The organism is uncultured Fibrella sp. (assembly GCF_964250085.1).
Classification (GTDB): domain Bacteria; phylum Bacteroidota; class Bacteroidia; order Cytophagales; family Spirosomataceae; genus Fibrella.
Map to the genome: position 1 here is coordinate 1 of NZ_CAXUEC010000010.1, position 57,671 is coordinate 57,671.

Genomic DNA, 57,671 nt, shown 5'->3' on the forward strand with positions numbered 1-57,671 from the left:
TGGGCGACTATGTCTTTGAAGACAAGAATGCCAACGGCATCCAGGATGCGGGCGATGTGCCGATCCAAGGGGTGTTAGTGACCTTGTACTCAAACGGGTCCGTCGTCAACACGACCATTACGGATGCCAACGGTTTATATGGATTCACGGGCTTGACGCCAAATATGCCGTATGTAGTGGGCTTCGGTCAACCATCTGGGTACGTACCCACGGCGGCTAACGCAGGTCTGAACGATATGATCGATTCGGATGCAGGCGTGGGTGGTCTGACGGGAGTGTATAGCCTGACAGCCAACGAGTTCAACCCAACGGTGGACGCTGGTTTCTTCCGGCCTGCTTCCCTGGGTGACTACGTCTTCGAAGACGTTAACCAGGATGGCATCCAGAATACGGGCGACACGCCGATTCCAGGAGTGATCGTGACGCTCTACCAGAACGGTAGTGCCGTGGCCACGACGACCACCAATGGGTCAGGTCTGTACTCGTTCACGGGTCTGACGCCAGGTTCGAGCAACAGCTATAGTGTTGGCTTCACGGCTCCGGCTGGCTACGCACCAACAACGCCTCTGGCTGGAACCAGCACAGCGAATGATAGTGACATCAACCCACTTACGGGCCGTAGCCAGAGCATTACGCTGGCTAGCGGTGAAAGTAACCCAACGGTTGATGGTGGCTTCGTCCGCGGTCTGGGCGCCATCGGTGATTACGTGTGGTTCGATTACAACAGCGACGGTCAGCAAGGATCGACTGTTTTGGAACCTGGTGTAGCGGGTGTCACAGTACAGCTCTTCGCTGCCTCGAACACGACAGTGCCACTGGCTACGACCATAACGGATAGCATGGGTAAATACCTGTTCGACAAGCTGCCTTCGGGTCAATACATCGTGAAGTTTACGGCGCCGAATGGCAGTGTATTCACGACGAAGAACAAAACAGGTGTTAGCACTGACCTTGATAGTAATCCGGGTGTAGTTGACGGGCTGACGGATGTCATCACCATCGACGTAACCCAGCCGCTATCGAGCACGGCCCGTGTGAACCTGACCATTGATGCCGGTATTGTTCCATACGGCTCGATTGGTAATTACGTGTGGCGCGACACAAATAACGATGGTATCCAGAATGACGGACCTACAGGCCTGGCTGGTATCACGGTTGAACTGTATGGCGCTAATAACCTGACTACTCCGCTAGCCGAAACGCTGACAGATGGTACTGGTTACTACCTGTTCGATAACCTAATTGCTGGTAGCTATAAAGTGAAATTCACCCTCCCAACGGGCGAAATCTTCACCCTAACCGAAGCAGGTACTGATCGGACAGTAGACAGCAATCCAGGCCCTGATGGTTTCAGCAAGTTGATCGTGATCAACACGGCCCTACCACTGGGAGACGTTGGTCGGAATAACATGACGATCGACGCGGGTGTAGCTGGCAAGTGTGCTACTCAACTGGTACTGGTTGCCGGAACAACCAACATGAGCCTTTGCGTGGGCGGTTCTACTTCGGTAAGTGCCATTGCAACAGGAGCATCGAGAGTGAACTGGTACCTCGACGCCACGGCGCAGGTGCTGGCCTTCACAACAGTAAGTGGCCAATCAATGGAAGTAGCACCGACGACTAACCTGACCTACTACGTACAGGCAGAAACGGCCGACGGTTGCAAGAGCGAGATCAAGCCGGTTGTCATCATCGTCAACGCCCGTCCGAACACGCCATCGTGTCTGAAGGAAGTGACGGTCTGCAAAGACAAACTGTTTGACCTCACAACGGTGAAACTGAACAATGTGCCACTGCCTGGCAGCACGCTGGAATGGCATACGGGAATCAGTGAAACAAGTCCGCTGGTGACCAACCTGTCGGCTGTCGGTGCGGGTGAATACTACCTGTTCGAACGGTCACGGTACGGTTGCTACAGCTACCCTGCTGTGTTGACGGTCAACGCGATCGATTGTAGCTGCCAGAGTGTAGCGATGGTATCGACCAGCCTCACATCAGGCTCAGTTTGCGAAGGTGACCGGATTACGCTGGTAGCAACGATCAGCGGATCGGCAACGGGTGTAACCTGGATGGCCTCGAACACGGCAACCGCTGGTACGCTAACAGGTGCTAACAGCCTCACGGCCATGTACCTGCCTTCGGCGGCTGATATCGCGGCTGGTCAGGTTGCCTTTACGGTAACGACCAACGATCCAGATGGCAACGGTGTTTGTATGCCTGCTCGCAGCACGGTGCTGGTAGCAATCGGCAAGCGGCCAGATGCGCCACTTGGTGTAGCCTGCGATGATGAGATCCTCTGCCGCGGCACGAGCACGAAGCTGTTCGGGTTCACGACTGGTGCCAAGATCAACTGGTATGCCAACGGCACCCTGATTGGATCAACGGCTAGTGGTAAAGCGCTGGTGGTAACGCCAATGCAGTCAACTACCTACACGGCCATTGCAGAAAGCGCAGCCGGTTGTGTCAGCGTTCCGTCAAGTGAGGTGATCGTAACGGTAAAAGCTACCTGTCTGGCCGACCTTGCGGTTGTGAAGACAGTAATGACGGCTGGTCCGTACAAAGTGGGTGATGTGATCTCATACGGAATCACGGTTACCAACAACGGTCCGATCAACGCCACAGCGGTGTCGGTGTCTGAAATGCTGCCTGCTTCACTTGAATACGTCAGTGCCACACCGGCCGGCGAATACAACGCGGCAACGGGTATATGGACAATCGGTAGCCTGCTGAACGGCTCGAACCGCAGCCTGATCGTTCAGGTGAAAGTGAAAGCGACTGGTTCAATTACGAACCGGGTTGTAGTAACAGGTGGTAATGATGATCCGAGCTTGCCGGGTAACAACACAGCGACAGTGGGTATCACGGTTGATGATTGTAACACACCGGCTCCAACGATTGCCTGCGCCGTTACAGCACTTTGCGGCCATACGCCGACCGAGTCGACGATCTTGACAGCCCGCGATTGCCAGGGAACCATCAGATGGTCGAATGGCATGACGGGTAACCGGATCGAAGTGTTCCCAACGATGACGACCACCTACACTGCCAGTTGCGTAGTAGGTACGTGTGCCAGCCCATCATCGAACCCGATTACGGTAACAGTGACGGATGTGAAAGCACCAACGATCCTGGCTAGTGCCGATAAGGTATGCGCCGGTGGTGTGGTTAGCCTCACCGCTGTTGGCTGCGAGAATGGTCAGGTGTTCTGGTCAGATAACATGACTGGTGCGGTTGTATCGTTGACCGTGAACGTTGAGACGACGATTACGGCTCAGTGCCGCCTCAATAACTGCTACAGCACGTCGACTGCCAAGGTGATTAAGGTGGGTAACGACCTGCCGAAACCAACTGTAGTCTGCAGCACAACGGATGTGTGTCCAGGCGAAACGGTTACACTGACTGCCCAGAACTGCGTAGGGACGCCAATATGGAGCACCGGCGAAAAAACCGCCAGCATCATAGTGGCACCAACGCAGGGTAACAATAGCTACTCGGTACAATGCATGGATGGTGCCTGCCTGAGCCCACGCTCAAACGACTACACCATCAAGGTGACACCGGCGGCTGTGCCAACGGTGGCTGCATCTGCAACGTCGGTATGCGCCGGAACGGTTGTTAGCCTCACGGCTACTGGCTGCCAGGGCAATGTGACCTGGAGCAACAATATGACAGGTAGCGTGATCTCGGTCACGGTAACGTCAACGGAAAGCTTCTACGCCTACTGTAAGGTGCGCGATTGTGTAAGCAATCCGTCTCAATCGGTAACGATTCAGGTAGGCAAGCCATCGGCACCAACGATCCGGGCTATTCCGAACACGGCCATCTGCTCTGGTGAGTCGGTAACGCTGACAGTAGCTGAAGGCTGTGCCAACGGAACTGTTAAATGGATGCCGGGTAACCTGACTGGCAGCTCGATTGTTGTAGTACCGACGATCAACACAGATTACACCGCTACCTGTTTGACCAGCACTTGCGAAAGCGCACCGTCGAACGTAGTAAGGGTAATTGTGAAAACGGCTGGTACAGCGCCAACGGTTACGGCTTCGGCTGCAACGGTTTGCAACGGTGGCAGTGTCACGCTGACTGCCGGTAACTGCACCAACGGAGTGGTTAACTGGTCGAACGGTATGACAGGTACGTCGATCGTCGTGATACCAACGGCTGATGCCAACACCTACTCGGCTACCTGTAAACAGGCTGCCAATTGTGGAAGCCCACAGTCGCGGGTGATTACGATCAATGTCAGCACGCCACCAGCACCAACAGTGGTTTGCAGCACATCGGTGATCTGCCCAGGCGAATCGGTTGATCTAACGATTCAGAACTGTTCAGGTACCGCGATGTGGAGTACAGGGGCGGCTGATAATGGGAAGACAATGATTACTGTGTCGCCAACCAAAACGACCAGCTATTCGGTCAAATGCGCGGATGGCGTCTGCATGAGTGCATCTTCACCACTGTATACGATTACAGTAGTACCGGTGCCTGAACCAGACGTGACGGCCAGCAGCACGCTGATCAGTGAAGGGGAAAGCGTAACACTGTCGGTGACCAACTGCCCGGGCACAGTAACGTGGAATACCAACCAGACGGGCAACTCGATTGTGGTAACGCCATCGGCTGCTGTCAGCTACTACACGGCTGTCTGCCGCTTCCGTAGCTGTGTCACAGACCCATCGATTACGATCACTATTCGTAAGAAAGGGCCTGAGAATTGCACGGCAAAGGCAGGTACACTGGTGCCCGTTATAAGCGAAGTGTGTGCGTCGACAATGACGATGGTGACACTCGCCGCAACCGACAACGGTGGTCGCGTGGTACCAACTGGTTTCTCAGTTCGTTACGTACTGACAAAAGGAACTGGTCTGGTGATCCAGCAGACAAGTGCTACGCCATCATTCACGGTGGCTGCTGCTGACGCCGGTATCTACACCATTCATACCCTGGTCTACAATCCGGCTACCCTCGATCTGTCGATGGTTGTTCCGGGAACGACGACGGCTGCGGATGTGCTGAACCGGATTCAGGCGAACCAGATCTGCGCTGACCTGGATGTAACAGGTGCCCGTACGAAAGTGAAGTACGTACCTGCACCGGTGATCCTGGGTATTGGAAATATCTACCGCTGCTATGGTGAGGTTGTCTCTCTGACTGCAACCGGCTGTGAGAACGGCAAGGTTACATGGGGAGGTGGTGCTGAAGGGAACGTCTTTACCTTCACAGTACTACACGACAACTGGTTCAGTGCTATCTGCACAGTGGATGGTTGCAGCAGTGCACCGTCGCAGATGGTCGACCACTACCTGGTTCTGCTGAAAGTACCAACGATCGGTTGCGACAAGCCAACGGTATGTGCGGGTGATCCGGCCACACTGACGGCTCAGGGCTGCGAGAACGCTGGTTATCTATGGAGCACCGGCGAAACAACGTCGAGCATCGTGGTAACCCCGGGTGAAAGCACAACCTACGCCGTGAAGTGTACGCTGAACGGTTGCCAGAGCGACTGGTCGCCAGCCTGCAAACTGACAGTTGGTCAGCCAGGTACGCCAGTTGTGAAGGTGAACGGTTCGACCAACAACGTAACGACCTGCTTCGGCTCGCCTGTTACGCTGACGGCCAGCGGTTGCCCAGCGGGTGCCTTTGCTATCTGGAGTAACAACCAGGTAGGTAGCAGCATCACCGTGAACCCAGCCATAACGGCTACTTACACGGCCCAGTGCTGTACCTCGAACAACTGTAAGAGCAAGGTGTCGAACGCCATCGTGATCAATGTGCTGAGCAAAGTGCCACAGCCAGCAACGACGGATCTGACCAATACCTGCCCAATCCTGGCCGTGAATCTGGCCAGCGCAGTAGGTCCTGTTCAAACAACCGGCGGAACGCTCGAGTACTACTCAAGCAGCACGCTTGAGCCAGCTACTAAGCTGACCAACACCAACGTGACGGTATCAGGTACGTACTACGTGGTTGAGAAAACGACTGGCGGTTGCTACAGCCTGCCTGCTCCGATCCAGGTGAACATCACAACCTGTGGTGATATCATCCCATGCGGCGACAACCCGGTGACGGCCGACGCAGGTCTGGATGCAGCCGTATGCGCAGCGAAGACGTATAAATTAAACGGTAAGGCAACCGGAAAGAACCTGACTACTCAATGGGCAACCAGCGGTACAGGTACGTTCGACAATGCCTTTAGCGGTCAGGCTCTGTACACTCCGTCGGCGACGGATGTGCAGGCCGGCCAGGTTACACTGACATTCTCAGTGAAAACCAACAATACGGCCTGCGGCACGAAGAGCGACGCACTGGTACTAACTCTCAATGGTCCGAAAGAGCAGCCGACAGTAGCGGTGATCGGAGCCACCCAGCTTTGCTACGGTGACTCAGTGAAGCTTCAGGCACCAGCCGGGTTTACGTACCTGTGGTCGAATAAAGCCACGTCGCAGAGTATTACGGTGAAACAGGGCGGTGCCTACAGCGTTCAGGTCTTCGATCAGAACGGATGTAGCTCAGTTCCTTCGGCAAGCGTAGCCATCAGCGTTGCTGCTCCAGTAGCAGCTCCGCTGGTAGCTAACCTGCGCAACGCCTGCCCAGCTACTACAGTAAGCCTGAGCACAGCCCTTGGCGGTCTGACTACGGCTGGTAGCACCTACGAATACCGTATGGGTGAGTCGACATCGTCGGCACTGGTGATGAACCCGGCTGCGGCTGGCGAAGGCACCTACTACATCTTCGAGCGTACGGCCAGCCAGTGTGTGAGCCTGCCAGCCAAGGTGAGTGTGAAGGTGATCGACTGCCTGCAGGATAACGGTAAGTCGGCCGACGTATCTATTGCCAAACTGGTAAGCAACCCAACGGCGAAAGTGGGTGAAGCTATCACCTATACGTTGAAGGTGACGAACAACGGTCCGAATAAGGCATACAATGTAGACATCCGCGATGTACTGCCAGTAGGCTTGAACCTGGTCGTTGCCAACTCACCGGTATCGTACACGGTAGGAAATGGTGCCATTACGAAGCGGTTCGACAGCCTGGCTGTCGGTGCCACCGACTCGATCGTCTTCATGGCCCGTCTGACGAAGAAAGGAAACGTGGTGAACACCGCCAGTATCACCTACAGCGATGTAGTTGATCCATCGGCGAGCAATAACACGTCGAGCGTAACGGTTAGCGATAACTCACCATTCAAAGCGGGCCTGATTGGCCTGGCCAAAGCGGTGATTGGTACGCCAACCTTTACCAACGATAGCACACTGGCCGTCGCCTACCAGTTTACCGTGACTAACTTCGGCGACGAAGATCTGAGCACCGTAGGCGTGACGGACGACCTGGATGCTGTGTTTGGTGCTGGCCACGTACTGAGTACTCAACTGGCCTCAACAGATGGTAGCAGCAAACTGGTGCTGAACCCGGCTTATACCGGATCAGGTGCTACTACGCAGCTACTTGCCGCCAGCAGTACACTGGTTGCCGGTCAGACGTCGACATTTATGCTGTCTGCAACGGTTCGTGTGAACAAAGCAGACACAGTTGATCGGACATACGCTAACCTGGCGATGGCTACAGCTATGAATTCGACGTCGCAGGTGAGTGACGCATCCGTTGATGGAAATGACGCCGACCCGGATAAGGACGGTAACCCAACCAACAACACCGGTGCTGCACTGATCACGATTCCGGCCACGGCGAAAGCACAAGCCAAACAAATCGGCGTAGCCATGGCGGTTGCATCGGTGGTGAAACAGGCTGACGATAGTTACAACGTGACCTACAAGGTGTATGTGAAGAACTACAGCAACGTTGCGCTGACAAACGTGAGTCTGCTCGACACCATCGCCAATGCGTTTAAGAGCCCGGCATCGTACTCAATCGTGAGTGGCCTGGTTGTCAATGCAGGTAGTGAATTGGTGATTAGCGGAGATTTCAACGGAAACGATGCGCCATATTACTTCAATAGCTCACAAAGCCGTCTGGCTGCTGGTAAGGCCGATACCCTGAGTTACACGGTGAACGTGAAACCCAACGGTGCCATCGGACCATTCTACAGCCAGGTCTATGCCTCCGCTAAGCCAGAAGCGACTACGCTGACGGTGACCGACAAGTCGAACGCCGGGTCAACCATCATCCCGAATGATGATACCAAAACAGGTGTTCGGTTCGATCTGCCATCGGCGCTTCTTGGGGTAGCCAAGGCCGTGGGTACGCCGGTACGGATTGCCGACAATGTCTGGAATGTACCCTACACAATCAAGGTATGTAACCTGGGCACAACGGATCTGAAGAAGGTGCAGGTGATCGACGATCTGTCGAAAACGTTCGGTAGCGGTGCGCAGGTGACCAGTGTAACGGTAACGGCCGATGCAGGCCTGAAAGTGAACGCCGGTTACACGGGTGTTGGGTTGCTGACCAGCATGCTCGATACCACGGCCAGCTCACTGCCTGCCAAAGCGATTCGTTACATTCAACTGATGGCGCGTGTCGATGTGTCGAAAGCCACATCGCTGAGCTTCACCAACATTGCCCTTGGTTCGGCAATGAGTGGCTCAGTAGCTATAGCTGATACGTCGAATACCGGCTCGAATGTGGACCCTGATAACGATCTCGATCCGCGCAACAACAATGATGGAACACGGGTTGTGCTGAACAGCCTGCCCGGTGCACCACACATTGGAGTTGCCATGATGGTTCGTGACACGGCCCGCCAGGCAAACGGTAGCTACAACATCACGTACCGCGTGGTTGTGAAAAACTACGGTACGGTTGCTCTGAACAATGTGTCTTTGTCTGATAGCCTCTCGAACGTGTTTAATCAGCAGGTAGGCGCAGGCTTTAGTGTACTTGGCACACCAATTGCATCAGCAGGTAGTAAGCTGAAGGTGAATCCGGGCTTTAACGGAAGCACCGACCCCGCTCTGGTGATGGGTGATTCAACGAGTCGCCTGGCAGTAGGAGCCACGGATACGCTGCTTGTACGGATTAACGTCCTGAGCAACGGGCAAACAGGTACGTTCTTCAACACGGTTTATGCCGTAGCGAAGGCGGGTCTGGAAACAGTTCGCGACGTGTCGACCAACGGCATGAACCCGGATCTGAACGGAAACAACAACCCGACCGATCTGAACGAAAGCGAAGCCACCCCGTTGAACCTGCCGCTGAACCTGCAAACGGTGTTTATTCCTGAAGGCTTCTCGCCCAACGGAGACGGTATCAACGATACCTTCGTGATCACCGGAACGCAGGGTACAACAGTTAGTCTTGAAATCTTCAACCGTTGGGGACACCGCGTCTACTACAGCGAAGACTACAAGAACGACTGGGACGGCAAGCCAAACACAGGCGCACAAGTGGGTAACACCAGCAATGGCCTGCCCGACGGTACGTACTTCTATGTCGTGAAACTGAGCGATGGCCGTGAGTTCGTACGGTACATGACGATTAACCGGTAGTAAGTAAGTTCGATGCGGTTGGCCACGGCCAACCGCATCGAACTGAAAAAATGCCAAAGCAGCCTATCTGATATGTGTAACAAACACGCTTTTAAACTTTGGGCAGCCGTGCTGCTGCTAACCCTCGGGGTTGGAAGCAGCCGGGTGCAGGCGCAGCAGGACAAGATGTTCTCGCAGTACATGTTCAACATGATGGCGCTTAACCCGGCCTATGCCGGTAGCCGCGATGTGCTGAGCATGACGGCCCTTTACCGGGCGCAGTGGATTGGCCTGGAGGGTGCCCCGCAAACGGCAACCTTCACCGCCGATATGCCGCTCAACCGCGAACGGATCGGCGTAGGCCTTCAGCTCTACAATGACCGCATTGGCAAGCAGACCGAAACGGGAGCCTATGCATCCTACGCGTTCCGCTTCCGGGTGGGGCAACGGTCAACGCTGTCTCTGGGGTTAACCGGTGGTGTGTCGGCCTACAGCAATCGCCTGACCGAAGTAGTGACCTCCCCCGGCCAGTTAGGTCCGAATGACCCGGCTTTTGCAACGGACATCAACAAGATGCTGCCCAACTTCGGTACCGGCGTGTATGTCAGCAACGACCGGTCGTATATCGGCTTGTCGGTGCCCCGTTTGTTGCGGAATAACCTGAGCGATTTCAACGCGCCGGGCCTCCGGTCGCGGCAGGCTCGTCAGGCATACGCAATGGCTGGGTTCGTTATTGGCCTGAGCCCGGCGCTGAAATTGAAACCGTCGATGCTGGTGAAATACTCGGAAGATGCGCCACTGGGTTTCGACGGTAACGTAAACTTGTGGATCAATGATCGGGTGGCTATTGGTACATCGTATCGCCGCAACCAGTTCTACACATTTACCAACCAGACCAACGATGCCATAGTGGGTCTGCTGGAACTTCAGCTTAGCGACCAGTTCCGGTTAGGCTATTCATATGACCGCACATTGAACAGTTTAGGGAAGTTTTCGCCTAATTCCCACGAGATCATGATTCGCTACGAACTAGGGTTTAATCGGAACAAAATCCTGACACCGCGTTATTTCTAAGAATTCGGCAAAGTATTTGCTATCCAGAGGGTATATTCTCAATTTAGAGGATATACCCTTTCTTAGTTCTAACCCATTCTCATACAGCTTCACGTATGACCTCTCGTTTATCTCTCGCCATCTGTTGGCTGCTGTTCCTGCTTGGCTATAGCGCTCAGGCTCAGAACGCCGCCAAACGGGCCGACCAGCAGTTTGCTCAACTAGCCTACGCTCAGGCCGCCGATCTGTATGAGCAGGCACTTAAGGAAGCCCAATTATCGACCGAAGCCGACGTACGTCAGGCGCGGGCTAAACTCGGCTATTGCTACCGCCAGTTGCGCGACACCCATAATGCCGAACGAATTTACCGTGATCTGATCGGGAGTGGGCAACTACCCGCCGACTATTCAGATTCGTACCTGCATTTTGCGCAGGCTCTGGCCAGCAACGGAAAATATAGAGAGGCCCAGGAAGCCTACGAAACGTATGCAAGCCTGAAAACGACCGACAATCGTGGTCCGCAATTCTCCAAGCTATACCGTGACGTGAGCGCACTCACAAGCAATGCGGGCAGCTACCGGGTCGATTTTCTGGACCTGAACACACGTGAGGCCGAATTCAGCCCGGTGATTTACCAGGGCGGTCTGGTTTTCGTTACCTCATCGAAGGCCGATAATGGTATTCGGCGCATCTTTAAATGGGACAATACTCCCTTTCTCGACCTGCACTACATACCTGAACTGAGTTCAGTGAAAGGGACCTCCCCCGCCAGTTTAGGCAGTGGCAAATCGAACCGCCGCCAGGTACGTATGCAGTCGTACCGGCCACTCGGCCGCGATGATTTTACGGCCCCTACCTCTAACGACAGCCGTACAGTAGGCGTGTTTGGCGGTAATCAGGTAGCGGCAGGCGAAGGCTACGGGATGGTGCCGGTGTCGGAATCTGACCAGTTCAGCCAATCCTTAAACAGCAAATACCACGAAGGACCCGCTACCTTTAGTAGTGATGGCTCACGGGTGATCTTCACGCGCAACAACTACAACAACGGCCAGTCGGCAACCAGTAAAGACGGGGTCAATAAGCTAAAGCTGTACACGGCCAAACAGGTCAACGGCCTCTGGAGCGACATTGAAGAAATGCCCTTCAACAGCGATGAATATTCGACGGGGCATCCTGCCCTAAGCCGTGACAACCAGCGGCTATACTTTGCCTCTGATATGCCGGGTGGTATGGGTGGTACCGATATTTATGTGTCGAAGTGGGAGGGAAGCCATTGGTCAGCCCCGGTTAATCTGGGTGCAAACGTCAATTCAAAAGGCAATGAACTCTTCCCGTTCATAGATGAAAAAGGAAATCTTTATTTCTCGTCCGATGGCCTGCCGGGGCTGGGTGATCTGGATATCTTCTACGTTGAAATGTCGGTTGATGGTAAGCCTACCAAAAACATTCGGAACGTTGGGGAACCACTCAACTCGGCTAAAGATGATTTCGGGATCGTGACCGATGGCAACCGGAAGGCCGGGTATTTCAGCAGTAACCGCAAGAATGGTGGGGCCGATGATGATATCTACCGGTTCTCACGCGAGGGGTCGCTGTATCCCTGTCGCCAGTTGACGGTCAATGTGTTTGATGAAGTTACTAAAGGCCCACTGGCCAACACAAAAGTTGTCTTGCAGGGTGGTGAGCCGGGTAATGACCGAAAAGAGTTGGAGACTGACGCCAATGGCGATATAAAGATTTGTGTAGACGCCGAAAGTGAACTAACGCTTGTGGCCATGCATGATGGGTACATCGACAGCAAGGTTGGATTTGCCACTCATAACCTACAGGATGATCAGCCCTCGCGGCTCGAAATTGCCCTTAGCCACCCCACTGTAGTTACAGCGGTTGCCACTGTGGCCGGGGTGACCGGAGCCGTAACGCAACGGCAGGGTAAGGTTGTTTCTCAGGATGATAACGCGCCTCTGTCCGACGTAAAAATTACGCTAGCGAATGAATGTGATGGCTCATCCTTCCAGATGGTGTCCGATGGTAACGGGTTGTATTCATTTACTACCGTTCTCGGCTGCGAGTACAAACTCGAAGCAACCTACAAGGATATGGCCTGCCTTGGATCGCGCATTGCCGCCGATGGAACTGGAGATCCCAATATCACTATGTTCAGCAAGGGCGATATATTACGGCTCGACAACATTTATTACGATCGGGGAAAGTCTAAGATTCGCCGGGATGCCGCTGTAGAGTTGGATAGACTGGTTGACATGCTGACGCGCTATCCCAAAATGACCATCGAAATGCGGTCACATACAGACAGCCGGGCCACCGCCGCCTATAACAAAACGCTATCGACGAGCCGGGCCAAAGCCGCTGTCACGTACCTGGCGTCGAAAGGCATTGCTAAATCGCGCCTGAAAGCCACCGGCTATGGCGAGTCTGAACTGGTGAATGATTGTGCCGACGGGGCCGACTGCTCGGAAGAACAGCATCAGCAGAACCGCCGGACGGAGATCAAGATTCTGACTATAAAATGAGTCTATGGGTGCATACCTGCCAGGTACGTACCCACAGACTCATTTTGTTTTGAAAGCCGCCCCCGGATAACTGAGGGCGGCTTTCTGTTGAAAATAGTAGTTTGATAAAGTTTTGAGTAAACAAACCCGCTTGTCAAGCCTTTATGGTGTAGTAAATTACCACTCTCGATTTAAACAAAAAGCGTTTGTTATGGCAACTAACCGGGTAAAACAAATTCACGAAGCAGGTCAGAGCATCTGGCTCGATTTCATTGACCGCCAGATCATAAATAGCGGTGGACTACAAAAGCTTATCGACGAAGACGGCGTTCGGGGTATTACGTCCAATCCGGCTATTTTCGAAAAAGCGATCAGTAGCAGTTCCGATTATGATAGCGACATCAAACAATTGGCTGAAGCCGGTAAGTCAAATGAAGATATATTCTATGGCGTAGCCGTAGCCGATATTCAGCGGGCCGCCGATATTTTCATGCCGGTCTATGACGATAAAGTGAGCGGAGCCGACGGGTTCGTGAGCCTGGAAGTATCACCCCATCTGGCCCTTAACACGGCCGGCACCATCGAGCAGGCACGTGCCCTCTGGAAAGCCGTTGACCGGCCCAACGTGATGATCAAGATTCCCGGAACGCAACCGGGCCTTGCCGCTATTCAGCAAGCTATTAGCGAGGGTATCAATATCAACGTAACCTTGTTGTTTAGCCTCGACCGGTATGAGGCCGTTGCCGAGGCCTACATCGCCGGGTTGGAGCAACGCGCCAACGCCGGGCAGCCTGTTGATCAGATTGCCTCGGTCGCCAGTTTCTTCCTGAGCCGCATCGACACGCTCGTTGACCCTATTCTGGTTGAAAAAGGCTTGACTGATCTGAAAGGCGAAGTAGCTATTGCCTCGGCTAAACAGGCGTACCAGATCTACAAACGGCTGTTTGATTCTGACCGATTCAAGGCCCTGGCCGATAAAGGAGCTACCCCGCAACGCTTGCTCTGGGCCAGTACCGGCAGTAAAGACCCGGCCTATTCGGATGTGAAATACGTGGAGGCGCTTATTGGGCCCAACACGGTTGATACGGTGCCGATGGAAACGCTCGACGCCTTCCGGGATCACGGTAATCCGCAGGCGCAACTGGAAACCAATCCTGAACAGGCTGAACAGGTGTTGGCTACGGTGAGAGAAGCCGGTATTGATCTGGACGCGCTGATGCAGCAACTGGAAGACGAGGGGATCGACAAATTCAATAAACCCTATGATAAGCTGTTGAAAGCGATCGACGACCAGAAGAAAAACCTTACGCCCGCCTAACGTACAGGCATTCCAGCCGACAAAAGCCGCATTCAGACAGTCTGGATGCGGCTTTTGCATTTAACAAATCTTATGTTGGCGCAGATAGGCACACAACGGCATCTTTGCCGGTGAACTGATCCTCGCTTTTACTGTGAAACAATTGGTCGTTATTGCGCTGATGGTGAGCACGTTATCCATATCTGCTTCTGGCCAGTACAGCCAGCGGCAAATTGGCGACTGCGCCGTTTTTACTATTCCATTTCCTGGTTCGTTTCCCGGCGATTCAATCACTTTTGCGGTGGTAGCCAGCAAGGGCGAACTCACCAAACGTAAACCTGTTTTTCTGTTCAGGCAAGGGTCGCTACCCATTCCGCTGTTCACAATAAGCCCCAAAACAAGGCGTCACGCTCTTACCGAACTGCCCAGAACCTGTTACGATCATGAAGCCGACCAATACAGTATCATGATTGCCAAACCGGGCGTGCCACTAATAGTCGAGGATACGTACCTGGACACGCTGTTCGGCTCCCGCGACAAGCCATTACCAACCATGTATCCGGCAACGTACCTGGCCCATAACTACCTGGATTATTACGTCGCTCAGACCAATACCGTGTTGACCTTTGTGCTGAAACAACCCTGGGCCGATACCCGTCGGGTGGTGTTGGCTGGTGGGTCGGAAGGGTATCATGTCGCCATCAAAACGGCGTATAGCAACAAACGGGTGACCCACCTGATTGCCTCGTCGGGTGGGCTGGAAGGCCGGTTGCAATCGATTATCCGCACCGAACGGGCCAAAGGGATCACGGGCGAATACACGCAGGCCGAAGCGCAACGCAGCGTTGAGGCATTGCAGCAGGAATGGGCCGCCATATGTCGGGATTCGCTGAATGTAACTGCCGTTGCAGGCGACCCCAACAGAACGACGTACTCGTTTTCGCACGGCCTCAACAAAGACTACCTGCTGGCGCTATCCATTCCGATCTGTATTATCTACGGCACCGCCGATGTGGGGTCAACGTCGAACGACATACTGCCGCTGGAATTTGCGCGGCGTGGTAAAACCAACCTGACGGTGAAGGCGTACCCGGATCATGACCATACCTACCATAAACTGACGTACGACACTGCCGGTAAAGTAACGGGCAAGGTATATAACGGAATTGCCGTTGAACACGATTACTTCGAGTGGCTCAGGCAACATTGACCAGTGCCTGCTTGTTGACGTCTTGTTATTTATGCGTTTTTTGCACAAAAAAGCCAGTATGCTGCTCGAAACCCTGACCACCCTGTTTGATCGTGACCTGAACCGGGTCAGAACTGAATTGCGCCAATACCGCGACGAGCAACAAATCTGGGCGGTGCCCGCAGGAATCAGCAATTCGGCGGGTAACTTATGCCTTCACCTCATTGGTAACCTGAACACCTACATCGGAGCCGAACTGGGACAGTCTGGGTACGTTCGGCAGCGTGAGCTGGAGTTTTCGCTCCGCGACGTACCCAGACCTGTTTTGCTGACTCAACTGGAAGACACCATCGCAATCGTCACCCGTACGTTGACGACGCTCGACGCCGCCAGCCTGGATGAGGAATACCCACTACAAGTCTTCGAGAAAAAGACATCGACTGGCTATTTATTGATGCATCTGGCCACTCATCTGAGCTATCACCTGGGGCAGATGAATTACCACCGGCGACTGGTTGAGGGGTGAACAGACTCGTATGATCCATTGCTGTTTCGATGCATGCCCTGCGAACGTACCTACTCTTTTCTTATGTATTAACTACTTAAGTAATTGCGGTTGGTTAGATTAGTTAGTCGCATTTTGTCAGGTACGTTAGACAACTGGCTCCGTTCACTGAAAAAGTAGACCTGGTTTTTATAATGGGTTGATTATCTGCTACCTTACCTGCTGTATATCAATCTGTTTTTGTATGATAACGCGTCAGTGGTTTCTGACGATAGCCTTGGCCTGGGCCCAATTTCTACTGGCCTCTGCTCAGACCAGCAAGACGCTGACGACTGCCGACGGGTTGCCGAATTCGACGGTGACCGAGGTTGTTCAGGATCGGGCCGGCTTTATCTGGATTGGTACCGCCGACGGGTTGGGGCGTTACGATGGACGGACAGTCAAGGTGTTCAGGCATAAGCCCGGCGACACCACGTCACTAGCCGACAACAAGGTTACCCAACTGGTTGAAACAGCGGCGGGAGACTTCCTGATTGGCCTAGAATCTGGCAGCTTTCAACTGTTCGATCCAGTTACCGAGCGATTCACTACGCTGCTGGATGAACGGTTTCTGGCGGCTGGGAAAGCCGCCGTCACCCAATGCCGGTTGAGCGCCGATGGGCGACATGTGTGGGGGCTGCAACCGGGTGTCCACCTGGTTCACTACGACCGGCTGACAAAGAAACTGGTGATGTATCCGTTGCTTTCCCTCATCGGTGAAATAAATACCATGAGCGATATGGTGCTGACAGCCAGTGGCTTCCTGTACGGGATTTGTTCTGCCGGCTTACTGCAACTTAATACCAAAACCGGGCAGAAACGGATTATTAATTGCCCATTTACTGTCCGTAATACAGGCTTCAGATCCGTTGACCACGACATTGTGGAAGGTCCAAACGGGCAGATCGTCCTTTTCGGGTACGTTAATGTAGCGCTGTACGATCCGGTAAAGGACCGGTTTCAACTGGTGCCGATTCCTGATCCTGTGGCCGCCAATCCGGTTTACTACTCGCTGAATACCTTGTCTGATCGGCACCTATACGTTGGCTACACAGACCGCCTGTACCGACTCGGTGCTGATAACCGCCTGACGCTCACCCAACGGGTTTCCGAGAATGGACGACCGGGGCGGGCGCATGCGGTGCTCCTCGACCGGTCAGGTACGTTGTGGCGTAGAGCCATCACTGGTGGCCTGATCCGGGTAGATCAACACGCAATGCCGTTCCAGTTTCACGCTACTCGGAAATCGATACTGGAAGATTTTATCGAAGCTGATCTGGGTAGGTCGCCTCCCGACTCTTTACTCGTCTGGCCGACAGCCTGGTGGCCGCGTTTCGTTAGGGCACCCAACCAAGACGGCTACCTGGTAGATCCGGGTCGCGTGTATCGGTATCGGCCAGGCCTGAAAAAACTGGAAGAAATCCGGTCACTTCGACGTACTGATAATAGGGAGTGTTGCAAGCTGGCGTTGAAGGCGTCGACGACTGGTCGGCTCTGGCTTTACTCGAATGACTTAGGCCTGATCGAAAGTAATCTGGATGGGGAACAGGTGAGGTTCTATCCGGGTAGCCGATTGCCCCTGACAGGCCCGTACCCAGGCTATGACGTAACGGATATTCAGCCAATTGGTAACGCCGTCTGGCTAGGCTCCCGGCTGGGCCTCGGCTTATTCCAGTATGACCTGACAAAGCAGCGGATCATTCGCGTCTTTCGGAATGAACCTGGAACAACCAATTCGCTGCCCCACAATACGATACACCGCCTTACGCCCGACCCGTTCGATCCTGCCAAATTATGGATCAGTATGGGTGGTGATGGCCTTTGCCAATTGGATACGAGAACCTATACGTTTCGGCGATTGGGCGAACGTGAAGGCTTTCCGGGTGGAACCGTCCAGAGCCTGGAAGCGGATGCCAACGGTTTTTTGTGGTGCTCAACAACGCGCGGACTAGTGCGACTGAATCCGAAAACGTGGGCTGTGCGCCAGTTTACGGTCAGTGATGGCCTGGTGGAAACGGAGTTTGCCATCGGCTCATCGGCTGTTTTGCCCGACGGCCGACTTATGTTTGGCTCATCCGGCGGTCGAACCGTTTTTGACCCACTCGCCATCCGCAACGACGTATACGAACCGCCGTTGGTACTTACTTCACTGAAAATCAATAATATAGTGGCTGATGCCAATCAGGTGGCGTCGGTGCTGCCGCGGCCAATCAACGCGTTGTCGGAACTGGTTCTGTCGTATACCCAAAATTTTTTGACGTTTGAATTTGCTGGGCTTCAGTACAACAAGCCCGAAAACATCGTGTATCGGTATCGGCTAAGTGGCGTAGATGCTAATTGGGTCGTTGCGGGGAAACAGAATACGGCCAATTACACGCAGCTTGCCCCTGGCAGGTACGTTTTCGAGGTGAATAGCTCGAATACGGACGGGCTCTGGACGCGCCAGATCAAACGGATCGTGGTGCTGATCAAACCGCCATTCTGGGCCACGTGGTGGGCTTATGCGGCCTATGCCGTTGCGGTCGGAGGGGTTGTATTTGGCATTGTCCGGCTGCGCATCAGCCGGATTCGGGAGCAGCAAAATATGCAGATGAAGCAACGGGAAGCCGAACAGTTGAAAGCCGTTGATGAAGTGAAAACCCGCTTTTTCTCCAACATTACCCATGAGTTTCGCACGCCACTCTCGTTGATTTTAACGCCCACCGAAAAGCTGTTGCAGGAGGCCAAACACGATGCCGCAACCCGGCAGACACTGGCATCGGTACACCGCAATGCCGGGCAATTGCTTGGGCTGATCAATCAGTTACTCGATTTGTCGAAACTGGAAGCGGGCCATATGGCTGTATCGCTGGCGCGGGGTAATGTGGCCGGGTTCATCGAGCAACTGGTTGATTCGTTCCGACCGGCTGCTGACCAGAAAGAGGTGAGGTTGCTGGCGCAGGTTACGCTGACGGAGGAGGAATTTGCGTTCGACGCCGACAAGTGGCTGACCATTGGTACAAACCTGCTGGCAAATGCCCTGAAGTTTACCCCGGCAGGAGGGCAGATACGGATTAGGCTTACCGATGGTAGCGAGCAGATGCTTTGTCTGGTTGTGGCAGACACCGGTATTGGCATTGAGGCGGCGAAACTGCCCCATATTTTTAACCGTTTTTACCAGGTCGACGATACACGTACCCGGGCTTTCGAGGGAACCGGAATTGGCCTGTCGCTGGTCAGCGAACTGGTCAACGTTTTGGGAGGCACCATCACAGTAGCTAGTAAGCCGGGTAGTGGCACCACATTCACGGTGTTGTTGCCTGTAGCCAATGCGTTGGCTGGTTCTGCCAGTTTTGCGATGGGTCCGGTAGCAACTAACCGGATTCTGCCAACGTATACGGGTAGCCGTTCAGATGCTTTTCACGCCCCGGGCGCGGCTAATCGGCCGATGGTGCTGGTGGTTGAAGACAACGCTGAACTACGCCATTTTCTAGCTGATGAGTTAGTTGGCTCCTATCGGGTACTAACGGCGGCTGATGGGCAGGAGGGCTGGCAACTGGCTCAAACTGAACTGCCCGATGTGGTCATCTCAGACGTGATGATGCCCGGTATGGATGGGTACGAGCTAACTCAGCGCCTCAAAAGCAACTCCATGACCAGTCATGTTGCGGTGATGTTACTCACTGCCCGCACTGCCCGGGAAAGCCGGATGGAAGCCCTGGGCCAGGGCGCCGATGACTACCTGACCAAGCCATTTCACCTGGATGAAGTACACCAGCGGCTGCATAACCTGATCAGCCGCCAACAAACGCTACGGGACTATTATCACGCACAGTTTATCCAGCCCGATGCCAATTGTCGGGCCGAGGGGATGGAGGACAAATTTCTCCGGCACCTGCACGAGGTCGTCGACGCGCATCTGTCCGATAGTACATTCGGGGTTGAAGAACTGGCGCACGAACTGGGCGTGAGCCGGCGAACGCTGAACCGTAAACTGAGCACGATCGCCAACCAGTCGGCCAACGATGTGTTACGTCAGCAACGGTTAAAGCGGGCCGCTTCGCTGCTGCTGGCCGGGGGTACCATTGCCGAAACAGCGTACCAGGTTGGCTACGAAAGCCCGGCCCACTTTTCGCTCATATTCAAGGAGTTCTTTCAAAAGACGCCGACAGAATTTGCGCATCGTTCAACCTGAACGGCTCCCGTTAGCTCAGACCCGAACCCGAATCGACCTTAATATACAGGTTTTCCTATAGCAGAATCTAGGTCTTCGTGGATGGTGTCACAGTGGATTGGCGTAGACCTTTGTGGGGCTCTACCAATCAACCACTATCATGCGTACTACTTCGTCTACTACTAGTACCGACGCCCTTCGTACCCCTGATCCTGCCCCCGATGACGCGGGCTTCTTTAGCGTTCTCTATGAAATAATCAGGCGGCATCCGGTGCTGTTCACCGTGCTGTTTATGATTCCCTTCGTGGCCCTGCTGATATCAATGGGACTCAAATGGTATTATGTCTTCAACGATTCGGCGCACTACCTGTCTAACTTTCAGATCGACCCGAAAACCGGTGCCTGGACCGACTCGAAGCGGTATTTCGGCCCCGGCATCGACCGCTACATCCGCGAGCTCGATATCGCTGGTTTGCTCGGCGGTATTGTGGGCATATTTATCGGGCTGTTTGTGACGGTGTCGACCGAAAAAGCCAACCGGCAGAAGGAGAAGATCAATCAGCAGGAGATGGAGCATATCAAGACCCAGACCAACCTGCTGGTTCAGGCCACCCAGTCGCTCAATACGCTGATGATGGATGTGAGTGGCAAAGTCAACGAAAAAGTGCTGCTGATAGACGGTGCCGATGAACTCCTGAAAGGCATCGGCAAAGTGATCGACTCAGCCCAGTCGCAGGGGAACGACCTGCTGGTTTTGTCGAATACTGCCAGGGTTGAGGGTATCGCGCCGTTTCGTATGGAATACGTAGCCAAACACGCCGACCTGCGCCCGCACGAACTACGCAACGCGACCCAGTTTGATTACGCACGTAAAGCCGAAGCGCTCCAGCGCGACCGCACCGATGTTGAAAACAAATTGAAAGGGGCCGCCCTGTACCTGCAGAATATGGGCAGCGACGCGCATGTTGAGTTTGTCACGCTCAACGACCAGAATGAAGGCGCTACCCACGCTTTCCTGAAATACCTGGGTAAAGTAGTCAATGAGCATGTATCCGTAGAAACCTACCGGCCGGGCAGCAATGCCGTGCTAAGCCAGCGCGATGATATTCCACACCATAATCGCTTCCTGGTAGCCTCGTCGACGGACGAGGCTACCGAGCCGAAGTCGTTGCTGGTCAATCAATTATACAAAGATCATGTGCAGGCTATTCAGGAGATGCAGGAGATGGGTATCCGGGTGTCGAAAGTAAATAAGACGTTGCCTGTGCAACTGTTTATCAGCGCCCCCCGCGACAATAAACCCGGCATCTTCCGGGGGCTGTGCGTCTGTATCCTCGGCAGTGGATCAAGTGCAAGCGGTCGCGCCACCAAGCTCACCGCTTTCCTGACAGAAGACCCGCACATTGTGGCGTCGATGACCGAGCTTTTCTATGATTACCAAACCGACGGCCGACTCAACACCCAGGAGTTTATCCGGCAACTGATCTAATCATGTCCACCCTGCTCCTCATTCGTAAACTCTGGCCATTTGTACGTACCTACCGGGGAAGTCTGGCGTTGGCCCTCTTGCTGACAACCCTTGGGGCCATGCTGGCGCAGGTGACGCCCCTGGTGATGGAATACTCGGTGAATGCGGTGCAGAAACTACTGAATCAACCCGTCGACCGGGCCGAAATAACCTGGGTGGTGGGTAGCCTGGTTATGATTCTGCTGACCAAAGAACTGTTGAGTTTGCTGGTTCAGTTGGGGCAAAAATTCCTGAGCGACCGTATCCGGTTCAGGATGGCCGCCGACCTCTACGATTATACCATCCGCCGTATTGTTTCCTATCACCTGTCGTTTTTTGCCCAAAGCCAGAACCAGACCGGCAAGCTCGAAAAGCGAATCGATAAGGGCATCGACAGCCTGACCAAAACGGTCAAAAACCTGTTTGTCGATATTGTGCCGATGATCGCCAATGCTGCGTTTGCCCTGGTGCTGATCTACAATAAAAACTGGGGCGTTGGCCTGGTTGCCACGTTTGTTCTGCCCCTATACGCCTACATCAGCCGCGAACAGACCAACCGCCAGAAACAGATTCGCCGGGATATTCAGGAGGTGCGCGAGAATAAAGCCAATGCCCTGTTCGGCTTGCTGGAGTCTATTTTCGTTGTGAAATCCTTTGTGCGGGAACGCTATGAACAAGGGCGCCAGCACGCGTTGAACAGCAGCCTGAGCGAGAATGAGATCCGGCACCATCGCACCAATTATTTGTTCGACGGACTGAAAAGCGTGGCCGAGCAAATCGGTATCATCCTGGTTTTTGTGGTCACTATCTACTTCGTGCTGACCCATCAGATGACCATCGGGGCCATTTTGCTGCACCTTATGCTGTTCAACAATGTGTCGGCTCCGGTTCGGCACCTGCACCGCATTTACGATGAATATACCGAAGCGCTGGTCTATGCCGAAGGATTTTTCGATATGATCGAAAACGATACGTACCTGCACCAGCGCGGCTCATTGACCACCACCAGTTGGACAGGCCACTTTGCGCTCGAAAACGTGAACTTCGTGTACCCGAATGGCAAGCAGGCACTCCACAGCGTTACGCTCGAACTGGAACCGGGCAAAGTTACCGCCCTGATTGGCCTGTCGGGGGCCGGAAAAAGCTCGGCCCTGAATCTGCTGGCTGGTTTTTACAATCCAACTCAGGGCCGTGTGCTACTGGATGGCCAACCGCTAGCCGACTACGACAGCGAATTTGTTCGGGAGAACGTGGGCCTGGTGCTTCAGAAAAACCACATTTTTGCGGGCACCGTAGAAGAGAACATCCGCTACGGTCGGCTGGACGCTACGGAGGCGGAGATTGTAGCGGCAGCGCGAAAGGCCAGCCTGCACGACCAGGTAGTGCAACTGCCTCAGGGGTACAAAACCGAAGCCAGAGCCCTGTCGGGCGGGCAGCAGCAGCGTATTGCTATTGCCCGGTTATTCCTGAAAAATCCGCCCGTCCTGCTCCTCGACGAACCAACCGCCAGCCTCGACGCCATCACCGCCGAGCAGATCAAAGATAGTCTCGACGCCATCAAGCAGGACCGCACCGTATTGATCATCTCCCACAACATCAGCCAGATCATGGATGCCGACAGAATTTATGTGCTTCAGGACGGCCGGGTAGTGGGGCAGGGAACGCACGAATCGCTGTATCGAGCGGGCGGCCTGTACCGCGACATCATCGACTCCAACGCCCGGACGCTGAATGTGAACCGGCTGGCTGCCACCGTGCAGGGCAACGTACCCAGTGCTCTGGTAGCGCAGGTCAATCCTTAAAAGGCTCGAAAACAGCTATGAACCAGACTATTCGAGGCTATACGCTAACCCAGTGGCTGGGTTCGGGGGGGATGGGAGAGGTGTATCTGGCCCACCAACCGGCCGCCAATCGCGTGGTGGCTATCAAGTTGCTTCGACAGGCCGGGCAGGCTGATCGATTCAAAAATGAAGCGGCTGTTCAGGCGTCGCTCCGTCACCCGCACATTGGTCTGTTGTACGATTTTTTTGTGGAGAAAGAGCTATCCTGTCTGGTGATGGAATACGTTGAGGGGCCGACGCTCGAACAGGTTATTCGTAAGCATGGGCCGCTTCCCGAACCTACGGCCTGGAAACTACTGGGCCAGATCGCCTCTGCGCTGGCCTATTTACATGACCGTGATATCGTTCACCGCGATTTGAAGGCGGGCAACGTCAAGCTTCCCCGACCCGATAAAGCCAAACTCCTGGACTTTGGGCTCGCCAGGCTGGCCAATTCACCCCGCCTCACGCGTCAGGGTTACCTGGTGGGTACGGTCTCGTCGATGGCCCCTGAACAGTTTGCGGGCGAAAGTGTGTCGGCATCCGACTGTTGGGCGTTGGGAGTGTTGTTTTATGAAATGATGACGGGGTACTCGCCTTTCGGTGGCAGCACGGAATCGGAAATCGGCCAACTGATCCAGAAAGCCAATTACCTGCCCCCCACCCGCCTGAACCCGGCGGTATCGCCCGCGAGTGTGCAACTCATTGACCGACTGTTGACGGTGTCGCCCAAGGCCAGGCTCACGGCCCGGCAGGTACTGGAACTGATCGAAAACCCAGCCTCGCTGGAAGGGCCTCAGTGGGCAGGACCGATCCGTAAATGGTGGCATAAACTCAACCACTGATAACGACTCAGGCTGGCCAATTCACCCGCCTCAGGCGGGCAGAAAATTGACGCTGTGACAGTACGGCTTACTATAATTTACTGATCGGTAGGTGCTGTCCCAAAATCGACAGGATTTGGCTCAAAATCAACAGGCTGTTCACGCTGCATGACGGAATATTGTACATCAGTCTTAACAGGCTGTACACCATTCCTCTACACATGAACATGCACTATGAAGCTACTCTACACCTACGTTGTAATCCTCCTTGCCATTGGCTCTGCCGCTGCCCAGACAACCCTGACGGGTTCGGTTCGAAATGGCGGGGGTAAGCCTCTGCCTTTTGCCAGCATTGCCCTGCTCAACGCCAAAGACTCCAGCCTGGCCAAAGGGGCCCTGAGCGGCGAGTCAGGTACGTATGAACTGACGGGTATCCGCCCCGGCAGGTACGTTATCGCGGCCAGTTCGATCGGCTACAAATCGGCAAAATCGGCTGTATTTGAGGTCATGGCCATACCAGTCGAAGTACCTGCCCTGGCCCTGAGCGAATCAACCAAAACGCTCAACGAAGTGACGGTAGCCGCCAAAAGGCCGTTTGTGGAGCAGGAAGCCGACCGGACGGTGATCAACGTGGCGGGCAGCATAATCGGCACTGGCAGCACCGCCCTCGAAGTACTGGAAAAAGCGCCCGGCGTTACCGTCGACCGGCAGAACGATGCCCTTCAGCTTCGGGGTAAAGACGGCGTAATCGTTCAGATCGACGGTAAGCAGACGTACCTGTCGATGCAGGATGTGGTGAACCTGCTGAAGAACATGCCGAGTGACAACATCGATAAAATTGACCTGATCACCAACCCCGGTGCCCGCTACGACGCATCGGGCAATTCGGGTATTATCAACATCCGGCTTAAGAAAAACAACAATGTCGGCACCAATGGCTCTGCCTCGATCACAGGTGGTTCGGGCCGGTTTGATCGGGAACGGGCCAGTCTGCAACTGAATCACCGCGAATCCAAAGTGAATCTGTTTGGCAGCTACGGCCTCAACCGGGGCGGAAATTACTGGAACTTCATCACCGACCGTGACCAGCCCGCCCAGGGCGATGGAACAGGAACCGCCGTTGACCTGACCAAACGCAGCTTCGTTGGGCAGGATACGTACCTGGTATTCCGGGATATGGGGCAGAATGCTAAGGCAGGTCTGGACTATATGCCGACTAAAAACACGACAGTCGGCCTGGTCTGGACGGCGTTCTGGAATAGCAACGATCAGCGCGGGCCGGCCACCGCCCAGTTTCGTCGGGGAAGCGACCAGCCCGTCTACCTGCAAACAGAAACGGCTAAAACCCAGCTTACCGACGCGAGTAATCAGCTAGTCAACCTCAATGTTCAGCACACGTTCAGCACAAAAGACGGGAAAAGCACGAACGGACAACTCAACGCCGACCTTGATATGGGGCACTACCGGCGCGAGTTTTCCAACAGCCTGCTCACTGCCACCACCACTGGCGCAACCGCCAATACCAATTCGCTGACGGCCCTTGATAACCGGATGCCAACCACGGTCGATATTCGGTCGGCCAAGGCAGACTACAGCCGCATGCTTCCCAACAAGTGGAAGCTGGAACTGGGCGTGAAGAGCACCTCTGTAAAAACAGATAACAACTTAACCGTATTTACGGGAATGGGCGAGAATCTGAGTCTGGACCCCAGCCGGTCGAATCAGTTTCAGTATACTGAGCAGGTCAATGCCGGGTACGTCAGCCTGTCGGGAAAGTGGGGCGGGCAGACAGACGTGCAGGTGGGCCTTCGGGCCGAGCATACCCACTCGGAAGGCAATTCGGTAACGCTACAAAAAATTGTAGAGCGCAACTACCTGAACTGGTTTCCCAGCCTGTTTGTGTCACGGCCCGTAGCTAAAGACCAGACCCTGGCCCTTTCGTACAGCTACCGGATCGACCGCCCCAGCTACCAGAACCTTAACCCCTCGCGCTCGTTTGTCGACCCCTACGCGTTTCAGGAAGGGAACCCGTATCTGCGGCCGCAGTACACGCACTCGCTGGAAGTGAAGCACGGCTTTAAAAGCAAGGTATTTACCTCGCTGGGAGCCAGTTTTACCAACGATCTGGTATTCATTGTGGCCTATCCGCTCGAGGGCAACAAGGTCTATTACATCGTGCAGAATATCGGCAAATCGCAGGCTTACAACCTGACCGTCAGCTTCCCCGTAACCATCACTAAGGGCTGGACCATGCAGACCACACTGTTGGGTTTCTACAACCAGTTCGACTACAATTATCAGGAATCGCCGCTGACACTGAGCCAGTTTTCGGGGCGGCTGAACAGTTCCAGCGCGATTGTGCTGGGCAACGGCTGGACCGCCGAACTCAACGGCCGGGTGAGTGCGCCCAGTGTATACGCGATCTGGTCGTCGCCCTGGCTGGGGTCGGTCGATGCGGGGCTGCAAAAGGCCGTCAACGCTAAACTGAAGGTAAAACTGAGCGGGCAGGACCTGCTACACACCAACCGGACGATTGCCACGATGAACACCCCAACCAACATCCAGCACGTTCGGATAACGCAGGATACGCGGCTGTTTCTGCTGAACCTGAGCTACACGTTCGGCAACCAGAAGCTGAAAGCCGCCCGCCAGCGGCGCACCGCCGCCGAAGAAGAAATGCAACGCGCTAATTAATTGATAGTCAATAGTTTATTTAGGTTGATGATAGTTTGGAAAGTTGATTCTATTCTCCTCTTTGTAAACCATGACGATGAGAACCAGTCTACTGTTCTGCTTGCTGATCGGTGGCGGGCTAGCAGCACAAGCGCAGGATAACGTACCTGCTGAATTCCGCACAACCCTGCGTGGCAACGTCCGCGATGCCGCTGGCAAAGCCCTGCCTTTCTGTACGCTTACCCTGTTAAGTGCCAGGGATTCGACGCTGGTCAAAGGTGGTCTGGCCAATGAACTGGGGACGTATGAACTGGCGGGTATCCGGGCAGGCAGGTACGTTGTGGCGGCCAGTATGGTGGGTTATACAGCGGCGCGGTCGATCGTTTTTGAAGTGACTGCCGAGCGTACTGCCGTACCGACACTGACCCTGAGTGAATCGACGAAGGCGCTTAATGAAGTAACGGTGGTAGCCAGGAAACCGCTGTTCGAGCAGCAGGTAGACCGGCTGGTTGTGAACGTACAGAACAGCATCACGGCGGCGGGTGGCACAGCCCTGGATGTACTGGAACGATCGCCGGGCATCACTGTAAACCGGCAGAATGGTAGTATGACCATGAGCGGTAAAGCCGGGGTGATGGTGATGCTGAACGGCAAATTAACCCGCCTGCCTATAGCAACGGTTATGGAAATGCTGGCGGGGATGACGGCCAGTGATATTGATAAGATCGAACTGATTACGACGCCGCCAGCCCGTTATGATGCCGAGGGCGATGCGGGCCTGATTAATATCGTTACCCGGAAAAATACGGCCCTGGGTACCAATGGTAGCCTGTCGGCCACGATGAGCTACGGCTGGTACGAGCGTCCGTCGGCCACGCTTTCGCTCAATCACCGCAACCGGAAAGTGAACCTCTACGGGAGTTATTCGCTGGCTCGCGATCATCGCTGGGACCAGTACTCGTATACCCGGCAGGTACAGCAGACCACCGGGGCGCTCCAGTCAGATATTGTGTCGAACCGGTATTCGATTCGGCATACCAACACGGCCCGGCTCGGAATCGAGTATACGCTAAGTCCGCAAACAACGCTGAATGGGCTGGTGGCGGGATTCAGCAACGACTGGTCGGGCAATTTACCCACACTGACCCTGTTGCAGCGCGGCGATGTGCCTGTTGGTGAGACCACTGTGGCAGCTACCCGACGAAACCGGTGGGAGCATCTGTTGCTGAACATGAACCTGCGGCACGTCTTCAAAAACAAGCAGGAGTGGAGCCTCGACATTGACCGGCTTTATTACAACAACCACAACCCCAGCGATTACCTGACCACAAACTATGCCATTCAGGAGGGCAAAACGGATCGTCAGCAGCTTCGATTCAGTAAAGAAACGCCCATTCAGATGTGGGTGCTGAAAACCGATTTCCAACTGCCTGTTGGTCAGAAAGGACGGTTAGAAACAGGAGTGAAAGCCACCATGAGCCGACTAAGCAATGATGTAGCCCTGGACCAACTGGTCAATAATCGCTGGCAGGTGGACACTATGTTCACCCAGCGGTATACTCTGGCCGAAGATATTCTGGCTGGGTACGTTAGCCTGAACCAGCCCCTCGCCGCCCAAACGACGCTTCAGGCCGGGTTGCGCTACGAACACACCCAAACCGACATTAACACGGTAGAGGGTCAGGTGCTGGTTCACCGGCGGTATGGCAATTGGTTTCCGAGCCTCTTTTTGTCGCGCAAACTGAGCAAGAACCACTCGGTCAACCTGTCGTATAGTCGGCGAATTACCCGGCCTACCTACGATGACATCGCCCCGCTTGTGCTGTTCATCGACCCCAATACCTACGCGTCGGGCAACCCGGCGCTGCTGCCCACGATCTCCGATGCCGTTCAGGGGAGCTACACGTTTAAGGATGCCTACGTGTTTTCGGTCCGTTACAGCGACGACCAACACGCGATTGCGGGTATTCAGCCCCATGTAGATGCCGCGACCAATCGTATTTCGTATTACGCCGAGAACCTGGCCCAGCAACAGACGCTCTCTGCCAACGTCAGCCTGCCGGTGCAGATAACCCGGTGGTGGCAAAGCCAGACGAACATGACGCTGTTGCATCAACTCATCGTAAGTACATACCAGACGGTTCCCGTCAGTCAGCGCGTGTCTTTTTTTCGGGCCAATACTACGTTTACATTCAAATTACCCCGCCAGTTTACGGCTGAATTAACCGGGTTTTACACAGGTCCCAGTGTCAACGGCCTGTATCGGTTTTCGGCCCGCAATCAGGTGATCATTGGCCTGCAGAAAGTGCTGCCAGCCGGGCGGGGTACGTTTCGGATGAGCCTAACAGATATTTTCTGGGGAAACATTACCCGTATCCAGAGCGCAATTGCCGGGTTGAATTTCAGCGACCGGGCCGCGTTTGTGAGCGAGCCGCGTGTGTGGCAACTGACCTACAACCGATCCTTCGGCAGTAAGACCGTGAAAGCGGCCAATACAAGGGTGACGGGCTCTGACGAAGAGCGCAAACGACTGATCAACTAACCGTATGATGGTAAGCTTCTTACCTGTTTTTATTTATCGTATCCCTAACCCCTTCCATTTTCCAATGAAAAGCCTATTCCGCTTCCCGCTCGTGGCCGCTGGCAGCAGGTTGGCTATACGGTCGTTCTGCCCGGAGTGGCGAAGAAGTAAGCGGCCCTTACTGGCCGGTAACACAGTTGGCCAGTCTGTTTTCCTGATCTGAGTCCATTTTTTCAATTCATATAAACCCCTTTTTACCATGAAAACGAATCGATTGTTCCGTACTCTGCTGGCCCTTGTGTTGGGTCTATTCATCGCCAGTGTTAGCTATAGCCAGGCTCCACCCACCAAGTCCTACTCGGAAGTGTATTACCACAAGCTGAAAGCCGGACATACCCTCGCCGAAGCCAGAGCCGTTGAAAACGAATGGAAGAAACTCCATCAGGCGCAGGCTGATGCCGATTTTATTACGGGCTGGTATATGCTGTCGTCAATCCTGACCTCCAACCCCAATAACCAAGAGTATGATTATATCACCATCAAAACGTTCAGCGATTTCGGCGTGATGGACAATTCGTACCCCGATAAAGTGCTGACGCAGGTGTTTGGGGCGGCAGCCAAAACGAAATGGGCCGACCTGATCAAGCGCACCGATGCGATTCAGGCGTATGGCAAGATGGAAATCTGGGAAACCATCGACGGCGTGTTTGCTGAAAAACGATTGTCGCCCGATAAATCGCCGGTCTGGGTTTTGGATCTGATGCAGGTGAAAGACAACAAGTATACGGAGTACGTAGCGATGGAAAAAAGCATGAAAGCCCTACACAAAGAGCGCATTGCTATGAACAACATTGCGGGCTGGAATCTATCCACGCTGCTGTATCCGGCTGGCAGCGAAAAAGGCTACAGCTACGCTACAGTCAATTTTTACCCGACCATGAAAGAGATGGGCGATGCTCATTACGGCGAAGCCTTCCAGAAAGCCATGCCGGGCCAGGATATACAAAAGCTGATTGGCCAGGTTTATGCTACCCGCAACATGGTTCGGGAAGAGGTGTACTTTCTACAGGAGTTTGCCGTAAAAACCCCGCCAGTACAGGCCTCGAAGTAACCAAACCGCTTGTTGCCACTCGCCGACGCAGGTTAGCGAGTGGTTTTTTATCAATCTATTTCCGATCCTTTTACCAATCATGTCAATCATTCTGATTACCCGATTCAGGCGTCTTTTGCCGCCTTGCAGGATAACCACCTACCTGCCCGCTTGGTTGGCGATGTGATCCAAAAAAGACCTGTAAAGCAGCTATGTCCATGAAACCAATCGAGGTAATACACGCCTACACAGACGCCTGGAATCGTCGGGATGCGCAGGCACTCCTTGCCACATTTTCCGACGAAGGCACCTATAGCGATCCGACCGCCGGTCAGGGATTGACAGGAGAATCCATCGCAGCCTACGCCCAAAAGCTATGGGCGGCTTTCCCCAATTTATCCTTTCAAACCATAAGCATAGCTGAAATAGCAGATGGTAGGGTGGCTACGGAATGGCTTATGCATGGCACCAATTTTGGCTCCCTAAATGGTCTGCCACCGACCAACCTGCCCGTCGAATTAACCGGTGCTGATTTTATTCAGGTAGAAAATGGAAAAATCCGCTCGGTGAAGGGCTATTTTGATTCAGGAGCCATACCGCGGCAGCTCGGATTACAGGTCGTTGTTCAACCTACGTCCATTGGACCCTTTCAGTTTGGCACCAGCATTGGCGTCAGTTTGAGCCGACCGATTGCACCAGGTGCTTTTTCAATTACGTGGCTCGAAACCAGTTCCAACGAACAGGCACAGCAGGTAAAAGACTACAGTCGGCAAGTAGTCACGGAAATGATGGGGATGGAGGGTTTTTTAGGGTTTACGGCCATCATTCTCGGTAACCGAATGTTTACGATTACGGCTTGGGAAACCCCCGATCATCCCCGGCGTGTGATGCGATTGAAAACGCATCAGAAAGGAATTGCTCAAGTGACAGAATTCACAGGATTCAATAGCGTATGTACTCCCCTTCGGATGAGTACTACGGTGCAATGTCAGGCTTGTGGCAAGTTCGTAACCAGTCGGGATGCTGCCGACAACACCTGCTCCTGCGGGACTGAATTGCCGGTATTGGCTTCGTACTGGTAGTTATGCCTACCAATGTTAACCTCCTCGCCATGGCTCGCCATCAGCATTCTTTGTGGACTCTCTTCCGAAGGCTTACCCATTGGTCTTCAAATCATCGGCCCGCGCTTTGGGAGGGCTACTGTACTGGCCGTCGCCAATCAATACCAACAAGCCACCAACAGCACCCACAGGGACTACTAGCTATGAAGTAGTATAGGGATTGGGCTACGTCTTGGCACTCACTTTTCAGTAGATAAGTCAACCGATTTTAACGGTTGAAAACAGCAGAAGCATAAACGAGCGATAATGCCTTGGCTTGTCGGGTCAAAATTCGATGAATCAAGGCATTATCATTAAATTACTCACAATTAATCGTTCATCTTCGCTATAATGAAAAATCGCTGTCTCCCTATTCTCGTTATGGGTGTACTCCTGTATGCCGCTCCGTTTTTTGCTTACACTCAAGTCATCACGCCTCAGCAGATCGATGACCTGGTGCAGCGGACCTTAACCACTTTCGACGTACCTGGCATTGCCGTGGCCGTGGTGAAAGACGGAAAAGTTGTTCATGCGAAAGGCTACGGTGTGCGCTCGCTGAAAACACGGCAGCCGGTAGACGAAAACACTGCCTTCGGAATTGCATCCAACAGCAAAGCCTTCACCGCTGCTGCCCTCGGTATACTCATGGACGAAGGCAAACTGACCTGGGATGATAAGGTGATCGACTACATACCTGAATTCAGGATGTATAATGCCTACGTAACCGAAGAGTTTACCATCCGCGATTTGCTCACTCACCGCAGCGGACTCGGCCTCGGCGCGGGTGATCTGATGTTCTGGCCCGATTCCAGCAATTTCACCATGAACGATATTATCCATAATCTGCGCTATCTGAAACCAGTTTCGGGCTTCCGAACGAAGTATGATTATGATAACCTGCTCTACATGGTCGCGGGCGAGGTTATTGAGCGGGTTAGCGGTAAAACCTGGTCGGAATTTGTGGAAGAACGGATCATGAAACCGCTGCAAATGAACCGGAGCGCAGGCTACTACGAACGACTGGCCGACAAAGTAAACGTCATCGACGCTCATGCACCCGTCAACGGCAAGGTGCAGGTCATCGACCGCGACATCATGCGGTTTGGCTACTCGGCCGGTGGGATTAATTCGAGCGTGGCCGATATGAGCAAATGGGTGATCGCCCAACTCAACAGAGGCAAGTATGGCGACAATGGAAGCAAGAGGCTGTTTAGCGAGAAAGTCCACGCCGAGATGTGGAGCGCGCAAACTATTCTGCCGGTTGGTCCTACGCCGACGCCACCGTACAATACCCACTTTTCGGCCTATGGCCTGGGCTGGTTTCTGTCGGATGTAAAAGGCCTGAAGCAGGTGACGCATACGGGTGGCCTGGCTGGTATGGTAACGCAGGTGACGTTACTGCCTGAGCTTCAGTTGGGTATCATCGTATTTACTAACCAGCAGTCGGGTGGGGCGTTTTACTCGATTACCAACACCATCAAAGACAGCTACCTGGGCCTGCCGTCGACAGATTGGGTTACCCGCTACGGTGACCGGGCGAAAAGTGGTCAGCAGGAAGCGGATAAAATTACCAAAGACATATGGACGGGCATTGAAAAGGAACAGAAAGCCACCACCACGAAAGTCGATTTCGCGACTTATGCCGGTACGTATCGCGACCGCTGGTTTGGCGATGTCGTGCTTAGTCAGCAGGGGGGACGTACCTGGTTCCGGTCGGTACGGGCGCCCAAGCTAACGGGCGAGTTGTTTTATTACAAGGGTAACACCTTCGTGGTGAAGTGGAACAACCGTAGCCTCGACGCCGATGCTTACGTTACTTTTTCGGTCGATGACACCATGAAGCCCACCGCCATCAAGATGAAACCCATCTCACCCCTCACCGACTTCAGCTTCGACTTTCAGGACCTGGACCTGCAACGGGTGACGAACTAAGGGCCAGTTTGGCCCGCTCAAATAGGTGTAGCGCAGCCCGATACACTGGCAACGCCAGCCCATGCGTCGGTTGGTAGCCATCAACGGAGCGCAGTAACCCCACTTCACGTTAATCAGCAAAGCCCTATGCGTTCTTCAATCAGGCGAATTAACAGCCGTAATCTTGTATTGATGGTCTTCCCAATCCTGTTCGCTTTCAACGGAATAGCGCAGGAAGGAGTCGGATCAGGGCCTTCGCCCGCACAAACCCGCACGGCCTTTCTGCGCATGATTGACCGACCACGAGTGTCACTCGCTCCATTGGTCAAAGACGTACCTAATTCAGAGGGGTTGAGGCAGGAGTACATTACGTACTCCAGCGAAAAGGACCAGCGCGTTCCGGGTATTCTCCTCAAACCGGCCGATCATGGTCGTCGACCCGCTGTTGTGGTGCTGCACGGAACGGGTGGAACGAAAGAGGGACAACTGAGCCTGTTGAACAGGCTGGCGGTTCAGGGTTTTGTCGCTGTTGCCATCGACGGCCGGTACCACGGTGAGCGGAAAACCGGAACGGGATCGGCCCAATACGTAGCGGCCATGCTGGAAACGTACCATACCGGACAGGGGCATCCCTTTCTCTACGATACTGTCTGGGATGTACTGCGGCTCATCGACTATCTGGAAAGCCGCCCCGACGTAGACCCGGCTCGTATTGCGGTGATTGGCTTCTCGAAAGGCGGTATGGAAACGTACCTGGCCGCCGCCGTTGACCCACGTATTGCGGTGGCGGTGCCCATGATTGGCGTGCAGAGCTTTCGCTGGGCATTGGATAACGACCGTTGGATGTCGCGCGTAGGTACGTTCCAGGCTGCCGTTGACGGTGCCGCAAAAGAGGCAGGCCTAAGCAAGGTCGATGCCGCCTTTGTGCGTTCCTTTTACGACCGTGTAGCGCCGGGCATCTACACCCGGTTTGATGGGCCGGCGATGGTACCGCTCATAACCCCCCGCCCGCTACTGGTTATCAACGGCGATGCCGACGACCGAACACCCTTACCTGGTGTAGATGAGTGTATGACACCGGCCAAACTGGCCTATCACAAGGCTGCTGCGGATGAAAAGCTACAGGTATACATCCAGCAAAACACTGGCCATGCTGTCACGCCGGTTGCTCTTCAGGTCGCCGTAGACTGGCTGGTGAAGTGGTTGAAACCGTAGGCCGGCATCACGTACTATGCTCGCTGGTTTATTCGTTGAGCTGTACCAGATGCCAGTCAAGGAGTTCTGCCCGCTTATTAGTTGGCTTTCAGATCGGCAACAAGCTGAACCAGCGTCGCTACCCGGTCGCGGAGGGCGTCGGTGTTGGTGGTGTCGCCGGTAAACAATTGTGAGCCAAGGCCCACAGCCGTTACGCCCGCGCCAAACCAGGTCTTCAGGCTGTCGGCGGTGGGTTCTACGCCGCCTGTCACCATCAGGTTAAGCCACGGCATCGGGCCTTTCACGGCTTTGACGAAACCTGGCCCCAGCACGTTACCCGGAAATACCTTCACCACTTCGGCACCCAACTGAGTAGCCTGGTAGATTTCGGTCAACGTTGCCCCGGCTGGTATCCACGGCAGGCCACGCGTCCGGCATACGTTACCCACTTCGGCGGTCATGACGGGCTGAACCACAAAATTGGCACCCGCATCGATGAATCGCTCGGTATCGGCGGCGGTCAGGATGGTGCCAATGCCCAGCGACAGGCCGGGGCAGTGCTCGGCAACGTACCCAGCCAGTTCGGTGAAAACGGGTAGGGCAGCAGCACCCCGGTTGGTGAATTCAAATACGCGCATGCCGCCGTCGTAGCAAGCCTTTACGATCGAAATGGCGTGAGCCGCGTCGGCATGGTAGAAAACCGGTACGAGTGGGTGATCGGCTAGATTCTGGAGGAAAGGAGACATAAGTACTATTTAGGTAGTTAAGCTGTGATTGCCAATACGTCGGCTACAGTTTGTTTGGTGTCGTCGCCAACTTCGCTCAGTTTGCCGAAAGCGGCAGCAGTGGCGAAATTCAGGATGTCCTGAGGCTGATGTTCATTGTAAAGCCCGTAGAGCAGACCGGCCATGAAACAGTCGCCGCTGCCAATCTGGTCAATGACCGTATCTGCTTCATAAACAGGCGATACATACGATTTTTCGTTGGTAAAGAGGGTCGTATAATAGTGAATCCCCGTCGGTTTTTTGCTGAACCGGAAGGTATTGGCAACCACTTTGCAACGTGGAAAACGAGCCTGAATGGCTTCCGACGTCGCCTGAGCATGGGCCACATAGTCGGCCTGCGTGCTCTGTTCGGTGATATGGTCGCCCACCGGGATGCCCAGCAGCGTATTGGCCGCCCAGATATTACCCATCACCACATCGCAGTATTGAACCAGTGCCGGCATAATGTCAACGGGCTTCACGCCGTATTGCCAGAGGCGGGCGCGGTAATTCAGGTCGATCGAGATCGAGATGCCTTTGTCTGACGCGATAGCCAGCAATTCGCGGCACACCTCCGCTGCCTGGGCGCTCAGGGCCGGGCTGATGGCGCTGATGTGCAGACGGGTCACTCCGTCGAGGATGGGCTCCCAATCGGTTTCGCCCGGTTTCATTTCGGCGAACGCAGACCCGGCCCGGTCGTAGATGACACCCGCGTTTTTCAGGTCGCTTCCCTGGGGCAGGTAATACGTGCCGATGCGGTTACCCGCCGTTTGGCCGGGTTTGGTCAACAGCAGGCCCGACGGATCAACGCCCCGTTTGGTGAGGTACTCGGTAATGTCGCGGGCCAGGGCATTCTCCGGCACGCCGGTGCAATATCGGACAGGTACGTTCCAGTTGGCCAGAGCCATCGCCACGTTCAGCTCGGCTCCCCCCACATAAACAGGCATCACCGACTGCTGAATCCAGCCGCCGTTTGCCAGGGGGGAAAACCGCAATAACACTTCACCAAAACAACAAATTGTAGACATAAGACAGGAGTGAGCCATGAGCACAGGCATATCCCGGCAGTGGCGGACCGTTCCGCCCTGACGGGTGCCAGGCCAGGGCAATACATATGGAAAGCCTAAGTGGCTGCTAATTTAACCAACCGGATTGGTCACACTAGCATACAGTTGCCTACCGGAACGTAACTGGAGCCATAGAAATCGGGATAACGTACCTGAGTGATGGTCCATGATTGGAAAAACGGTCTGTATGGGGCAACTTGCGGCTGTTGTAACCCCTGGCAAATGCATCGCTCTACCCGTTTTCTGCTGGCTGCTTGTTTATCAGTCAGTTGGTTGCCTCTTCTGGCTCAGAAAGAGGTCCTGTACTCCCAATACCTCGTAAATCCGATGGCTATCAACCCGGCTTTTGCGGGTGTGCGTGAAGATTTCAGCATGACACTGGCTTTCCGGGGGCGGTTGTTTAGTTTCCTGAGCCAGAATGCGCAACAGATTGCTACGCCCATTACCCAGACCTTCGCCGCCGATGGGCAACTGGGTACCGGCCACTTCGGGCTGGGTTTTCAGGTACTCAACGACCGAAACAGTACGCTCGGTAACGTGGGCCTGTCCAGTAACCTTTCCTACCGCGTCGACCTGCCCAATCTGGCCCGGTTGTTTTTCGGCGTGCAGGGCGGCGTCAATATTCTGCCCATCGTTGGCACCGGAACGAACCTGGGCGGAAGCAGTGCTTTGCTGAGCTACGGAGTAGGCATGTACTACGATGCGGCTACGTTTTTCGCGGGTATTTCGGCTCCTGAACTCAACAGCAAGGCGTTTGGGCTGGGTGGATTTCTGTACCGGCAACCGATTTACGTACAGGGTGGCGGCAAGATCGATGTAGCCGAAGACTTTAAACTGATCCCGTCGGTGGTACTCTCGCGGTCGGGGTCCGAACCGCTGGCCGTTGACCTGAACGCACGGCTTTGGTACGCCAACCGCGCCGCGCTGGGCGTGTCGGTCCGACAGAATAATACCTTTACGAATGGCACTTTCAACTATGTGCAGGGAACGCTGGAGTATCAACTCTCAGGAAACGTAAGACTGGGTTACCTTTATAACTCAATTGCCCCCGAAGCCCCATTGACCGCCTTTCAGCGAACCATGCATGAACTCGTTTTTAGGTATACGCCTAATCCCAATACACTCAAGTTTTCGTACTTTTAGCCCCGTATGCCCAATCAACGCGTTATTCAGGACCTCTTTATTACCCACGATTTAGATCGCGAGTTTCCGCTGGCGGCTCATTTCGTGCAGACCTACGGAGAGTATCCGAATTACCTCTTCACGCACGAAGACTATAAAACAGACCTGCACGACTGGCTGTTGGCGCGTGGTTTCACCGTCATCAATCAGTCGATGCGGTTAACTAAAGATGGTCTGCGCACGAACGAACGCATCTATACCCATCCAAACGGCGTCATGCTCAACGGTGAGTTTATGTGGGATTCGTACTGCCGGTTTTCTGGTTTTTATCGGGATGCCGATGCCTTGCAGGCCTGTCTGGGTGGTATCGAGAGCCTGATCTGCGAGCAGGAGCCCGAACAAACCAATATTTACCTTATCCAGAGCGGGCTGGGTGGCTTGCATACCGAGCGCGTGGAGATCGAACCGCCGCAGATTGACCTGGAATTATACTATAACGATGGTTTCCCTGACGTGCACGAACGGCTGGTGTCGCTGTTGAACAAACCCAAATACAAAGGGCTGATCCTGCTGCATGGCGAACCGGGCACCGGCAAAACCACCTATATCAAGTACCTCAGTTCACAGGTGCGGAAGAACATGCTGATTCTACCGCCCTACATGACCAACTTCCTCACGTCGCCCGATCTGATTCCGTTTCTGCTCGAGCAACGTGATTCCGTACTGTTGATCGAAGATGCCGAGCGAATCTTGCAGGCTCGTGAAGCGGGTGGGGACACAAACAGCGTTTCCAATATTCTGAACCTGACTGATGGCCTTCTGGCCGATTGTCTTCATATTCAGATCATTGCTACGTTCAACGCCAACAAAAGCCTGCTCGATAAAGCGTTGCTTCGGAAGGGCCGATTGATGATCGATTATGCGTTTGGCAAACTGGCGGCTCCTAAAGCAAATGCCCTGCTGGCAAGCCTGGGCAGCGATTTACATACGAACGACCCAATGACGCTCGCTGATATTTTCAATGTTGAAGGGCAAACCATCTCTGGTGAGCGTACGGAGAGCAGTTCAAAAGTGGGTTTCTAAACCCATTGACGGGCACTTAATGGGCCGTTGACGGAATCAGTGGCGGCACCGTTACCGTCAGTACCCAGCCAGCGCCAGCGGATACCTGTTGTGCCTGAAGTGTAGAGGCTACCTCCCAGGAAGGCACGTATGTGGTCGAATTTGAGTTCCAGTACATGCCGGGTTTCCTGCAACTATTGGGCCAGTCAATTGAGCGGTAAGAGTATGACTACCTTAATAAATCAAATGCTCGTTAGATAGTGCTAAACTCGGTATAGGCTAATTATTGGCCTGAATAGGAGGGCTGCTGTATTGTTGGTATGATTTTTGCAAAACCACGACTCACACTCTCGTTTAGCCTTAATTAGCGGTTATAAGACCAACTCCGCCGCTATCAGGCTGCCTTTCTGCGGCCGGAAAAGCGGTGATTCCACTGGAAGAGCAAGGTAAATAAGGCGTTGCGCCCTCAAAAACCGCTACCTTTGCACCTTCGACATGGCCCACGAGGGTTATGTCTTTTTTTTAAGATGGAAATTCGCAAATCAGACCGGCTCACACATCTCAAATATGATATTCGGGGACCGGTTTATGAAAAGTCGCTGGAGTTAGAGAGCCAGGGCTATAAAATCATTAGCCTGAATATTGGTAATCCGGCGGCATTTGGCTTCGATACGCCCGATGAGATTGTCCACGACGTTATCCTGAACATCCGCAATGCGCAGGGCTATGCTGATTCGCGTGGCTTGTTTGCGGCTCGTAAGGCGGTGATGCATTACACCCAGAACCTGGGCTTGCCCGGTGTTACCATCAACGACATCTACATTGGGAATGGCGTTAGTGAATTGATCCTGCTGTCGATGCAGGCGCTAATCAACGAAGGCGACGAAGTGCTGGTGCCCTCGCCCGATTATCCGCTCTGGACAACATCGGTGGCACTTTGCGGTGGTAAACCCGTTCACTACGTCTGCGACGAAGCGGCTGGCTGGAACCCTGACCTTGCCGATCTGGAAAGCAAAATAACTAACCGGACGCGCGCAGTTGTGCTTATTAATCCCAATAACCCAACCGGGGCCGTTTACGACAAAACAGTGCTGGAAGGAATAGCGCGGATCGCCGAGAAGCACCAGCTAATTGTCTTTGCCGACGAGATTTACGACAAAATCCTGTACGACGGTGCCATACATCATCCAATGGCCCGCTTTGTTCATGACACGTTGTGTATCACCATGAATGGCCTATCGAAAAACTACCGGGCGGCTGGTTTTCGGGGTGGCTGGCTGGTGATGACGGGGGCCAAGCACAAGGCCAAATCATATATCGAAGGGCTGACGTTACTGGCCAGTTTACGTTTGTGCGCCAACGTACCTACGCAATACGCGATTCAAACGGCACTGGGCGGCTACCAGAGTATCCACGACCTGGTTATTCCTGCCGGGCGGCTATACCGGCAAATTATGCTGGCCTATGACCGGATGGTCGCTATTCCGGGCATCACGTGTGTGAAGCCAAAAGGCGCTCTGTACATTTTCCCGAAAATTGACCTGAGCCAGTTCAACATCGCAGATGACAACGAGTTTGTCTACGATCTACTGGTCGAGCAGAAGGTACTGGTGGTGGCTGGTCAGGGATTTAACTTCACCACACCCGACCATTTTCGCATTGTCTGCTTGCCAACCGTCGATGAGATGACGCTGGCTCTAAACCGCATCGAAGCATTCCTGGGGAGCCGAAGGAAGTAGCGGAAGTAGTAATTGCTGACGCCCGGCCCGTCAAAAAAGCCAGGCGTTAGTAATTACCCAATTACTTATCGCCCCGTTAATAGCTATCGGCTGCAACTGGAGCCTGTACAAAACCGGCTGTTTTTAAAATCTGCCCGGCTAGTGAGTGAATAATTGTCTCGCGCCGGAACTGGTTGATAAATTCAGTGCGAACCGTATTCTGGTACGGTATTGTCAACAGGTACGTTGCCAGGGAGGCCGAGTCGCCGGGGGTGAAAACAAAACTGTTCGGTACGTGCCGGTTAACAAACTGGGCTGCGTAGCCCGCCACACCAGCCAGCACGGGTTTGTCGGTGGCGGCATACTCAAACAGCTTCGATGGTAAGCACCGCTCAAAGGCCGCCAAATTGTTGAGGTGCATAAATAGATAGTCGGCCTGTTTGTATTCGGTGAGCAATGTAGCCCGATTGACCGGCGGACGAATAGCCACGTTGTTCAAGCCTGCTTCGGCCACTGCTTTTTCGAGGCGATTTTTAGTGCCACCATCACCGATGACAACAAACCGGTAGGTTGGGCCAAGCAGCCGGGCAGTAGCTGGAATGATTTTTTCAAGACCCTGCCCCTCACCAATATTACCGGCATACAGGATGGTACGCTGGATAGGCGGCTCAGCGGAAGTCGGCGTAGGGGGGATGTTTAGAAAATAATCGTCGATCCCGTTGGTGAAATGGCTGTATGTAGCTTGTTGATAGTCAGCGAAGTAATCGTCGAAGCCTTCCGAAACCATGTTAATATGGCGGGCATATCCGAAGGTATAACGTTCAACCGACTTTAAGGTGGGCGATAAGACCAGTTTAGCAATTGGGTTCCTGAGGAGCTCCAGAATGTTTTCCCGGAACAGATCGCGTATGTCCAGCACTAAGGGGATTTTTCGTTGCCTGGCTAGTTGCGCACCCAGAAAAGCGGAGAACAGGCGGGACGAGGAAGCTACCACTACGTCGTAGGTGCCGTTGCGGGTTAACGCATATGCCTGACGGTAAAAGTGAACATAGGAGCGAATCTGATCGACAAACCCGCTTGTGTGGGCTGGTACCGAGATACGATTAATACGGAGGTTGCCGTGTTGCTCCTCGGCCGCCGCTTCAGCCCGAAACGACTGGTATCGGTTTGGTTGCGTAGTAACGACATGAACCGTACCTGTTTCGCCAAGTTGCCGCGCCAGCTCATAAGCCAACGGCGTATTGCGGAATGATCCCGCACTCAGATCTGGCGAAAAATAGTAAGTCAGTAAAAGTATATTCACAAGCGGGCCGTAAAAAGGGCCGTCAGTGCGGTGGAAATGTCAAGTGTTACTCGGGAAGCAAGACGAGTAAAGTTGAAACCGACGGCCTGGTTATAGTTGGATAAGTTAACACTTAGCGCCTGCTCGTTCATGAAAAGAATATCACAATCCATTGATTTGACGACATTTTGCTGAGTCGTCAAAGATATACAATGGTCGAAATAGAGATTGGATTTCTTCGTTAAATTATTGTTGTAAAAGCTATCATATATACTGAGCGTAGCATCATCGACAAATTTCCACTGGCGGGTATGGTATTCGCCCAGGTGTGCGTAGCCGTCGTGAACTGCCTCTACACAGTGCGGCGTGTCCACAAGGATACGTACCTGAGCCCGCCGGCCAACCCGAAAACCACTCCATACTTCCGACGAATTTTTGTCTGCTACAGTTACAGTGTTGTGTGCGGCCGTACTTCGTTCCCAGCTACGTTGTTCACCAATCTGGTAGGTCGACGTACCCGGATCAACCACAAAGGGTTTACCATCTACATGCAGCACAAACGAGAACGTATCCGCATGAGCATGCCCCGGTTGATGAGCTGGCCCGACCGGACCAACGTCGATAAACAGCTCAAAGCGTGGCGTAGTCAACATCCGGTAGCCACTATCGCTTAATAATGCAGGTACTGGTCTGAAATTCAGTGTCTTGGCTTTGTCCAGGAGCTCGGCCGTGGTGGGGGCAACGCCATAAGCAGCATCATTGACCATCGGCACCGACCCGTCGCGAAACGTCACGGAAACAAGCCAGTCCAGCATGGCGGCGGTCTTTTCCTGAACGTACCTGATCAGATTCTGGTCGTTCACCCACCGGTTGCTCATCAGGACCGAATAAACGTCGAGGAGGCGGTCGGTCAGGAGTTGGTGATATACCGGACTGCGTTCATAATGACCCCCGTCTTGCAGAATCTGCTCATCGAGTTGAGCCCGTAGCAGGTTGATACCCTCGAAAAACCAAAGCCTATGCTGAAAGTGAATGGCCATGATGGTCAGCGCACAGGCGTTTTCGAGGAGGTGATTGCCACCAAGGTGGTATTCCAGCCGGGAGTGGAGCAGGGCTGTCTGTGCGTACAGGTGACGTTCGATAACCGAGTCGCGAATGGTGTCGTGCAGCAGAAATGCCCGCCAGTTCAAGACGCGAAGCGAAGTTGGATAAGGCTCCAGCCCATCAACGAGCGCGTCTGTCTGCCGAATGAAGTCATGGATAAGCGCCAGCCCGTACTCCGACTCGTTCAACTGCTCAAAATAATTGAGGGTATAGGTCCAGAGCTTACCATTGGCAGCATAGTTCCAGTCGATCCGATCCGTGAAGGTAACCGATTGATTCAGGAAGGTAAAGGTGACCGGAAAGGGAATGCCAGGTACGTTACCGGCAGGGTCGCCACCGCCCCATTGCAGGCGTGGCCGACTGCGCAGGCGATTCCATACCTGGTATATCACCTGCCGGGGAGTCAGGTGTCGAAGGGTACGCCAGTATAGTCCGAGGGTAGCCAATTATCAATTATCAATTATTAATTGAGCTTTTAGACACTGTGATTTGTTTTCTGGTCACCAACAGATTTCCGTTCAATACGTATGTAGCGACGCCGTTCGCCCATACCAAATCCACCGTTCGTAACTTCCCCAAGCGGAGCCATTGTTCATTGATAATTGTTCATTGGTACCTGTGCCCATCCTCCTTCGTGCAAGCTACGCAGGGCAGCCAGGGTTGCGGCGGTCGTGTTTACCAGGTCGGCAAACGGAATCAGGGGTGCCCCGCCCGTGCGCAGGGTATCAATGAGCCGCCGAAACTGCTCGGTATGGCCCTTATCCTGACCACCCGACTGGCTCGAGAACCCACGGAATCCGTAGCCTTTCAACGACTTGAAATTGTCGAGGATGAGCGTTCTTTCCTGCGAATATACCTCGATTCGTTCCTTGGCGTATGCTTTGCTGCCATTGGCGAAATAGTTGATTACGCCGGTTGATCCATTCTCATACCGCAACAGGATCGACGCCGAATCGGTGATCTCTGATGGATGTTGCCCCATCGCGTTCATGCAGACTGCTACTACCCGGCTTCCCGTCAGGTACGTGATCAGGTCGACGTAATGGCAGGCTTCGCCCAGGATACGCCCGCCGCCAACTGCCCGGTCGTGTACCCACGAGTTGGCCGGAATAGCCCCCGCGTTCATGGTGGCGATCACGTTCATCGGTACGGCATCGCTACCGGCACCGCCCAGTAATGCCTTGGCTTTCCGGGCCGTAGGCGCAAACCGACGGTTAAACCCAACCATCACCATCCGTTCGTTAACCTGATCGGTAGTCTGGTGGGCATTTATCACATCGGCCAGCTCATCCTCGTAGATGGCCAGTGGTTTTTCCACAAACACATGTTTGCCTGCCTGCAAAGCTTCCACCACCAGTTTTGCGTGATTGTTATGACGGGTAGTGATCACGCAAAGGTCAATGGCGGGGTCGGTCAATACGTCCTGGTAGTTGGTTGTACTTTGGGCAATACCATGCTTTTTCGCCAGCAGCGTACCACTGAGTCCATTGGCACTAACGATGGTTTGCAGGGTGGCTCCGGCTTTTTGTAAGGCAGGTACGAGGGTTGACCCGGCGAAATTGCCTGCACCAATGATGCCAACGACCCCTGCCGATTTGGCCAGTGGTATATCCGCGGCACGCAACCTGACCAGCGTACCCAGCCGATCGCCGAAGCGGGTCGCCGCTTCGGGTGTATCGGGGTAGCTGAGCAGTGAGGCGATGCTAGCCGACCCATTCATCCGGCCATAAATCTGCTGGTAATCGGCCAGGGGAACAATCTCCGTAATCAGTGGGTCTACCTGTAGCTGCCCTGTGCCAAGCAGGTGCAGGATCGTCTGGAAATTGCGGTTTTCGGTCCAGCGGACAAACGGCAGTGGATAATCGTGGCCAGCCTGCTCATAATCAGCGTCGTAGCGGCCCGGACCGTATGAGCACGAAACCTGAAATGTCAGTTCTTTCTCAAAGAAATCGGCGCGGCTTAGGTTCAGCCCAACCACACCGATCAGCACAATGCGCCCGCGTTTACGACTCATCCGGGCCGCCTGCGTCATGATCTCGTCTGACCGGGACGCGTTCGGCTTGGTAGAGGCGGTGATCAGCACACCGTCGGCTCCGGTGCCACCGGTTACGTCGATTACCGCTTTCACCACGTCGGTGTTGGCGGAATTAAGCGTGTCAATGCCCAGGGTGCGGGCTAGCGTTAGCTTCCGTTCGTCGAGGTCGAGGCCGATCACCCGGCAGCCGTTCAGGCGCAGAAGCTGGGCCGTAAGCAGCCCGATCAGTCCCAGGCCAACCACCACGATGGTTTCACCCAGCGTAGGGTTCACCAGCCTGATACCCTGAAGGCCGATGGCACCAATAACGGTAAACGCCGCCTGATCATCGGTGACCGAATCGGGAATTTTAGCCACCAGGTTACGGGGAATGCAGACCATTTCGGCATGTTGCCCGTTAGACGCCACCCGATCGCCAACGCTGATATCGGTAATGCCTGTGCCCACGGCCACTACCTCGCCCACATGGCAATAGCCAAGTGGCAGTGGCTGGTCTAGCTTCCGAAAAACAGCCTCTAAAGTTGGCAACAGCCCGTCTGACTGGATTTTCTCGATGACCTGCTTTACTTTATCGGGCTGTTGACGGGCTTTACTGAGCAGATTTGCCTTGCCGAAATCGACCAGCATCCGTTCGGTACCAAGTGATACCAGCGTGCGTCGGGTGCGAATCAGCACTTGGCCGGCACGTACCTGAGGCGCTGGCACTGTCTCCAGCACCGTCTCGCCGGACTTTAAATTCTGTATAAGCTGGTACATCTACGGGGGTAATGATTCGGGCAAAGGTAGGAACAATAGCCTCTACGCTCTTACTGACTCCCTCCCTCAGGGAGTGGAAATATCTTTGAAAACTGAGCGGTAATCTGTGGGAGTACTATCTACTTTTGATGAATTGACTGACGTCCTCTACCGCATCATATGACCTTACTGATTTTTTCATATAATCGTGCCTTACAACTTCAGACCCTATTGAGTAGCCTATTGGCGTACTTACAAGTCGATGCCCCCTATTCAATCCATGTTTTGTACGCTGCCGACAACGACGACTATCAAGCGGGATATGAGCAGGTTGTACGGGCGTATCCGCAGATTCAGTTTCACCGGGAGCGACGACAGCATAAATGGGCATGGCCATTAGTAACCCGATACTGGAAGAATTTGTATCGGTACTTGACGCATTCGAGCCTACGGCGCACGACTAATTTTAAGTCGTTGACTGAGCAAATTATCGCAAATAGTCCACACGAAGGTGTTCTGTTCCTTACCGACGACAGTTTGTTCACGCGTCCTGTCCTAATTGATCGTGTTCGGCTCAACACTGTACTCGGCGATTCACTCCATAGGTATACTCTAAGTCTACGCCACGGCTTATCGCTTAGGCCACTACCAATTAACATAGAGGCTGACAAAACTGGCGGTCACGTTTGGCGGATAGAACCTAACCTGGTTGATCTCGGACATTGGACATGGCGTTTTTCGGTTGATGGGCATCTGTATACTCGCCAGGCGTTGTTGCCAGTGCTACGGCGTTTGAATTACGCTAATCCAAATTCACTAGAAGGGTTTGTAAACGAATACATCTCTACTGTTCAGCCTCATTTGTATAGTACGTTATTTTTCGATGCTCAACCTAGTTTGGTCGGTTTTATTCTAAACAAGGTGCAGACATACAACGGTAACCGTAGCTTCGATATAGCGCCTGCCTATTTGAATGCAAAAATGCTGGCGGGTTACCAGCTCCGCTATCACTATCAGGAGCCAGTTACCGACTTTCAACCTGAACTTGAGGCAGTTGAATTGTATGACCCAGCAACAGGTGAGCAAGAGGTGCTGAAAACTGCTTGATTAACTACTACTAAATAACTTTAATGTTTATTCTTCGCAAGCTTTACGCTATACTTACATTTTTAGGAATTGATCCGCTACGTTTATTTCAGAATATCACTGGTCTGAGGTGGTTCTGGTCTGATTATCGAGCCTTTAAAAAACTGGCAGGACCAAATCCGCTTTTTCCAATTGACTCCTTTTATCCGCTACTGAATGATAAACGAGCGAGTAGTGGCAGCGTTAAAGGACATTACTTTCATCAGGATCTGCTCGTTGCACAACGTGTATTTAACAATGCACCCGCCAGGCATGTCGATATAGGATCACGAATTGATGGGTTCGTTGCTCATGTAGCATCATACCGGCCAGTGGAGGTATTCGACATCAGACCTTTGTATGATCTTATTGATAATGTTCGATTTACGCAGGCAAATCTTATGCAGGTGGATGAACGATTAATAGACTACACCGATTCAGTTTCGTGCCTGCACACGATCGAGCATTTTGGGCTGGGTCGCTATGGTGACCCACTTGACCCGCAAGGCTATTTAAAAGGACTTCAGGCTATCAGGCAGGTTTTGCGGAAAGGAGGTATGTTCTATTTTTCAACCCCAATTGGCCCACAACGAATTGAGTTTAACGCCCATCGTGTATTCAGTGTAGCTTATCTACTGGATATGTTTCAAACAGATTATGATCTGTTGCACTTCTCGTATGTCGATGACAAAGGCGATTTACATAAACACGTCGACCTGAAGCCAACTGATGTTCAACGTAACTTTGGGTGTCGATATGGCTGCGGTATTTTCGAGCTAAGGAAGCGCTAAATCTATTTTCTCTGGTAACGAAGAATTAAGTAAAACGTCCACGATTCGATTGGCAGCTTTACCATCCCAAAGTGGTGGTATCGTTCCTTGCTTACCTTTCCTCGACCGAATGGCATTGAGGTGGTTGCTGACCGTACTGGGATCAAGGTCAGCGAGTAGGGTATTGGTGCCGAACTCAACGGTGCTGGGGCGTTCGGTGCTGTTGCGGAAGGTGAGGCAGGGAATCTGCAGGTACGTTGTTTCTTCCTGAATACCGCCTGAGTCCGTAACAACTGCTTTGGCGTGTTCCATCAGATTCAGAAATTCCAGATAACCCTGCGGTTCCAGTAACCGTACATTCTTGAGTGTAGTCAGTTGGTCGAGCAGGCCAAAGCGGGCCAGGTTGGAACGGGTACGTGGATGAAGTGGAAAGACAACCGGATCATATTGGGCTGCTTCACTGGCGATCTGTACAAGTGCCCGCAGCCCGTCAACAGTATCCACGTTTGATGGTCGATGCATGGTAAGAAGAATATATTCTCCAGGCGTTAACTCCAATGTTTGAACCATGTTCAGCGCGGCAGCCTGGTCTCGATAACGCACCAGCGAGTCGATCATGACGTTGCCAACGAACTTGACTTTCTCATCAGCGATGCCTTCGCGACGTAGATTGTCGAGGCCGGCCTGCTCTGTGACAAACAGCAAGTCGGACAGGTTATCGGTGAGAATCCGGTTGATCTCTTCGGGCATCTGTCGGTCGCCCGACCGCAAGCCTGCTTCTACGTGTGCCACCTGCACACCCATCCGAACGGCTACCAGCGCACAGGCCAGCGTGCTCGTCACGTCGCCCACCACCACCACCCAGTCGGGTTGTTCGGTTTGCATCACGGCCTCAAATTTGGTCATGATATCGGCAGTTTGCTGAGTGTGAGTGCCGCTGGTAACGCCGAGGTAGTAATCTGGTTTTGGTAAACCAATCTGGTTGAAAAAAACGTCGCTCATTCTGGCGTCGTAGTGCTGGCCGGTATGCACAATTTTCGACTCGATGTCATTGTGCCTTAAAAAAGCACGGTGCAGCGGAGCCACTTTCATGAAATTGGGCCGAGCGCCCACAACGTTCAAAATCTTCATATAGAGACGCGTTAATACAGTGGCATTGATCCTACTGGTCAAGTAATGAATAGGCGGGGGCATCTATGAATTGCTGGCACCAGGCCTCGATAGCTACGAGCCCCCAGATGCTATAGACTGCGTCCAGGTGTCCATTTTTAGTGTTTTCAATGAGCCTATGAACGTTTTTTGGATCAAAAATACCTCGCCGGTTCAGTACGTCGGTAGAGAGGTATTGCTCAAAAAGCCCGTCAAGTTGCCCAGCCATGAGCCAACTTCGCAGTGGGGTGCCAAAGCCGGTTTTAGGTCGGTAAATGACTTCGTTAGGCAGATAGCGCTCCATCAGCTTCTTTAAAATGTATTTAGTTTCGCGCCCTTTCATTTTGAGCGCTGGCGGTAATCGAGCGGCGAAATTGACCAGTTCCACATCTAAAAAAGGTACTCTTGCTTCTACGCCTACCGCCATACTTAGCTTGTCTGTGTAATTCAGATTATGATCAGGTAGATAGAATGTTGTCTCCCAGAACAGGAGCTGGTTGAGGAGCGATGACTCGTCTGGAATCTGGGATAGCGCAGTGAGTAGTCGATGCCGAGGGTGTATATCAGGAAGCATTGCCTGTATCGCTGGCGTGAAAAGGCTCCGGTTTATCGAATAAGGTAACCAACCATAGTAATCGGCTAACCGGTCAGGCTGTTGTTTGCCCAATCCTTCTGCTATTTTCTGGAGGCGCCTGACCTGTGGGTGCTGGCCTGGCCATTGAGACAAAATAGCAGAAGCCAACTTACCCATTCCACTTGGCAGGTGTTGAAACAGCGCTTCCATACTTAATGCCTGATGGCGACGATAACCCGAAAAAATATCATCGCCAGCGGTGCCTCCCAACAACACGGTATGGCCGTTTTCCCGAGCCTGGCGGCATATATTAAGTACATTGATCGGGGCCGTATCTGCCAGAGGTTCGTCGAGATGATAAATGACCTTGCTAAAGTCCCGAACGATATCTGATTCCGCTGCTACTTCGATCAACTTCACTCCAAGGTGTTTGGCTACCAGCCTGGCGTAGGGAAGGTCGTTGTCGAAACCTTCATATGACTTTTGAGATGAAGCTGTTCGGATCGTGTAACAGGTTAACTGCTCCTTAGGTCTGAGTTGAGCAGCAAGAGCAACAACGGCACTGGAATCCAGACCACCGGAGAGAAAAAAACCTAAGGGAACATCAGACTGTAATTGACGGTCTACGGCTTGCCGCATTTGCTGGTCCAGCGCCTCGATCAGCTCTGCTTCGGGGCGCTGATCATAAACGCCCCGAAGTGGCAGGGAATAATATTGCTTGATCGACATCGTGGATGGCAGATCGACCGATACGCATAAGTAGTGGCCTGGTAATAGTTTTCTCACATGCCGTAGCGGAGTTTGTTCACCCGGTGCATACAAAAAATGCAGGTATTGACTCAGGGCCGTGTAGTCGAGAGACTGGTCTATACCCGGATAACCGGCAATGACTTTCAATTCGGAGGCAAACAGAAACTGGTCTGATTGATGGTAATAGTATAACGGCTTTACACCAAACTGGTCGCGGGCCAAAACTAATTTGCGCGTTTGCGTATCATAAATAGCGCAGGCAAAAATGCCGTTCAGGCGGCTAAAAATAGCCGTTCCAAACTCAGCGAAACCATACAAAAGTGTCTCTGTGTCACTCGTTGACCGAAATTGACAGCCCCGGCGGCGTAAATCGGCTCTCAAATCGAGGTGGTTATAAATTTCGCCATTGAAGGTAACAACGTACCTGCCATCGCTGGTTTGCATGGGCTGATGACCATTGGCAGATAAGTCAAGTATAGCCAGTCGGGTGTGGGCGAGCGTCAGGTTATGGGCTTGATAAATACCATTGCCGTCTGGGCCACGATGGCTTAGAAACGACTTCCAATAGTCGGGTGAAACCAACGCTTGGCCTACCTGTCCTGCTATTCCGCACATACGTTACTTAGTGGCTTTTATCAGCATGAACAATCCATGCGTAGGAAAGAAATGTTGAATGAACTTTCTGGGAAACAGGCGCCTGGCTACGGTTAACAACGTACCTGCATGACGCTGCCCTGCCTGAGAACTCAGCAAATCGCCGTGTGTGAGAACCGTATGAATAGTTACCAGACTGAAGCCGGAAAACAACGCTTTCGCTTCTGGTAAGGTATACGCTTTGGTGCCCGGACTTTCTAAAAATCGGGCATAAATATCGGCTAGTGATAGAGTCCATCGGCCCGTCAGGAAGGCATAACGTACCCAGAGCATATACCCGACAAAGCTGTGGGTATGATAGATCATAACCGCTGCTTCACCACCCGGCTTTAACACTCGATGAATCTCCGAAACGGCCTTCGGCGTATCAGGGCTGTGGTGAATCACACCCCACGAGTAAACAAGATCGAATTCATTTGTTGCGTAAGGGAGTGCCTCTGCATCGGCAACCTGTACGTTTGCCGGTAACCCAAAGCAGGCCAGCCTTTCCTGGGTATGCTTCACCGCACGCGGGGTTAGATCACAGCCTTTCAGCAAAGCACCTGCTTCAGCAAAGCGCTGATGGTCAGCACCCAGACCTACCCCTATTTCCAGCACATGACGCGCTGAAGAGTCGTCGAAGCGAGCAAAATCAACTATATAAGGCTCTAACTGATAGCGGATTTGCGCTTGTTGCTTATAACTACCCTGCTGATCGGTACCAGTTAGATAAAGCGTTTCTCCGCAGGATGCTTCATTCCAGAAAGCATGAACTTGCTGCTTGTCGAGATCCATCATGTGTAGGGCTATTACGAGAATAAGTGTGAATAGCTTTCGTGAAACTGTTGTTCATCTATGTACGCTCTGGATACCCTTAACGCTCCGGCAACATACTGTTGATAGGTGTCGTTTTCCATTGATACATAGTGATTTATGGCGTCAATCCAACTGGATCCTTCTAAAGGTAAGTCGCTGCCAGCCAATTGTTCGCTTAAGTTTCGCCAGGGTGTCTGGTCGCTGATTAGTACAGGTACGCCAATTGATAATGATTCGAAAATTGCATGACCAAAACTTTCTCCGAGGGTTGGCAACACGAAGAAATCGTTCTGGGCCAGGGTTTGGGGAACCTGCCCGTTGGGTAAATAATTCTGGTACTTTATTTCGTGTGGACCACTATAGGCCGTAATGAGCTGGTTGCACTTTTTCCAGTAACGGTCATCATTTATATGGCCATAGATAGACAAATGAATTTTCCCGACAGATAGCTTAGGAAATAAATCAAGGAGGAAGTGCAGGTTTTTTACTGGAGCGATTCGGGAAATAAACACCATTCGCAATACACCTTTTTCCTTTACATATTCCTCACGATGGGGTAATAGTGCAGGCGTATCCGGGGCCAAAATAATGGGTATAAACTTAATTGATGGCCGCGTGAACACATGTTTTATCGCCTCTGTTTCTGCTTTACTGGTCGCATGCCATGTAATTAAATTTGAGTTGAATATTCTCTTTAACAGGGCAAGAAAAAGACGCTTCTTTTGGTATTTTATGGATAACGCACTAGCTTGTAATTCGCCACGGGGCGCAATAATAATCTTTCGTTTGTGGGCAAAAGAGATCAAAAGCAGTATGCGGGACATGCTTCCGAATAAGCTGTTAAGATAGATATGGTCTGGGTTTGTCTGAGTTATTAATTTTTTAAAATAATAACTATTAATAGTTCGTGGGCTGGCATACAATATACTATAGAAAGTGCGATCAAGCCACTGATTTGTGACAATTCCCGCATAAGGATTGTCATCTTTATAATCCCGATCACGAGATACCAGATAAATGGTATACTGGTTTTTTAAGAGTGATAATAAGTTGGATATAGAATGCACAGGCCCTCCTGATTTATAACCGGGCAGAAAATACTCAACGAAGATCAAAAGTGTTTTTTTCTTACTTGTTGGCTCATTCATAGGGCTTGCTCCTCGTGGGTGAGTACTTCCTGGTAAAGAGCCGCATATTGGGCCGACACGTTCTCAATAGTATACTTAGCCGCGTTTTGATACCCGGCGAGGATAAGCCGTTCCCGATAGGCGGAGTCGTTGATAAGTAATTGTATGCCTGAATGAATGGAATCGATACAATAGGGGTCTGCCAGATGAGCGGCCTCTCCTGCCAGTTCGCGCATTGGTGAAAGAGAAGACGTTAACACCACTCTGCCAACAGCATTAGCCTCAATAATTGGCATACCAAATCCTTCATATGTCGAAACAAAGGAGACAAGATCGCAGGCTTCATATTCTTTTATTATTTCCCTGTCCGGCAAATTTTCTTTCTGGGTGTATGATAAGCCTGACTCGGTAAGCTGGTCTTTCTGAGAAACGGAGAGCCGTCCAATAATTACCAGTGTACAAGGTATACCTTGTAGGGCATCAACAAGGCGAGGTAAATTTTTATTTTCTCCTGTTCCTATATGAAGTATGCGTGGCTGTTTACTGTTAAATTCCTTTCGAGAAGGTTTCAGATCAGGGTTATAATGATTCGAAATTACACGGATTTTGCCAGACAATTTAGGGCCAACAAAGTGAATCAGTTCCTGCTTTGATTTTTCGGAAATCGTGATGACATATTCAGCCCGGCGTATGGGTAGGTAATAAAATAATAAATAGATGAAACTGAACCTGATAACGTTTCCAGCTTTGTGTTGGCGTTCGAGCGATACGCAGTCGTGGATTGTCAGTATAGTTCTGGCTGGTGGTAGTGCAAGGGCCAGATAGTGAAGTTCACCTGTGATATGGTAAATATCAGCCTGTTGCCGAAAGGTGAAGCGAAGGTTTTTCCACAATGTTTGAATACTCACACCCAGATTGGGCATATAGACTTCGGTTACCCTGAAACGGTGCTGTGATCTGATAGCAACTGCTAACTTCGTAAATAGACCTTCTATGCTGAATCCGGCCTGCTTATTTCTGAAGATATAAAGGATCGTTTTCACGGCTACTTAGTGGCAACAACAAGCATGTTCTGAGATAAAATAGACCCTGTTAAACCCGTTTCGGCTAAAAGTAGTAACCGATAGTTCAAGGTGCCTAACTCCCAGATAACCCGGCGTAGTAAGGATATAAGTCCATGCACTACCGGCTTTTCCTCCTTGCAGATAATCGCATTGAAGCCAACAGTTTTCAGCAACTGCTGTACCGATGTAGTGGTGAAGCACTGCTCATGAGTTAAGTCGCCATATCGGATGCGCATCCCGAAAAGACCTTCGGCGTTGGGTACGTGCATGATTAGTTTACCACCCGGTTTCAATTGTGAATGTACCAGGTCGAGCAAGTCAAATGTTTCTTGTACAGTCAAATGCTCAATCACATCCATGAGCAAAAATACGTCTTTACTTTCCTTATGGGCTGTTAAAAACTGGTGAATATGCCCTTGCCGGACTTCCTGGAGACCTAACTCATTAGCTACTTTAACCTGTTCGGCCGATGCATCGATGCCGACCAGATTGAGGTAGCCGTATTTTTTGAAAAAATAAATGAAACAACCGTTGCCACAACCCAGGTCTACTATAGCGGCCATCTTGTCGGTTGGTAATAAGGGGCGTATGATCGAGTCGACGTATGGACGATTCGTTTTAAACAGCATTTCGGGCAGTGCAGCGGTGTTGGCAGGCAGTGAACCCTGACCGCTGCTCACGTAAGCGTCATATAGTCTCTGCTTATAAGGTGTCATGTTGCAGCATAAGGTTAGTATAGGTGACTTTTGTACAAGAAACAAGCCACTACAAATTGAATCAGGAAGCCCAGTAGTGAGGCAAATGCAGCACCGATTAAGCCGAAATAAGGAATGAAAATCAGATTGAACCCTATATTGGCTACTGCCCCGGCAATGGTTGTCCATAAAATCAGCCTGGTGTATCCGTAGGCATACCATTGCACTTCGAGCAAATGAATGAGAGTAAGGAAAAGGTAGCCGAAGGCAATTACAGGACCTATCTGGAAAGCCTCTTTGTAGGTATCGGACAGGAGCAATAATCCGAGTTCGTCGCGTAGCAACAGATAGGCCACGCACGCGCTGCCTGCTAGGGCTGCGTAGGTAAAAAGGTACTTTCGCTGTACCAGCCAGACAGCCTTTGTGGGTACGTTGGCCGCACGTAGTGCGTAAACCTGTCGGGTTGAATGAACAACAAATGGGCTAACGAGAATAACCAGTTTAGCCCCTAAACCATAGCCGACACTATACTGGCCTACGTCTGCTTCAGATAGATATAAACTGATTAAATACCGATCGCCGTAGTTGATTACCCAACCCCACAAAGCCAGAGCAATAAGTGGGAACGCATACCGCCAGAACGTTGCGAAGGTGGGTAAGTCAGGTACGTTCAAACGGGTGGCGGGTATCAGCTTGTATGAATAAGTAAGCCCTATACCGGCAAAAATAACGTTACTTAACGCCAGACATAGCCATAAACCCAGCGATGTTGACTGGTGATAATTAATGACCACCAGGGCAAATAACAACAGGTTTCCGATTGAATAACTTAGCTGGATGGCTGTGTAAAAGCGATGCTTGCCATTCAGGTTCAGATAGTCGATGCTGCCCGAATAGAGACCTTGTCCAATGCCGGCAGCACTGATCAGTAACGCAGGTAGAAATTGATCATACACATAGCCAAAAACGAGCAGAGCACCCGCGCAAAGTACGTAAGCCAAACCGATGAGTCGACTGTAAAATGGGAAAGCAGCACGAATACCAAGCTGAGCCTGATCAGTTTTGAATGCCTGTAATATGGGGACTATCAAGACGACATGAGCCAGATTCAAGCCTGAAAGTAGCAGGTTATAATCACCTAATTCGGTAGGTGGAATGTAAAGAGCAATAGCCTTTCCCAGGATCAGGCCGGCTATTGCCATTACTACCTGCCCGCCAAATAATAAGGTAATAGTCCTGGTAACAGGGCTATCCTTATAAGTCCGCAGAAAGTAAATTACACCCATGAGGTAAGAGGCGGTTGCTAATAACCAATGGTAGTCAGCAGTTGTACCATTCGGTGGTCAAATGTGTGATGTTGCTGAAAATGAGTGTACTGCCTGTCGGCTATCGCATAACGCTCTAGTGGATTAGCCAGATAGTATCGAATCTTGTCGATCGCCTCATCCAGGGATGTAAACGTCACCTGGCTACAGGGAACGCCGCTATAATCCTCTAAAAGTGGTTTGTAATCAGACAGTTGAAATCCGCCTGTACCATTAATTTCGAAATACTTCTGGTTGGCGGATGTAATCTCGGCAAAGTAGAAATTATTGAAAATGATTTTTGCTCCGTATAACATCTGGTTTTTTTCTTCACCAACCAGGTAGCGACCTACATAAGCTGATTTGACCAGGGATGGGGTAAAAGCGGCAGGACGGCCATAAATAGTTACCCGGATACCTGCCTTCAGTAATTGCTCGGCCATTCGGGCACGATATGGATACAGGTTTCCATACATCAATACATCTATATTCACCTGGGCTTCAGCCTGACTTTTGGCTATGGCCGGGCGAACATTCATGCGTGGATTAAAACCTTCTGGTAAATAGTAGGCGTTCAACCCTGCTTTAGCGCGTAATGTATCGACCAGGAAGGGTTCCTTTGAAAAGTAATAGTCGAAATTTGATGCAATAATTTGTTGGCGATCTAAGGTGGCAATCGTATCGGGGTTTACTTGTATGATCAGCCGACCAGGTAACCGTATTTTCAGTTGATCGACGATTATCGGATGCAGATGGCGGAAGACAACGAGTACCAGGTCAGGGTGCTGATCTGCCACGCGATTTGCCAGTTTAGTGCATACTATTTCGTCATATTTATTTATGAATCGAGTCAACCAGTACTGGGCAGATAGTGGTACCCGGCTTATACTGGCCAGGTCCATTATATAGGCATCGTGGCCAAGATGATTGAATGAACTTTGTAAATGACACTCTAGCGAATCAAATTCTGTACTGCCAATTATAGCTATTTTCATCTTTGTGAACGTGGATAGGCTAGACGTTGAAAAATTCGCTTTCCTATATTTTGTGTTTTGAATAGCCAGATGTAAAGTAATATGAAATAATTTTTAATGATTAGTATAATTTACACGTAGGTATTATGAATATATTAAAGATTAATGTTAAGTCTTTTCAACGCAAACCAAAATACAGCAATAAATATAGAAGTAGATATAAAACTTCCCCACATTGACAGTACATCTGTTTCAACAGTAAGACAACCACTAAACAAGCAAGGAAGCCATAATAATAAAGATGGTTTATTTTCAGATATTCTTAATATTTTACTAAAGCAATAGTTGAATAGTAGTCCGAAAATGAACATGAAGACAATTCCACCCACAATCCCGAAATTGGCATATGCTTCTCCAAACGGAGAAATGTTTGAGCTACTTGTACCTGAGTGGATAAGAGGAGTAAATCGAGTAATATTGGCAACACCGCCGGTAATCGGTTTTTCATTCCAAAATAACCTTGGTATTATAGGGTATACGAAATGAAAAAGGATTTCTCCGTCTGCATAAGGTTCTACCCTAGGCACATACGATTGAGCTAGTGCTACTAAGTTGCCTTGATTAAATCGATGAGCTACAGACAAAAAATGTTCTCTGCTTAATAGATAACTTGGATCATCAATTCGCTGTTTTACCAGTTGCATAAGAAGCTCAGGATCTGCACGCCTTTCAGTAATCTTATTACCCCAAGTTCCTAAACGGTAATCCATTTTCACTGACTGAACTATAACGATAAAAACGATTCCGGCTAGAACAATAAATGATTTAAGTTGCAAACTTTTCCCACGATCTGTACCAGTAAACGCAATGATAAAGTACAGGGTTGTCCAAAATATTAGATGGCCGAATGCCCCCTCTTTAATAGTTGTATACACTAGTAAAGCAAAAGCTACTGACAGTGTGATTCTTTTTATCTTGCCCGAAAGGTAG

General features: G+C 52.3%; 37 protein-coding genes (1 of these 37 running past the window's edge). 22 read left to right on the forward strand and 15 right to left on the reverse strand.

Annotation, left to right across the window (positions count from 1 at the left end; translation table 11 throughout):
* From ACFE8Q_RS24530 to ACFE8Q_RS24610, 17 genes are all read left to right on the forward strand, one after another.
* Positions 1 to 9,446 (forward strand): SdrD B-like domain-containing protein (locus ACFE8Q_RS24530; RefSeq protein ID WP_375448085.1); only part of this gene is annotated, 9,446 nt, incomplete at its 5' end.
* Between the two features lie 72 nt (positions 9,447 to 9,518).
* Positions 9,519 to 10,499 (forward strand): type IX secretion system membrane protein PorP/SprF, encoded by a 981-nt coding sequence (locus ACFE8Q_RS24535; protein ID WP_375448086.1) that lies wholly within the window; start codon positions 9,519 to 9,521, stop codon positions 10,497 to 10,499.
* A gap of 95 nt (positions 10,500 to 10,594) precedes the next feature.
* The gene (locus tag ACFE8Q_RS24540) at positions 10,595 to 13,009 is read left to right on the forward strand and encodes an OmpA family protein (protein WP_375448087.1); all 2,415 of its coding nucleotides are present in this window, start codon (positions 10,595 to 10,597) and stop codon (positions 13,007 to 13,009) included.
* Between the two features lie 190 nt (positions 13,010 to 13,199).
* Positions 13,200 to 14,306: a transaldolase gene (tal, locus tag ACFE8Q_RS24545; protein WP_375448088.1), complete on the forward strand. Its 1,107-nt coding sequence runs from the start codon at positions 13,200 to 13,202 to the stop codon at positions 14,304 to 14,306.
* Positions 14,307 to 14,439: 133 nt separating this feature from the next.
* Positions 14,440 to 15,495, forward strand: coding sequence for a hypothetical protein (locus tag ACFE8Q_RS24550; protein WP_375448089.1), 1,056 nt, complete (start codon positions 14,440 to 14,442; stop codon positions 15,493 to 15,495).
* 31 nt (positions 15,496 to 15,526) lie between these two features.
* Entirely contained in the window at positions 15,527 to 16,000 is a 474-nt protein-coding gene (locus ACFE8Q_RS24555; protein WP_375448090.1) for a DinB family protein, read from the forward strand.
* Positions 16,001 to 16,223: 223 nt separating this feature from the next.
* On the forward strand, positions 16,224 to 20,192 hold the full coding sequence (locus tag ACFE8Q_RS24560) for an ATP-binding protein (protein ID WP_375448091.1): 3,969 nt from the start codon (positions 16,224 to 16,226) through the stop codon (positions 20,190 to 20,192).
* 139 nt (positions 20,193 to 20,331) lie between these two features.
* Entirely contained in the window at positions 20,332 to 21,660 is a 1,329-nt protein-coding gene (locus ACFE8Q_RS24565) for a hypothetical protein (RefSeq protein ID WP_375448092.1), read from the forward strand.
* A gap of 2 nt (positions 21,661 to 21,662) precedes the next feature.
* Positions 21,663 to 23,480, forward strand: coding sequence for an ABC transporter ATP-binding protein (locus tag ACFE8Q_RS24570; RefSeq protein WP_375448093.1), 1,818 nt, complete (start codon positions 21,663 to 21,665; stop codon positions 23,478 to 23,480).
* Between the two features lie 17 nt (positions 23,481 to 23,497).
* Complete coding sequence (locus ACFE8Q_RS24575; protein WP_375448094.1) at positions 23,498 to 24,343, forward strand: serine/threonine-protein kinase; 846 nt, start codon at positions 23,498 to 23,500, stop codon at positions 24,341 to 24,343.
* Between the two features lie 213 nt (positions 24,344 to 24,556).
* A complete protein-coding gene (locus ACFE8Q_RS24580; protein WP_375448095.1) occupies positions 24,557 to 27,016 on the forward strand; it encodes a TonB-dependent receptor domain-containing protein in 2,460 nt (819 codons plus the stop codon).
* A 76-nt stretch (positions 27,017 to 27,092) separates the two neighbouring features.
* Entirely contained in the window at positions 27,093 to 29,537 is a 2,445-nt protein-coding gene (locus ACFE8Q_RS24585) for a TonB-dependent receptor domain-containing protein (protein WP_375448096.1), read from the forward strand.
* A 64-nt stretch (positions 29,538 to 29,601) separates the two neighbouring features.
* Positions 29,602 to 29,739, forward strand: coding sequence for a hypothetical protein (locus ACFE8Q_RS24590; RefSeq protein ID WP_375448097.1), 138 nt, complete (start codon positions 29,602 to 29,604; stop codon positions 29,737 to 29,739).
* Positions 29,740 to 29,775: 36 nt separating this feature from the next.
* A complete protein-coding gene (locus ACFE8Q_RS24595) occupies positions 29,776 to 30,627 on the forward strand; it encodes a hypothetical protein (RefSeq protein WP_375448098.1) in 852 nt (283 codons plus the stop codon).
* Positions 30,628 to 30,824: 197 nt separating this feature from the next.
* On the forward strand, positions 30,825 to 31,688 hold the full coding sequence (locus tag ACFE8Q_RS24600; protein ID WP_375448099.1) for an ester cyclase: 864 nt from the start codon (positions 30,825 to 30,827) through the stop codon (positions 31,686 to 31,688).
* 369 nt (positions 31,689 to 32,057) lie between these two features.
* Positions 32,058 to 33,638, forward strand: a complete 1,581-nt coding sequence (locus ACFE8Q_RS24605; RefSeq protein ID WP_375448100.1) for a serine hydrolase — start codon at positions 32,058 to 32,060, stop codon at positions 33,636 to 33,638.
* 126 nt (positions 33,639 to 33,764) lie between these two features.
* Complete coding sequence (locus ACFE8Q_RS24610) at positions 33,765 to 34,832, forward strand: alpha/beta hydrolase family protein (RefSeq protein ID WP_375448101.1); 1,068 nt, start codon at positions 33,765 to 33,767, stop codon at positions 34,830 to 34,832.
* A gap of 77 nt (positions 34,833 to 34,909) precedes the next feature.
* Here the strand turns inward: ACFE8Q_RS24610 and ACFE8Q_RS24615 are convergent, their stop codons facing one another.
* Both ACFE8Q_RS24615 and ACFE8Q_RS24620 read right to left on the reverse strand, forming a co-directional pair.
* On the reverse strand, positions 34,910 to 35,557 hold the full coding sequence (locus ACFE8Q_RS24615; RefSeq protein ID WP_375448102.1) for a bifunctional 4-hydroxy-2-oxoglutarate aldolase/2-dehydro-3-deoxy-phosphogluconate aldolase: 648 nt from the start codon (positions 35,555 to 35,557) through the stop codon (positions 34,910 to 34,912).
* Between the two features lie 17 nt (positions 35,558 to 35,574).
* On the reverse strand, positions 35,575 to 36,603 hold the full coding sequence (locus tag ACFE8Q_RS24620; RefSeq protein ID WP_375448103.1) for a sugar kinase: 1,029 nt from the start codon (positions 36,601 to 36,603) through the stop codon (positions 35,575 to 35,577).
* Between the two features lie 261 nt (positions 36,604 to 36,864).
* Here ACFE8Q_RS24620 and ACFE8Q_RS24625 point away from each other — a divergent pair, with 261 nt between their 5' ends.
* Together ACFE8Q_RS24625 and ACFE8Q_RS24630 are read left to right on the forward strand one after the other, a co-directional pair.
* Positions 36,865 to 37,785 carry a PorP/SprF family type IX secretion system membrane protein gene (locus ACFE8Q_RS24625; RefSeq protein WP_375448104.1) on the forward strand — a complete coding sequence of 307 codons (921 nt, stop codon included), beginning with the start codon at positions 36,865 to 36,867 and terminating at the stop codon, positions 37,783 to 37,785.
* 6 nt (positions 37,786 to 37,791) lie between these two features.
* Positions 37,792 to 38,847, forward strand: a complete 1,056-nt coding sequence (locus ACFE8Q_RS24630; protein ID WP_375448105.1) for an AAA family ATPase — start codon at positions 37,792 to 37,794, stop codon at positions 38,845 to 38,847.
* A gap of 16 nt (positions 38,848 to 38,863) precedes the next feature.
* Here ACFE8Q_RS24630 and ACFE8Q_RS24635 read toward each other — a convergent pair whose 3' ends face one another.
* Positions 38,864 to 39,004, reverse strand: coding sequence for a hypothetical protein (locus ACFE8Q_RS24635; protein ID WP_375448106.1), 141 nt, complete (start codon positions 39,002 to 39,004; stop codon positions 38,864 to 38,866).
* A gap of 349 nt (positions 39,005 to 39,353) precedes the next feature.
* Between ACFE8Q_RS24635 and ACFE8Q_RS24640 the strand changes: the two genes are divergently transcribed.
* Positions 39,354 to 40,565 (forward strand): pyridoxal phosphate-dependent aminotransferase, encoded by a 1,212-nt coding sequence (locus tag ACFE8Q_RS24640; protein ID WP_375448107.1) that lies wholly within the window; start codon positions 39,354 to 39,356, stop codon positions 40,563 to 40,565.
* Positions 40,566 to 40,641: 76 nt separating this feature from the next.
* Here ACFE8Q_RS24640 and ACFE8Q_RS24645 read toward each other — a convergent pair whose 3' ends face one another.
* The 3 genes from ACFE8Q_RS24645 to ACFE8Q_RS24655 form a co-directional block, all read right to left on the reverse strand.
* Positions 40,642 to 41,847, reverse strand: a complete 1,206-nt coding sequence (locus ACFE8Q_RS24645) for a glycosyltransferase family 4 protein (RefSeq protein ID WP_375448108.1) — start codon at positions 41,845 to 41,847, stop codon at positions 40,642 to 40,644.
* A complete protein-coding gene (locus tag ACFE8Q_RS24650; protein WP_375448109.1) occupies positions 41,844 to 43,376 on the reverse strand; it encodes a heparinase II/III family protein in 1,533 nt (510 codons plus the stop codon). Before ACFE8Q_RS24650 ends, ACFE8Q_RS24645 begins: the two co-directional genes overlap by 4 nt.
* Positions 43,377 to 43,522: 146 nt before the next feature.
* A complete protein-coding gene (locus ACFE8Q_RS24655; protein WP_375448110.1) occupies positions 43,523 to 45,721 on the reverse strand; it encodes a bi-domain-containing oxidoreductase in 2,199 nt (732 codons plus the stop codon).
* Between the two features lie 159 nt (positions 45,722 to 45,880).
* On the opposite strand from ACFE8Q_RS24655, the gene ACFE8Q_RS24660 reads away from it, so the two are divergent.
* Positions 45,881 to 46,807: a hypothetical protein gene (locus ACFE8Q_RS24660; RefSeq protein ID WP_375448111.1), complete on the forward strand. Its 927-nt coding sequence runs from the start codon at positions 45,881 to 45,883 to the stop codon at positions 46,805 to 46,807.
* Between the two features lie 23 nt (positions 46,808 to 46,830).
* The gene (locus ACFE8Q_RS24665; RefSeq protein WP_375448112.1) at positions 46,831 to 47,616 is read left to right on the forward strand and encodes a DUF268 domain-containing protein; all 786 of its coding nucleotides are present in this window, start codon (positions 46,831 to 46,833) and stop codon (positions 47,614 to 47,616) included.
* Here ACFE8Q_RS24665 and wecB read toward each other — a convergent pair.
* From wecB to ACFE8Q_RS24710, 9 genes are all read right to left on the reverse strand, one after another.
* Complete coding sequence (wecB, locus tag ACFE8Q_RS24670; RefSeq protein ID WP_375448113.1) at positions 47,602 to 48,726, reverse strand: non-hydrolyzing UDP-N-acetylglucosamine 2-epimerase; 1,125 nt, start codon at positions 48,724 to 48,726, stop codon at positions 47,602 to 47,604. The two genes, ACFE8Q_RS24665 and wecB, sit on opposite strands and share 15 nt — an antisense overlap.
* 31 nt (positions 48,727 to 48,757) lie before the next feature.
* Positions 48,758 to 50,683 (reverse strand): asparagine synthase (glutamine-hydrolyzing), encoded by a 1,926-nt coding sequence (gene asnB, locus ACFE8Q_RS24675; RefSeq protein ID WP_375448114.1) that lies wholly within the window; start codon positions 50,681 to 50,683, stop codon positions 48,758 to 48,760.
* A 3-nt stretch (positions 50,684 to 50,686) separates the two neighbouring features.
* The gene (locus ACFE8Q_RS24680) at positions 50,687 to 51,499 is read right to left on the reverse strand and encodes a class I SAM-dependent methyltransferase (protein WP_375448115.1); all 813 of its coding nucleotides are present in this window, start codon (positions 51,497 to 51,499) and stop codon (positions 50,687 to 50,689) included.
* A gap of 11 nt (positions 51,500 to 51,510) precedes the next feature.
* Complete coding sequence (locus ACFE8Q_RS24685; RefSeq protein WP_375448116.1) at positions 51,511 to 52,665, reverse strand: glycosyltransferase; 1,155 nt, start codon at positions 52,663 to 52,665, stop codon at positions 51,511 to 51,513.
* Complete coding sequence (locus tag ACFE8Q_RS24690) at positions 52,662 to 53,687, reverse strand: glycosyltransferase family 4 protein (RefSeq protein WP_375448117.1); 1,026 nt, start codon at positions 53,685 to 53,687, stop codon at positions 52,662 to 52,664. The genes ACFE8Q_RS24685 and ACFE8Q_RS24690 overlap by 4 nt, the downstream gene beginning before the upstream one ends.
* Positions 53,688 to 53,689: 2 nt before the next feature.
* Positions 53,690 to 54,424 (reverse strand): class I SAM-dependent methyltransferase, encoded by a 735-nt coding sequence (locus ACFE8Q_RS24695; RefSeq protein WP_375448118.1) that lies wholly within the window; start codon positions 54,422 to 54,424, stop codon positions 53,690 to 53,692.
* Positions 54,425 to 54,438: 14 nt separating this feature from the next.
* Complete coding sequence (locus ACFE8Q_RS24700) at positions 54,439 to 55,689, reverse strand: lipopolysaccharide biosynthesis protein (RefSeq protein WP_375448119.1); 1,251 nt, start codon at positions 55,687 to 55,689, stop codon at positions 54,439 to 54,441.
* 17 nt (positions 55,690 to 55,706) lie between these two features.
* A complete protein-coding gene (locus ACFE8Q_RS24705) occupies positions 55,707 to 56,702 on the reverse strand; it encodes a glycosyltransferase (protein ID WP_375448120.1) in 996 nt (331 codons plus the stop codon).
* Between the two features lie 134 nt (positions 56,703 to 56,836).
* Positions 56,837 to 57,671, reverse strand: partial view of an oligosaccharide repeat unit polymerase gene (locus tag ACFE8Q_RS24710; protein WP_375448121.1) — the 3' portion only. 485 nt of this gene lie beyond the right edge of the window; 835 of the gene's 1,320 nt are visible here — the last part of the coding sequence; its start codon lies off the right edge, out of view; it ends in the stop codon at positions 56,837 to 56,839.

Excerpts from the sequence above, each read along its gene's own strand:
- ACFE8Q_RS24535 (WP_375448086.1), top strand. The coding sequence starts at position 9,519 with ATGTGTAACAAACACGCTTTTAAACTTTGGGCAGCCGTGCTGCTGCTA.
- ACFE8Q_RS24540 (WP_375448087.1), top strand. The coding sequence starts at position 10,595 with ATGACCTCTCGTTTATCTCTCGCCATCTGTTGGCTGCTGTTCCTGCTT.
- tal (WP_375448088.1), top strand. The coding sequence starts at position 13,200 with ATGGCAACTAACCGGGTAAAACAAATTCACGAAGCAGGTCAGAGCATC.
- ACFE8Q_RS24555 (WP_375448090.1), top strand. The coding sequence starts at position 15,527 with ATGCGTTTTTTGCACAAAAAAGCCAGTATGCTGCTCGAAACCCTGACC.
- ACFE8Q_RS24560 (WP_375448091.1), top strand. The coding sequence starts at position 16,224 with ATGATAACGCGTCAGTGGTTTCTGACGATAGCCTTGGCCTGGGCCCAA.
- ACFE8Q_RS24565 (WP_375448092.1), top strand. The coding sequence starts at position 20,332 with ATGCGTACTACTTCGTCTACTACTAGTACCGACGCCCTTCGTACCCCT.
- ACFE8Q_RS24570 (WP_375448093.1), top strand. The coding sequence starts at position 21,663 with ATGTCCACCCTGCTCCTCATTCGTAAACTCTGGCCATTTGTACGTACC.
- ACFE8Q_RS24575 (WP_375448094.1), top strand. The coding sequence starts at position 23,498 with ATGAACCAGACTATTCGAGGCTATACGCTAACCCAGTGGCTGGGTTCG.
- ACFE8Q_RS24580 (WP_375448095.1), top strand. The coding sequence starts at position 24,557 with ATGAAGCTACTCTACACCTACGTTGTAATCCTCCTTGCCATTGGCTCT.
- ACFE8Q_RS24585 (WP_375448096.1), top strand. The coding sequence starts at position 27,093 with ATGAGAACCAGTCTACTGTTCTGCTTGCTGATCGGTGGCGGGCTAGCA.
- ACFE8Q_RS24590 (WP_375448097.1), top strand. The coding sequence starts at position 29,602 with ATGAAAAGCCTATTCCGCTTCCCGCTCGTGGCCGCTGGCAGCAGGTTG.
- ACFE8Q_RS24595 (WP_375448098.1), top strand. The coding sequence starts at position 29,776 with ATGAAAACGAATCGATTGTTCCGTACTCTGCTGGCCCTTGTGTTGGGT.
- ACFE8Q_RS24600 (WP_375448099.1), top strand. The coding sequence starts at position 30,825 with ATGAAACCAATCGAGGTAATACACGCCTACACAGACGCCTGGAATCGT.
- ACFE8Q_RS24605 (WP_375448100.1), top strand. The coding sequence starts at position 32,058 with ATGAAAAATCGCTGTCTCCCTATTCTCGTTATGGGTGTACTCCTGTAT.
- ACFE8Q_RS24610 (WP_375448101.1), top strand. The coding sequence starts at position 33,765 with ATGCGTTCTTCAATCAGGCGAATTAACAGCCGTAATCTTGTATTGATG.
- ACFE8Q_RS24615 (WP_375448102.1), bottom strand. The coding sequence starts at position 35,557 with ATGTCTCCTTTCCTCCAGAATCTAGCCGATCACCCACTCGTACCGGTT.
- ACFE8Q_RS24620 (WP_375448103.1), bottom strand. The coding sequence starts at position 36,603 with ATGTCTACAATTTGTTGTTTTGGTGAAGTGTTATTGCGGTTTTCCCCC.
- ACFE8Q_RS24625 (WP_375448104.1), top strand. The coding sequence starts at position 36,865 with ATGCATCGCTCTACCCGTTTTCTGCTGGCTGCTTGTTTATCAGTCAGT.
- ACFE8Q_RS24630 (WP_375448105.1), top strand. The coding sequence starts at position 37,792 with ATGCCCAATCAACGCGTTATTCAGGACCTCTTTATTACCCACGATTTA.
- ACFE8Q_RS24635 (WP_375448106.1), bottom strand. The coding sequence starts at position 39,004 with ATGTACTGGAACTCAAATTCGACCACATACGTGCCTTCCTGGGAGGTA.
- ACFE8Q_RS24640 (WP_375448107.1), top strand. The coding sequence starts at position 39,354 with ATGGAAATTCGCAAATCAGACCGGCTCACACATCTCAAATATGATATT.
- ACFE8Q_RS24655 (WP_375448110.1), bottom strand. The coding sequence starts at position 45,721 with ATGTACCAGCTTATACAGAATTTAAAGTCCGGCGAGACGGTGCTGGAG.
- ACFE8Q_RS24660 (WP_375448111.1), top strand. The coding sequence starts at position 45,881 with ATGACCTTACTGATTTTTTCATATAATCGTGCCTTACAACTTCAGACC.
- ACFE8Q_RS24665 (WP_375448112.1), top strand. The coding sequence starts at position 46,831 with ATGTTTATTCTTCGCAAGCTTTACGCTATACTTACATTTTTAGGAATT.
- wecB (WP_375448113.1), bottom strand. The coding sequence starts at position 48,726 with ATGAAGATTTTGAACGTTGTGGGCGCTCGGCCCAATTTCATGAAAGTG.
- asnB (WP_375448114.1), bottom strand. The coding sequence starts at position 50,683 with ATGTGCGGAATAGCAGGACAGGTAGGCCAAGCGTTGGTTTCACCCGAC.
- ACFE8Q_RS24680 (WP_375448115.1), bottom strand. The coding sequence starts at position 51,499 with ATGATGGATCTCGACAAGCAGCAAGTTCATGCTTTCTGGAATGAAGCA.
- ACFE8Q_RS24685 (WP_375448116.1), bottom strand. The coding sequence starts at position 52,665 with ATGAATGAGCCAACAAGTAAGAAAAAAACACTTTTGATCTTCGTTGAG.
- ACFE8Q_RS24695 (WP_375448118.1), bottom strand. The coding sequence starts at position 54,424 with ATGACACCTTATAAGCAGAGACTATATGACGCTTACGTGAGCAGCGGT.
- ACFE8Q_RS24700 (WP_375448119.1), bottom strand. The coding sequence starts at position 55,689 with ATGGGTGTAATTTACTTTCTGCGGACTTATAAGGATAGCCCTGTTACC.
- ACFE8Q_RS24705 (WP_375448120.1), bottom strand. The coding sequence starts at position 56,702 with ATGAAAATAGCTATAATTGGCAGTACAGAATTTGATTCGCTAGAGTGT.